Origin of the sequence: Gluconobacter sp. P5H9_a, assembly GCF_018812085.1 — a bacterium.
Lineage (GTDB): Bacteria > Pseudomonadota > Alphaproteobacteria > Acetobacterales > Acetobacteraceae > Gluconobacter.
On record NZ_JACRVW010000019.1, the window covers coordinates 1 to 46733 of the forward strand.

Below are 46733 nucleotides of genomic sequence, written 5' to 3' on the forward strand. Positions count from 1 at the left end.
GGTCTCGACTTCACGCGCGAGCCGGCCCACGGCGCCGCGCAGCTTGCGGCCATCAATGCGCTTGGTCAGGCGGGCGGCCTGGGCTTCCTGATCGGTGTCGCCGGCTCCGGCAAAACGACACTTCTGAAGCCTCTGGTCGACGCCTGGCAGGAGGATGGTTGTACCGTCATTGGCGCGGCCATTGCCTGGCGTCAGGCCGATGCGCTGAAGGATGCGGGCATTTCCCAAACCTACGCGATGACACCGCTTTTGGACGGCCTGGCGCAGGGAAAGATTGTCCTCGATCGCCAGTCTGTTCTTGTCCTTGATGAAGTCAGTCAGGTCTCCCCGCGTCAGCTGCTTGAGATCCTTCAGCTTCAGCAGGAAAAGGGCTTTGCCCTTCGGGTCGTGGGCGACCGGGAACAGGCCCAGGCGATCGAGGCCGGCGACGCTGTGGAACTGCTTTTGCGTGTTATGCCCAAAGAGGCGCGTCCGGAGCTGTTGAGCACGATCCGCCAGAAGTCCGCGCGTGGTCGGCAGATCGCCAGCATGTTCCGCAGTCCTGGCCGTGATCTGAGCCAGACCGAGGACGAGCAGAAGAAAGCCGATATCGCCCGGGCGCGTGAAGCCATCGACATGAAGCGCAAGGACGGCACGATCCGACTTGTGGGGGGCGACCATGACCAGGTCGTTGAGCAGATCGCTGACCTGTATCTTCGACGTCGCGACATGCTGACGCAGGCCGGGTCGGAGCGGGGCATCACCATGTCGGCGCCGACCAACGAAGACGTCATGGATCTCAGCCGTGCCGTCCGCGACCGGCTGCGCAAGCGTGGCGAGATCGGGCAGGCGGAGATCGTCAAGGCCGCCATTGATCAGCGTGGCGTCACCTATGAGCTGCCTCTCGCAGTAGGTGACAGGGTTCGATTGTTTGCGAAAACGAGTGTTCGGATGGAAACAGCCCATGGGCGTCGCTGGCGTGATCTGGGTTCGAATGGCGACTTCACGACCGTCAAGGGCTGGTCCGATGAGGGGCTGGTGTTACAAAATGCGAAGGGCCGGGAAGGGCTGGTGCCCTGGACCCGGCTGGCCGACCCGAAGACCGGACGCGTCCGTCTTGGCTTTGGTCACGCCATGACGGTCGATGCAGCCCAGGGTGTGACGTCCGATGAGCATATCAACGCCATGCCGCGTGGATCTTCGGCCATGACCGGCTTTACCTCCTATGTTGCCGAAAGCCGGCATGTTCATCGCTGCTGGACGGCCGTGTCGGAAGGATCTCTTCGTGAGGCCGAGACGTTTTCGCGGGCTCTGGGTGACATCCGGCCAGTGACGGTCAACGATCTGTATGACCGTCTGGCGTCGGACATGGGGCGTCATCCCTACAAGTCCCTGGCCGTCGATCTGGCAAAAGCGCGTCTTGCGCACGAAGAAGCCAATACGCGCTGGATCCGGCAGAACCACGTCAATGAGCGGACCCGGCAGAAGGGGCAGTCACCGGGCGGTCAGGTGCGTCGTCAGGTTGAGGAATCCCCGATCCGAGACGTGCCGCGCGCGCAGTGGGACGATGTCAGTCGCAAGCTGCGCAAGGCCGGCTATGCCGCTCAGGACGCCCTGAATGCAGCGCGGCGGGTTGAAGATCTGCAGGAACGTCGGAGGACACAGCAGGCCGAAGACCGGCTGCAGCAAGCTCGCGCGGCCGCACAGAACGAAGAGCGGGAGCGCGATCGCACGCGGGTCCGTGGCGCAGGACGAGGGATGTAGGTTCGAAGATGGAGGCGGCACGGGACATGCCGCCTCAGCTGCTATGCGAGTTCTTTGCCACGCGCATAAAGATTCAGGGCATGCGTGACTGCCTCGACGGCCGCCCGCTCATCCAGTCCAAGCGCCGTCTCGAACGTCACCAGCTCGGTCAGGAGTGCTCGGTCAAGATCCGGATGAAGTGATTCCGTCGTGCGGGGCAACTGAGCGGACGGAGGAACGAGAGTCTCAAACAGCTTTGCAAAAGGTTTGTCTTCTGCCGAAGTCTCGTCCGGAAAAAGAAGGTTCAGGAGTTCCTGGGCGTCCTGCAGTGGCGTGCCTTCCGTGTTGAGAACGACACCGAGCCGCTGATACAGATCTCCCAGAACTCCGGTCAGCGGCCGGAGATCGCCCTTTTCGATCCGATCGCGCCCTTCCTGAAGACGTTGAGCCACGTCATCTGCTTCTGTGGCCGGTTCCTCCGAGACAGGGGCTTCAAGAGCGGGAGCCGCTGAAATTGTGGGGAACACCCTGTTCACGCCCGCTGGCTTGATGCCTGCATAGAACAGTCGCGTGTAGATGCGCTTTCCTCGGAAGAGAATGATGGCCTGCCCCTGCCGAAGGTTCTGCACGTCGCTCCAGGAGATCCGCTTGACGTCCCGGATGTCTGCGCGCTGCTGGTCCGCATAGACGCCCAGAGGGTTCGAGCTGTCGAAACCGGGGAGGACGCTGACAGGCATCGTTCCACCTGACTGTTCGATCCACTCCCGGGTTGGACCAGAATCCTCGATATTTTCAAAGATCTTCAGCTTGGGATTGCCGAGAAGCGGAACGGTCAAATCCTTACCGAGCGTGGCGTAGAGGGTGCCCACTTCCTGAAACGAGATCAGCAGGGAAATGTTCAGCTCGCGACCCAACGCCATCATGGCGTCGATCCCGCGTGTCGCGAACTGACCGACTTCGTCCAGAACCAGAGGATAGGGCACCGTCGAGGACGACGCGCGATTTACGACGCGGTCCTCGTAGTCGCCCTCAATCGAGGTGCCGAGTGCCGCCGCAAGCGCGTAACGAAGCGCCGTGATGACCGCCTTGCCCAAGGCAGCGTTGGTGTCCGGGTGGTTTTCGAGCGAGGGAAGAAGAACGACGAGGATGCGCCGATTGAAGATGACGTCCCGGAAGTCCACATCACCGATATTGCACCGGAAGATATGCCCCAGCGTGGAACTCATCTGGGTAAAGGTTTTGCCGAAGCCACCCACCACATAGGAATGCTGCTCGCGAACCTTGTCCTGGTCTCCCACGCTTTTGGTGTTCGAGAAGCCACCCGTCTCTGTCACGTAGTCGCGGACCGGGTTCAGCAGGGTCCGGTCAAACTCGGGCGGCAGTTCGACTTTTCGCGTCTCGGCTGTATCTGCATCATAATAGGTGAAGATCTGATCCTGGTAGAGATCGCGCAGTTTTACGATGTCAGAGAACATCGTACGGATCGTCTCGGACATGATCGGAATACCGAGGTTGTCCCGGACCCACACGAAGACATAGGACATGCCGCGAATAAGCGCTTCGGCTCTGTCGCGGAAATGCGCGGAGTTACCCCCTCCGCCTTTCTTGTCTTCCGGAAGAAAGAGCGTGAGCAGAAGCTCCGTCATGCCCTCAGCATTGACAGAGGAAAAGGGGTTCCAGGTGTTGGTCTTTCTGTCCCCAGCCGAGACCATCATATTGATGAAGCGCAGGTCTGCCTCTCGGCCCCACCGTCTCGCCATGGCTGCAACGGAGAAGGCAAGGTTGTTTGAGGCTTTGCCGTCGACAATCGTAAACCCGCCGCCCTGTGCCAGGGCATTGCACAGAAGACTATAAATGAACTGCGTTTTGCCGGACCCGGTTGAGCCGGGCAGAATGGCATGCATCGTCATATCATTGCCGGACAGCCAGACCTGTTGGGCCGTGACTTCATCCCAGCCTATCAGCCAGTCTCCAGAAGGCTTGCCCGGGATTTCGACGCCAGGTCGTTTTGGGTCCGGCTGAGGATTGCCGTAGTCCTTTCCCTTCGCGTTGGCCGGCAAGCGAAGAGGCAACGTCACCGGCCGCGTCAGGACATAGCCGGCATAGGCGACGGCCAATGGTACGATGGCAGTTGTCAGCGCGGGAACAGTGACGGCCACGCCAGCTATTGCAACGAGCCCGATGGACGAGAACCCGGATCGCAGGATTTCCGCGATCTGGTGAGGAACGCTTCGGGTGTCGCGGAATGCCTGCCCACCCTTCTGTTCGTGAAAATCCTGCGGACCGTCTATGCGGCGTCTGATCGTCGCCATGATTATTCCAGCCCGAACGCAGTGTTGGGTACCGGGGCGGCTTCAGGCGCGGCGGGTAGGGAACGGCGTGTCGCAGATTCAGGGGCGCGGAGTAGCGGCATCTGCAAGGTGTCGGCTGTATGTGGACCACTGCTTTTCGCGGGCGACCACAGCCGGTGGCCAACGGCGGCACCGACAACAATCAGACAGACGCCAGCGATCATCGGGAGGGGGACGCGTCTGGCTCTTTGTGGCGGCCGTTCGTTAGCATTTTCTTCTGCCGGGAGGGGACGGAGACCGTCAGACGCCTCTGAAAGCACCTCGTGGTCGAGAACGATGATGGTCCGTTCCCCTTCACGACGAATAGAAACGGACTGTGTGTCAGGGGGAACAGAAATGATCATCGCGGACCTCAACAGTTAGACGCCTGTGCAGTATCTGACAGGCGTTTGTGAGTGCGGATCAGGTCGTGGCTACCTGGGCGTAGGTCGTCAGAGCTTCGAGAGTAATGCGTCCTTCAGGATCGGCGACGTTCCTGAGCACAGCGTTGAGCGCCAGAAGGGCGATCGAGAGCGGTACATGATAAAGCCCTTTAAGCGTGTAGCCCGTCACGCTCAGTGTGTCTGGCTCGAGCTTGAGGCCGAAGCCGGCTCCTTTTGTTTCAGATCTCCAGAACTCCTCAGCGAGCCGGAGCAATACCGGAAGAAACACGTTTGTCTGGGTGACACGCCATGCAGGCAAAGTGCCAACGCCTGGAATGCCCGTCTCGAAGCGGTATCCCTGCGTTTCAATCAGGGCCGTGCAGCACCGCACCAGGTCATCAAGATCGCTCATGCGTAATCACGCTTTTTCCAGGAGGGAAGACGAGGGCGAACCGGGCCACACAGGATGACCCGGAGCATACGCACGGCCACGGGAAGCGTCAGGCCGAGCCATGCCAGCACGCTGAAGAACAGGACCCCGATAATGGCGAGGATAAACGTCCATTCGCGCATGTGAGCGATCCACAGAGCAAATGGTGCAAGCGCACGGGCGTCGATAATGAGAAGGCGGACTGGGTCCGCGGTAAAGCGCCACATCAGTTTTCTTCCTTCATGGCAGCGGCGGCGACGGCTTCTGTGATTCTGCCCTGCTTCACAGCCGCAGCGATGGATTGAGCGAAAGTCTGTCCGTGCTCTTCGACAGCGGCCTGCGTGATGTTCGGCCAGCGATCCCGCGGGGCATCCAGCAGGCGGGTTCGAATGGCGCGGGTCACGGGCAGGAACTCCCGGATGGGTGTCCTCTTGCCGTCGGTCGACTTCAGCAGCCTCTGGTTCACCAGAAGACGGAGGTTCTCGACGAACGAAATTGTCAGGCTGTCCCGCTGATCAGCGGGGCAGAGCGACTGAACACGTCGGACAGTGGAAGAGCAGCTGTTCGTATGCAGAGAGCTCAGGAGGCGATGGCCAGAGATCCCGGCCTGGATCGACGCTTCCATGGTCTGGGGATCACGGCACTCGCCCACGACGATGTCGGTTGGCTCTCGACGCATGGACGCGCGGACAAATTCGGAAAAACTCCGGAGGTTCCGGGGAATCTCAAGTTGCGTGACCGCTGAGTTGCGACGTTCGACACGATCATAGAGGATCTCAAGGGGTGCTGAGGCTTCGATCAGGTTGCAGTGGATATCCGGGTCTTCAAGCCGGGCCCGGTTGATGCCGCCAATCAGTGTCGACTTCCCCGAGCCTGTGGCGCCGCAGATCAGAAAAATGCCCTGTTCTCCATGGAGCGCGTCCAGCAGTTGAGGCTCTAAGTGCTGCTCCTTCAGGGGGCGCGGGATGTCAACCAGGGGCCGGAAGGTCAGCGAAATGCCTGCATCTGCCCCGACCTGCGAGCTGACGGCATTCAGGCGAAAGGGGTATCGCCTCTTTTTGCGATCAGGCCAGATTGTATGCCCGACATCGATCGGATCGCCGTTTTTGAGGTTGGTCACTCCCGTCGCCGACCGGAAGATGTAGTTGACCGCATCCTCGACTTCCCCTGGCAGACTGGCATCGCTCGTGACTTGATGGTTTTCGCCATGAAGACGCACCATTACGGGGGTGTCTGTCTGGATTTCGATCCTCGAACATTCGGCCTCTGAGCACCAGATCAGGAACTGGTCCAGCATATTGCCCCGCAAAGGCTCGCTGTCGTGCGGCCACAACATGCTCATCGTGCCTTGTTTCCAAGACGGTTCAGCTTTTCGAACTCATGGATGACTTTCTGGTGGGTCCGGGCCAGCTCTTTGGGAAAGCCCTCGCGTTCATCTTGCCGCTCGAGCCCACCCAGGAGCGCCTCCATGTAACGCGAGATTGGCTCAAGGAGGGAAACAGGAGCCGGGGCAACGTCATACCCGTAATAGGTCTTGCGAGAGGCCGCATGTTCAAGCTGAACAAGCGTCAGTGTCATCGCACGATCGAGCTGAAGGGCTGGTACGGCATAATGCTCTGCCACCCAATCCCGGAGCGTGTAAGCCGCAATGCGCGCACGGATGAAATCAGGCATGAGGTTAAAAATTACGGAATCAGTCATGGTCTGCCGAAAGTCTTGAGAAGGCTGGAGATCTGGGGTGTCGTCAGAGGGCGTCCGGCAAGGCACTCTGCTTTCCAGTGTGCCAGTGCTGCTGCCGCTTCCGGGCAAGAGGCAATCGCCATGACATAAGGTGGGAGTCCGTCACGCGGATAGGACGCTGCGGAGAGAACGAGCCAGAGGTCGCGGTCCAGGAACTGGATGGCTGCGAAAAGCCCTGGGTTGACGACGCCGCCCTTAAGGCGTGCTTCCTGCAGTAGTGTGAGGAGTGCTGGTCGACTGAACGCATGCTGACCCGCCAACTGCAACGTGACGTTGAAATCGCTGCGGCTTATCTGTCGATCCAGCTTTCGCACGAACCGGGCGGAGACACCCTTCGAAGACGTGGGAGCGCCATTCTTCAGGGAGCCTTTGAGTTCTAACGAGAGCTCTTCCAGAACACCCTGAGCTTGATCTTTCTTCCTTTGTATAAAAAGAGAGAAGGCCACAAAGAGGCACTTTTCTGCTGGCGTGGCAGTAGTCGGGCCGTTCCACGCGTTCCCAAGCTGCCCCTTAAGGGCTTGAAATGTAGCATCTCTCAGGTCTTCAGGAGAGTTGCCTCGCACGTATCGTGCGCGCCATTCTTCAAGGTTCAGCGCAGGATCGAGTGGCGCCAATGGCACTTCAGGTGGTGAGGGGCGCACCAGCTTTAGTCCTTTGCCCAGCCATGCTGCGCCTAACGGATGGATCTCCGCGAGTGCTTTCTGCATGCCTTCTAGACCGAACCGTCTGCGGTGACGTTCCAGCGGCGCGCGGGTCAGGCAGAGGGCCGCGAGAATGACAAGCAGGACAAGAGCGGGCCAGCGGAGAACCGACCCTGTCAGCGTGCAGAGTTCCCAGAGGGTCGATGCAGAGACACGCTCAGGGATGGCGTCCCCAAGATTGACAAGGACCGCGTCGTAACGGTGCGTGAAGAGTCCAATCAGCCTCAGCTCATAGCCCTGCACGAACAGGACGGCTTCGACGATCTGGGTGTGGAACTTCAACCAGAGCAGGAATGAAAACAGAGCAATTCCGACGCAGACGCCGATCAGCAGGCTGGCAATGCGCTCGGGATCGTGGGACCGCGTGCTGGGAGCCGGGTTAACGGGCATTACTGACCTCCTTCTGAAACGTGCCAGTGCGCGCGGTTCGCATCGAGACCTGGTTGACTGCGGATGCGAAGCTCCCGGTCATCGAGACGCATCAAATCTGCTCCGCCCTGGACGTCGCGGTGCAGCTGGGAAACCTCCGGGGCTGCCACCTTTCCGGTCCTTAACAGAACCCTGTAACGTCCCATGCCCATGACATCGCGTTCCATGCGCGACAGGTCATCGAGAAAGATCTCGACCGCCTGCCTTTGTCCGGCTGCCCAGCCATAAGCCACCCCGGATCTCCAGACCTCAACCTCGTGTGGTGTGCGTGGCCGGACCGCGTCGGCTGGCGGGGAAGGGGGTGAGACAGTGCGTACAAGCCATGTGCGCCATTGCGGCACGGCCGTCACAAGCTGCGCGCGGCGAGTAATCTGATAAATCGTGCCTGTTTCACGGGCAGTCTGGCCACTTGGATCGAGAGCGACCGCCATTTGCGCCTCTGTGACCACGGGCGGCCGGATAAGGGTCTGACCGTTGCCGGCGGGGAGCACCAGAGTGCGGAAATCCACCTTTTGGTCCAGAACATGGGAATAGCGACGCAGGAGTTCATTGATCGCGTAGGACTCTGCGGCCCGTCCACCCTGAGCGCCATAGGCCCACGCCGCACTGCGCACGGCACTGTCGCGCCCATTCCCGCTTTCCTGTTTTGGGGAGTAGCCGGGACGCACGGCCATCATCGCTTCGAGCGATGAAGGCCTGTCCACGTCAGGGATATCCGGGGCTTCGGCTGCACCGGTGACAGGCGTGTCGATTGCTTCGCCCGCTTCCGGGTTGCCGTCGGGTATCTCCGGGACAGGAAGATCCTGAGGGGGCTCGGCGTGTGCAGAGGCGTTGTACGCACAGAGTGATGCCGCAAGGAGGGCTGCCCGACAGGCAGAATGCCGAGGCTTACGCATTCCAGGAAATCCTTATGACGTGGTGCGGGATATCAACCCAGATGTCGGCATGACCAGATGATGCGGCAGCCATCTCGTCCAGAAGGCGACCGAGCGTGGTCGTCTTCTGATCCACTTCTATGATCGGCGGTGAGGCGCATGGCGGGATATCGGTCTGATAGCCGACCTGTGTGGCGATCAGCCGGACGCCCTCATCGAGCGGTCCCTGCCACTGCCATCTGACAGGTCGGTTCATCTCGGCCGGAAGAACAGAGCCCGCCCGTACCAGAGGAAAACGGACGGCACCAATCCGGTCGAGTGCGGACAGAATATGATTCATGTCCTGATCGTAGGGATGCACAGGCGGCTGGGTCTGTTCGCTGCAGGCACAGAGTCCTGACAGCAGCAGAAGGGTAAGGCCGAAGGGTCGGCAGAGAGGGATTTGCCACATGCCGCCTATGATGGCGGAGACGTTTGTGAGTGCGCAGCAAGCTGCACATTTTTCCAGACCTTACGTTGATAAGCGACGTTGTACTTAGGCGTACTGGAGTTGTAATTGCCGACGCGTCTCCAGAACTCTGCCGCGTTATCAGGCGTCCGGCCGCCAAGTGCGCCCGCAAGGATCCACGCACCGATATGAATGTTCAGGCACCCATCGTTGATGATCTGGTCTTTCGAGATGCCCATGTCAGCGAGTTCGGCAAGGTGCATTGAGTTCACCTGGGCAGGTCCCATGTCGTAACTGCCGTTCGGGTTCCGGCTGATGTGGCCAACACGGCCACCTTCTGTCAGGAGAATAGCCCGGTAGAGAAGTTCAGGCAGGTGGTACTGTTTTGCGGCATGAGAGATGCATGCACCTAGCGGGCCCATGAAGCCCGGCATGGGCCGGGAGACGGGTCGCTCGCTTTGTGGCGGAGGCGTCTGTGACCGGCTTGCGTTAGCCCATGCGAGGATCCAGGCTCCGGCAGCGATATTCATGCAAGCGTTCGTGCGAACCTGTTCAGGATCAAAGCCCATACGCTGAAGGATGGGCAGCCACCTGGGATCGATCTTCATGGGACCGATACCCGGTGATGACGACTGATCTGCAACGCGCTCAATAGCGGCGACCGGAACGTTATAGGCCTGAGCGGCGAGGGCAGTGCACGGTGGAAGGGCCGTCATGGCAACGTGACCGGATCCAGATGGTACTGATAGATGAGTCTCAAGATCATGAGTTCGTCCATGATGTCTGGAAAGTAGCCAAGAGCGCTCTCGTCGGAGACCGGTCGATAGTCATAGAGACGGGAGCCGTTCCGTTCCTGCGACAGTTCCATTCCGACACTCTCGCCCTTATCCCGTTGTGGTTGCAGCTGGATTGCCAGAAGCTCGGCGTTGCTGGTCATACGGTTCAGCAGGTCAACAAGCTCGGGAAAATGCCACCCGATGGGATTGGATGGTCGCGAGATCATCACGAAGAGCTTGGCGTCTCTCGATTTCATCAACAGGCGAAAGCGCTCGATGCAGCGCTGATAATAAGTCCGGTCACCTTCCGACTGCGGGTCCTTGTGTAGAAAGATCTCCTTTAAGCCAAACCGGTCACGAAACGTTGGATGATGACGCTCTCCCTGTTCAGGCAGGAAGTCCGCAAAGTCGTTTTCGAGACAGTGACGGATCATTCCCGGAGTGGCATGGATCCAATCGAAGGGAAGGGCAAACTGGCGAAGTTCCGCCTGCTGAAGGATGGTGGCAGGAAGGCAGTGGGTTCCGAGTGCAACCGTATGCCTGACGCGTTGGCCATTGATCTCCCGGGTGCCGTAGCTTGGCATCTTAGAGGAGCGGCGGTGCCGACGGCGCTGCAAAGCCGTGCGCAGCGAGATGAGAAACTCAGGGGTCAAGTCGTAGGTTCCGGGCTTGATACCGGATCGACCCTTACGGGCCCGATCTAGGGTGCGTGCGTCGCTCATTGTGGTGCGATACAAAGATGAAGAGCAGAGAAGCCGTAGTCGCCGTACCAAAGAACGGCTGACTGCATGTCCTGCGTTCCTGCCTGGCAAGAGAAACCGCCAGTGTAGGGATTAACGACGTTGTAGTTGTTCCTGCCGTTTGTTGTCGGAGGGACGTAGTAGCCAAAGGGCGCGCGGATTACGGACTGCCATGTCCCGTTGACGCAGTTCAGCAAGCGGCCGCTCCCGTCGTTCTGCGCAGTCAGTCCTCCAGAATTGCATCCCTCGCCAGGAGCCGCAGTACCGTTCAGATGCACGAGCTTTTCGGCCGACAGAGTCGACACGTTTTCATCCGCAGCAGACCCGTCATAGTGCTGAAGATAGAACGTTCCGCCTGTACGCATGGCGATATTGTTTCCATCGCCATAGAGGTACTGGTTGCCGATTTGCAGGGAGTTGCCCTGGGGAAGGACAATCTGATTGGCGCTGAGTGTCCAGCCCACGGAGACAGAGTGATTGAAGCCTGCGTCACCGTTTGCGTTCATCCAGGCGGCTGCCGGCCCATTCATTGGTCCCGCTCCGATTGAGCCATGGGCGTAGAGGTCGTTGACGTGCGCGCCGCCAGCCCAGCCATTGGGGTATCCCGAGTTCGGATCGAGGCTGTTTGTGGCGATATTGTTGGTAAAGCGCCCGCGTACACCCAAGATGGTATTAGCGTTGGCGATATCGTTTCCACCCATGTTCAGCGTGTTGTTCATTGTCGACAACTCAGGATGGTTCGGGACGGCGTCGCGGTAGAGCGCGTCGCTGTTGTACTGGGCTCCTGCAGTCCCACTTGCCAGACCGACGAAGTGGCCTGCGCCTGGGTTGACGGGCGAGCCAGCGAGCGAGAGCCTCCAGCCGCCATTTGCTCCGATGGCTGTTTGACTGTTGACGGTTGGAAGAATGTTGTCTGCGCCGACATAACCTGCGTGACTTCCGCCAAGCGCAGCAATGCGCGTCAACGCGGAGAGGTCCAGCTGTTGCCCGTCCCGGGAAACGACGAGCGCGGAGATCTGGCCGCTGGCAGGTTGCTGCACATAGACATGCCAGGTCTGTCCATATGGGTTTTGCTGGCCGAAATTTGGAAGGAGGGGGAGTTGTCCTAATGGGAGCTCGGACGTGCTCCCTACCGCGACCTGAGAGGCGAGCTCAGTGTAGTGAGCTTCGATATAGGTCCGTGCGGCTGAAAGGAGATCCTGAAATTCTCCCGCCGTGACCGCTTGAACCGAGCGGTCCTGTCCACGCTGTATCATGAGACCAAAGCGTGGAATCATGAGAGCCGCAATAGCGGTTCCGGCAAGCAAGGCGATCAGAAGGTTCATCTTAGAATCCTGATCCTGTGAAAATGACAAAAGAGACAATGTCTCCGGCAGGGACCGTCACGGGGAGTGGACCCATGTCGCCGCCATATGGAGTTTGCCAGTTCTGTCCTGTTGAAATTCCAATCGCCCGATCTCCTTCAGCCGCTGCAAGAAGGTCATCAAGACGAGCTCCGCTCGTTTCCCACCACGTCACGATTTCAGTTCCGGACCCGGTACGAATGACCATATCCTTCATCGCGCTTGTCGCACCTTCGGTCTCGCTTGAAGGAAGAGACGAGAGAGGGATGGAGCCGGAGACAGACGGGTTCGCAGTGACATAACCCTGGACAGCCCTCTTGAATGACAGGAAGGCCGTCAGGTCGGACGCTCCGGCTGTCACCGCGCTCCTCTGCTGCGTGTTAAGGGCGCCCTGCTCCATAATGAGCCCAGTCAGAATACTGACGAAAAGGAGGCCAATGAGAAAGAAAGCGCCCACGACGACTTACTGGCCTGCGGTGTCTACGTAGCTGAACTTCACCTCACTGAGGCTTGAGCTACCCTGGTTGCAGGCTGCCGTCACCTGCGTGACCACATCGCTCCCGGTGTTGACCCAAACGCCCGTGCCATTCACCATCAGAAAATTCACGGGCTGAGACAGGGCGAACTGTGCGCATGCACTCGAAGGAATATTATTCCAGTCCTCATAGAACGTGGTGGATGAACCCGACAGCGTGACGTAAGAGCCGTTCCACGGGCCAGCGATGTAAGAGCCGTCGCCAGTTGTCATGGACTGCGGCACAATGCTTGCCCTGATTGCGTTCGAGTTGGTTACTGCTGCATAGGTCGCCGCACCACCGGCGACTGTTCCGCCGTAAACCGAGTGTGCTTGATGCCACATATCGGTGGCTTCGGTAATCGCAGTCGTTGTGCCAGTTCCGTGGTACGCGCGCATCGCATAAGTCGCTGCAGTACCAAGGCCGAACAATCCGATGATGATCGCGGCTATGATGCCAATTAGGTTAGTCATGGGGTCTCGCCTTCAGACAAAAATTCATGCGCTGGACCTAAAACTGATCCAGCGGGATGAATGTATCTGTGGCGAATGTGAGTGCGCCCGCGATGATCCACATGACTGTGAATCCTATGGTCCGAAGCCACTCGGTTCGTTGAATCGCTGCCTGCTCGATGTCATCAGCCCAGAGCTTTGAGGAGGCAAGCAGCCGATCGTATCCGTCTGTTGAGCCACCCCAGGCATTGGCGATGTCATCGATCATGTCGGGCGATGGGAACTGGAAACCGCTCTCTTCCAGGGCAACCGGAAAGAGGTAGGCATGTTGGCCCATGAGCTCAGCAAGTTTGGACAGTCGTTCACGCAGCCATGGCGAGGCAGTTTTCATCTGGTCTTCCAGAACCGACGTCTCTGGCGCACCCGCTCGCACGAGAATAATGTACGTCGAAAGCCATATGTATCCTTCGATGGCGCGGTAGGTTGACCATGGGGGGATCTTTTCGAGAGCCAGCCGCAACGGACCGGTGAGTCGTCGAAAACTCCAGAAAACCACGGCGCAGACGACGATAACTCCAGAGATGACCCAAAGAGGTCCGGTCCCTGTGACCCAGCCGGTGACGGCAAGAAGGGTCTGCTGTGACCCGGTCTGACGCTTTGAGAAGGCATGGGCGAAGGGCAGGAGGGAGGGAATAGCGAACTTTCCGATGATCCAGAACGTGCCCCCAAAAAGCCCGATAAAGGCCAGAAGCAGGAGCGCCACTTTGCGGTTTGCCTTGACGATGTTCGCTGTGCGGCGGCGTTGCTCGAGCAGATTTTCCAGGGCCTGCGCCAGGTCGCCACTGCGTTCTCCTGCGTCGATGATTGCGAACTCGTCGGCCGGGATCAGAGGCCGCATAGCCGGTGCGAGCTTTCGGGCATGCTCCGTCATCTCTTCGAGCAGGAGTTCGACGACCGTGGCAGCTGACCGTCCAACAATACCTCTCCGTCGAAGGCGGCGAGCATATTGCTCGAAGAGCCGTTCTGGTGTCGTACCGTTCTTGTCCCGAAGCCGGGGGATCATCATCTGATATAATTTTGCGCGCACGGCCCAGCCGAAGTTCAGGCGGTGACCGAATAACGAGGATAGGGTTGCATTCTCGAGGCCATACGAGCGGGGGGCCTCATGCGAAATAACTTCGAAGGGCATCAGGCTATCTCCTCTTCCCTGGCGAGAGCCGCTGCGTCCTGTGCGGCTCTTGCACGCTCCGCACGTCCGATCCTGCGATCGCGATCGACCTGTTCCCTGGACGGGATCTTGTCGACTTCGCGGATGATTGTGTACGGATCGACAAGGCCCTCAAGTGCGAGCTTGATGGCCTTTTCAACCATCGGGGTGTCTGCTTCGGGGCGGGAGCGGAAGCGGCGACGTGCAATCGCGATACCCTTGGTGATGAGATCATTCATCAGCTCCTCATCCGTCTCGACGACCTCAGCCACAGAGGTGACAGAGCCGGCCCCGGTGTATTGGCAACGTGAGCAGCCGCCTGGACGAATTTTGTATGTTGAGGATGTATCGCCCCAGGTCGCCAGAGCCTGCGCTGCCCTCTGTGGCATACGTTCGTCGTTGACGGTCCAGAGTTCCTTGCAATGCGGACAGAGAAGAGGAAGCAGTCGCTGAGCGACGACGCCACGAATAACAGAACTGTTGCAGGTCACCCGGAATGACAGCCGTTCGAAATTCATGTTTTGCAGGCGTGTTGGAAACTCGAAGGGGTCTTCGATATGCAGGGTAGAAAGGACGCCATGACCGGTTTGAGCGGCATCGAAAGTTGTCAGTGCCACCTCGGCGTCTCGGATTTCACCGATAATCAGCCGGTCCGGGTCCATACGAAGACTGTAGCGAAGATTTGCCTGAAAACGTTCACCTGCGGTCTTTGAATCCAGGGCGTTGGAGATCTCAAGCTGAACCGCCCACGGCATGGGATATTCTACTGGCTGCTCAATACCGACCAGTCGCTTCCCCGGATCGGTTCGGGCTTGCCATTTTGCAAGCTCGTAAATTGTTGTCGTCTTTCCTGAACCGGTTGGACCTGTCAGAAGAAGCACACCGGAGGGCTGTGTTGCGATGTACTTCAGGCGATCAATCTGGTCCTCGGAAAACCCATAGCTTGCGAGTTTCAGTTCACCTTCCGGCCGCCGCGGCAGTCGGAGTGTCACACCGGCTGGCAGCGCACCTGAGCCTTCACTCTTCTCTCGATACTGCAGTCGCAGTTCCATGTGCCCGCCACCGTCGTTTGCCGGATAGGCGGGGCCACGCACCAGACGCACGTTCTCCAGGCCGGTGCCGTCAAGGATCTGCCCGGTGATGCCACCATCCTGGGTTTCCAGCGGCTTGATCGTGTTGTCTTGACTGGAGCAAAGACGGTACAGCGCGACCAGCAGGGCTTCGCCCTCCGTATTATTCAGTTCGCGATAAACCATCAGGGTTTTTTTGATGCGAAACTGAATTTCGGTATGGTCTTTTCGCTTGAGAACATGCACGTCGCTAGCGCGGCACTGCGCGGCAATTTTCAGCATACCAATTGCTTGGTTTCGCGCCGTATTGGACGTCTCCTGCGGTCCCTTTTGACCTGCATAAGTCTGACGGATTTCCTCGCGACGGCGACTGATGTCGCTGAAAGGTTCCCACTCCACACGGTACAGCAAGCCTGTCCGGGCGCGATGCTCTGCCATCCATTGTTGGATCGCAACGCTATTCCGTCTGGTCTGATCGACGTAGAGGGTCTTGGTCAGGTCATCGATAGCGACGTGCTGTGCCTCTGTGGCATCCAGCGTCCCATCGTAGGACGTTGACTTTCGGGTCCGATTTTGCAGCCGGTTGAATAGGCTCACGGGGCATGGTCTCCTTCGCCAATCTGGGCAGAAACGAGATAGCTGTTCAGGTCTGATTGCTGGCCGGCCGCAGAGGACAACTGAAGTCCGGTCTTATGGCGAAGCTCAATAAACTGTAGCCCGGGAATGGCGTCCCACGAGGTTGACCGTGGATCAGTGGGCCAGATGAACTGGGCTGACGCTGCCGGTGGAGGGCCGTGCGCCTGCTTGGGATCCTGGTCTAGGACGACGGTGGTATGGATCTGTGCCTTGACGCCAGATTGTTGCAGGAGCGCAAGCAGGAGGCGCTTGCCGTCAACGGGAGCATGAGCCTGTGGTCGTGTTCTTTCAGGCTCCATGGGGAGTGTCTGTACAATCAGATCTCCTTGATCGGTGTACTTCCCTGGAGGCGCATCAGCGAGGGTTCCGCCAGCTCTTAACCAGGTGATCTCTACTCCTGTGCTGTTGCAAACCCACTCCATCTGGGCCCAGCCCGCGGCGAATAGTGGAACGGCCTTTGCCGTCTTAAGGCACGCATTGATCCAATGATCCGGCGTTACGGTTGTAACCTGCGCGTTGGCCAGCCTTTTCAGGCGGTCACTCTCGACACGCATCTGCTGGACCCTGTCTGCTGCAAGACGAATATTGTGGAGATGCCAGGTATAGAGGCTCAAGCCGATGCCAACGCCGCAAGCAACAATTCCGGCCCCTATAAAAAGACTTCGACGGGAAGACACTTCACGCAACGGGTATGATTCAGGCTCGAACTGCGCGAATTTCTCGTCGACCTGATCGATATCAAAGCGCTGTTTGCGGGCCACCAGCGACGGATCGAGGCGAGCTTCAAACGCTTCCTGCTCCGACGCGCTGATGCAGCTATCGGCGAACGGCGTTAAATTGCCTAAATGGTCGGTTGCAACAATCCAGAGCCGTCCTGGTTCAGGTTCGTATTCCGCGTAGGCATCGGGCCCGAGTGTCCGTGCCGCGGCTAACGCAGCCGGTATAAGCGATTTGCGTTTGGAGCCGTCCCGGAACGCGAAAAAACCGACGAGCGCAGGTCGTCCAGGGACAACCAGATAGTGCGTCGCGCGGATACTGCGCGCACGAGCACGCAGTTCTGAGGCGGCAGGTCGACGAGCGTACGAAATCCAGCTTGCGTCGAGGCACCACCGATGGTCACGGGTCTGAAGGTCGAGGCTCATTGCCGCGCCCCGGAGGTTCCGAGCACTGGAAAGGCTGAGGCGCCGGATACACCGGAGGCAACGGCTTGGCCAATCTGGCTTGACCCATCGTCATTGGACAATGGCACGACGTCTTTTCCGTGTCGGACGTAGACAATGTCTGCGCGGATGGCCGTTACCGTGGAACCATCTGGAAGCACGGTCCCTTTAATCGCGTCATACAGCGCTCCATCGGGCATTTTGAGAGAGGCCGTCATCCGTCCCCGGTCGGAGGCGATCATGGCTATGCGGGGCGGCAGCCAGACAGGGGGTGTTGGTGTCCGGGGTTGGACTGGGGTGGGAGCGTTCGGAGGCAGGACTGTTGGAAAGCCCGGGAGCGGGAGGCCGCCAGACGTTCGGTTTGCAGGAGAAGGCCCAGGCTCGATCTTGCCCAGAATTTTCTTTTCTGAATCTGCTATGCGGGCTCTCAGCTCAACGGCAGCGCTCTCCTGCTGCAGTTCCTGCAAGCAGTTGTTGTTCAGGTCAATCTGTTCTGCGGTCAGGACTTGCCCTGGGGCGGCACGCTGGAGATGGGTGGCGCAATCCGGGACTTCAGCGTGAGCGCTTGCCATCGTGAAGATCAGGATAGCCGCGCCACAGCAGCGAGTATGCGTTGCACGTTTCATAGGGTGTGCGCCTCTACCGTAACGATAACCTGAGTTTTCTGCGTTTGTGCGTCGCCGCCACCACCGCCTAACCAGAAGAGCGGCGAGCCAACGCCAGTGCGATCCCGAGATGAGGAATCATCGACATAGCCCGACAGCATCAGCGTGGAACCGGATCGGAGAACCACGGTATCGTCGAGTGACGTACTGGAGGTTTTAGGCTCCTGAATGGACGAACCGTTCGACTGGAAGGTCTGGATACTCAGGAGGGTTTGCAGCAAGAAGTTGATGTGGAGCAGGATCCTCTGATCCACGATCCTCGGTGTGATTTCCCCCATGAACCCACTCATCACCACTCCAGGGGAGAGGGTCGCGGAGGAGCCGGCGTTTGACGCGAGGACAGTGCTCGAATTGGCGAGATAGGTCGTATTGATCCCGTTCTGGAATGGGGCTGACATACCGTTGGTTGCCACGGCAGACCGGCTGTACATCTCCGTCACGTTTCCAAGCTCGGAAAGTGCCTGAATGGCCAGCTGCGATCCGGAAAACTGGCCTGCGGCCCCTTTGGCGGTGTCGAGGATGGACGCGCCGAATGAAAAGGGGATGTCATTCGTTTGCATGCCTGGTATCGCGGCGGGGATCATGCTGAGACCATAGACCTTGCCGTAATTCTTCAAGGCAATCTGCGGGCTGAATCCATAGTTCGTTTCATGTGTCTCTTTGAGCGTATAGACGTGCACATCGATTGCGACTTGCTGCATCAGACTCTCGGAGAGAGAGTGGATCCAGTCGGAGACTCTTGTTACCTGATCTGGATTTCCCGTGACTGAAAGCGTGCCCAGCCCTTCATCGGCGATAACCTGAGCGCCGTTTGCGATCGTGTCTGCGGTCTTCTGAAGGTTCTTCCAGCGATCGGTTTTGCTCTCGCGAGAGATGGAGGCCATGCCCGATGATGATCCACCGCCAGAGCTGCCACCAGAAGAGCCTCCGGAGCTTCCGGTAGAGCCTCCTCCGCCACCAGAGCCTCCGCCAGACCCACCGCCGGAGCTTCCTCCACCTCCGCCGCCTGTGTAGGCGGTAATCGTCGTGTTGATGTTCGTTGATCCCGGAAAGGTCGGAACAACAAATGTCTTGGTTTCGTTACGGAAGAACCGAACCTGACCGTCTTCGAACCGTTGCCAGACGCCAAACCGTGTTGCGATCGCCTGAAACAGTCCGGCACGAGTGCCGTCGTAACTGAGCCATGCACCGGGTCCGTGCCATGCTGACGCGCTTCTGCGCGTACCCGAAGAATTTGTGGCACCTGTCATGGTCGGCGGAGGAGGCAGCGCGACGCCATTGAATCCTCCATTTAATGCCGGCATTGAGAGCGCGCTATCTCCGTCCGTCTCTTCAGCGTCGGGAGCAACGCTGACGGGAATGTGCGTAATGCGGCTTGCCAGGATCGCAGCATCCCGGATTTCGACCGGACGAGCGATAAGGATGGACGCTGGAGTCTTCAGAATTCCGGGGGTCGCGTCCCGGTCCTTGAGCGCTTCCCCAAGCAGATAGGGGGCGTTGATGGATGACACGATCGGCTGTTCCGGTGGCCGGGTCGTTTCCCCAAGCCTTGCCATGCGCTGCTCTTTTTCCCGAGCATCGTTAAAGTCATTGCATCCCGCCAGGAGCGCCAGGACGCTAAGACCGGTTAGCAGGAGGAAGGCGTGTTTGGTGCGGGTCATTGCTGGATCCCCGTATTCGTAACGAGTGCGACATGATTGACTGTAAAGAGCTGGAGGCTGATTGTTTTGCCTTGAGCAGAAAGGGCGTGAATGACCTGTGACATCACACCGTCATCCCCACCGTGTCCGTCGTCATGCCGGAACGGGCCTGTGAAGCCGGTCGTCACCGGAACCATCCAGTTCATGCCTTCGGGCCAGATGACCCGCCATCCTGCCCGATCACCCCAGGCAATCATCTGATCCCGGATCGGCTGACCTTCGATAAGGGTCCAAACCTCAGCAGGTGGCTGCAAATGCACAGGGGGCGACGGTGGAGCGGCAGTGATGACTGCACGCGGCGTTGCTTCGACAGGTTGGGCGCCGACTGTCTTCGCATCGTTCGGAGCGTGAGGGGCAAGCTGTACAGGACCAGCCTGGGGCGCAGACTGGGCGACCTTGGGTTTTTCCGGCGCAGGGACAAGAATTTCCTGCGTGGGGATGTGAAGGCTCAGTGCTGCTCCCGACCTCAGACTGCAACTGCCCTTCCGCCTGAGTGCGCCATCGGCATCATGTCCGTAGAGACAGGTGGCAATAGCGTCCTCAACGTCGAGTTCAACAAGAAGATCTGTGCCAAGCGGCGAGACAGCGTACCTGACCGTTTGTGCGCCCGGGTAAGGCATACCCTGTGGAGAAAGCGCAAAGCCACGCTCACGCAGCGTATCTGTCAGCAGCGTCTGGGCGTGCGCATCGTCGGGGCCGCTGTAAGGGGCAAGGCGGACGACAGTGCGGCCTGCATCCAGGCTGTTGGCGAGGATATCAGCGATAAACACAGTGAGTGCCGACGTATCTCTGAAGTTAGCTCCGCTAACGTGAGACGTCTGGGACGGTGGAACCTCGGTGCACGCGCTCAGGAAGGCGAGCACTGACGCAGCGATAGGGGCATAGGGACGGCGCGTCATGCCTTTCCTCCATGAGAGATGCGAATTGTAGGGGAGCCGGGCTCGTTACCGATCAACAGGGCATCAGTGACCGGCAGATCAACGACGTAGGAGTCACCGACAGTGCGATACGGTTGGGTCGAAGCAGTGGATGGTGACAGCACAACCAGACGAGGAGCGCTGATAATCCCACCGGGCGGAAACTGAATGTAGGTGTGATCGCCCTCGCGGTAGATCCGCAGAGGCTTCCATGCCGGGCTGCTGCCTGTCATGTGAAAGTCGAAATCGGGCGTATTCCGCTTGGCCACGGCCTCTGGAGACGGCGGCGGCTCAGGCTGCGTCTGCGGATCGCCTGAAGCATAGCTGTAGGCAATGCTGCGCATTGACGGGCCGGTCGGGTCAAGCACGACAACATAGGCGCGTCGACTGGTCGCAAAGCGGAGGATGGACTGCGTGGCGGCTGGCTCTGGCGTGAGTGCGACGGCCCAGGCAGCGTGAATGCCGCGTGTTCCATGCACGAGATCTGTCCGCCATCCGGCTTTTGGCTCTACAGCAAGGGCCTCACTTGCGACCGTCTCACCCGGCTGAAGACGAAGAATGCAGAGGGAGCCGGGCGCGCAATGGACCCGGGCATAGCCCTCGCCGTAGGCAAACCATGTCAGCCCCGCTTTGCCTGAGAGGGCACTACTTTCGTGGGCCGGCGTAGGGGCAAGGGCGATGGGCGAGGCCGCGGTGGCTTTGGCCACCAGATCGACCGGGTGAGTGGGCGTGACAGCAAGTGCGGTTGTCTGTCGAACCGGGGTGTCGATCCTCTGATTCAGGCTCCCTAAAAAGCCGTTGATGCGATCAAGGCTTTTTTGCAGGGCCAGCTCGGGTGATGGCATCCCCGGGACATCGACTGTCACCGGGGTCTCGGTGTTAGCACCTGCACACCCGCCGAGCGCTGCAAGGCCAACGAGGGGAAGCATGAAAAGAGCGTTCTTCATGCTGACAGTGTGGCGGACTCCTTTGTGAGTGCGGACACCTCGTCCTCAGAAGACATCCGGATGACCGTTCCCAGCCCAACACCATCCCTGAGTTCTCTGGCAATGTCCTCGATCACGCCGCCAAGGGCGGTGCTTGCATCCTGGCCGGCTTTCATCCGGACGTCTTCGCGGCGCTCAATTTCCTGCTCGGCCGATCCCCTGGGAAAGACCTTTGCGAGGCGTCGACGTGCTTCTGTCGTCCCGAGTGCGTCATAGAGACGGCGTCTCAGGGCGGTGTCCTTGGGGCTGGTAGACAGCGCCCACAGTTCAATCGGTCCCATAAGATTGAGAACGAACAGTTCGTACAGTTCGTGGTTCACGCGCGTCTGCCAGATGAGCGGGGCACCGCTTCCATCGGCACGGGGGCCGTTCAGTCCATTGCGGACAATCGCCTGGGCGGCTGAACTCAGGCGAAAACGCTGGCAGATTTCATTGGCTTCTTCTTCGTCGCCGGCGCCCAGAATGAAGCGACCGGTTGAGTGAGAAATAAGATAGTCTCCAAAATCTGCGAGCTTCTGACTGGCAAGGCCGATTTTCACATTGAGCTTGGCGCCCCGTCGTGCGGCCTCCTCAAACTGCTTCTGGATGAAGGGCGCGCCTGCGGTTCTCTGGAACTCGTCACACTCAATCCGCTTGAAGCTTTCCCGGAACTCCTCGAAGCGCTTGCGATGATACGGACGGACATGGAGAGGGACGTATTGGGCATCATCCGGATGAAGGAAGAAGTTCCGCGAGACGATCTGAAATCCGAGGAGATACATCAGGTCCGTCTGGCGCTGCGCCTCTCCCTGTCCTTCCGGCGCGACCCGGTCAATGTCGATGACGACAATCCGGGCAGCCCCAAGATCCAGACGTGTCGGCTTTGTCAGGCTTGGAAACTTCGCGACGAAATGATTGAGGTACCGCCTGAAAACGTCGATGGAGGACTCTGACCCGCCTGTCGGGTTTGCCTTCTCGAATTCCAGCCGGATGCGCTCTTCGCGAACGACCTCGACGAGGTCGCTGATCACAGGCACGGCAAACTGGGTCGCGCGGTGCGCCATGCGCATGTCGCCGACGTTTGCCAGCATGTCAGCGACTTCCCACCAGGTCGTAGCCCGTGTCGCTGAAAGCCGATGATGTGCGAGGGCCATATCAATGCCGAGCCGGTCGACCCCTTCGCGATACATCTTGGGACGGACAGAGGGACCAGTGTCGGAGTAATATTCATACGCAGCCGTAATGAGCGCGTCGATCAGCTGGTTCATGCTCTCGAAGTCAGAGCCGTCGAGGGGCTTACAGATCTGCGCGAGAAAATTTGTCAGAAACGTGCGGTGATAGGGCAGCGGCGTTCGACAACAGGTTTCGGTATCGAAAATGTTGTAGGCGTGTTCGTCAATGAGCTGAAACGGAATGTGAAGCGCAAGGTGGCGTTCTTCCTGTCTCAGTCCGGCCCTGACCATGTCGATAAAGCCGGAGGAAGAATCTCCGACGTCCATCTTGCCAATCAGTGGAAGCCGCGCGCCGTGAGACGTCATGGCAGCGGGGCTTAAAACTGTTGCGAGAAGCAAGGCGTTGGCAAGCATGGACTTACCGCGGCGCGAAGGTGCCACGAACAGGTCAAGGACCGCCTCGCGCCCCGATCCGGCCGGGTCATAGGGAACCACCGTGCCATCGTTCGCGCGAAACAGCATCGCACCATCGGACCAGGGCATCCCCGGTCTGGCCCATGGCATCATCGTCAGAATCTGGGACATCGGGCCAGGGGTCGGAGGTGCGGTTGAGGCAAGGGCCAGCCCGGGGACGGAAGACAGGACACCCGCAAGCGGGTCCCCACACACGCGGCTGGCCTGAGCGCTGTCCCATGATTGAATGGCCTGCTCGAGCCTGGAGGCGCGGGTGCGGAGCGCTTCCGTGTCGCCGGCCGACGATCGGGTCGCGAAGGCCATGCGCAGCTTGACGATGCTGTCGCTCTGGCTGCTGCGCATGGCCTTCAGCTCTTCGAACCCTGAGTTGATGGGGGTGTTGGAGCCGAATTTCAGAAACTGGGCAATCGTATCCTTCCAGAGCATGTAGCCCGGTCGCACGCCTTCAATCAAAGCCGTTGCCCGCCACGGCATGCGGCGACCTGACAGACGCCCTGCAAGCTCGGTAAATGTCGGGACCGGTTTGTTGCTCACGCCTGGTACCGGCATTTCGGGAACACGCGTCAGTTCGATCGGGCTCCAGTCGAAGACACCCATGCGGGCCGTGGAGAAGTCAGGCGTGCTGGCATCGTCACGGAAGAGCTGTTCGCGCAGCGGAGGCCAGAGAACATCGGCCGCGTCCGCCGGAGCATCCGTCTCGGGAACAGTTCCGCCCGGATTGCGAAGTGGCGTGGACGGTGTCCAGGCAGAGCCGATCGTATCGGGGTAGAGTTCATGGCGAATGGCCTGCAGACCCTCTTCGGGGCTGAGAATATCGACCTGCACCGCTTCTGCGCTCAGAGCATCACAGGTACCCTGCACGAACGTCTGATGGATCGTCCCAAGTTCGAGGCTTCCCAGAAGAGGGTTCTGAGCATCACCCAGGGGCGGCAGGCCCTTGAGATTGCTCGCCCGCTCGCGTTTGGCCTGTGACACCTCCTGCGATGACAGGCATGCAGGTCTTGTCCAGAGAACGAGGTACGTGCGTTCCTGACGCATGAAAGGTGGAAGCACCTTCTGTCGTTCCGTGAAGATGTCTTCAAAATCGGCGTTCAGCGCACCTGCAACGGTCCGTCGTTCATCGAGGTTTCGCCGGATGCTCTCACTGACACCCTCAGGATCGGCGACATAGCAGAACTGCAACGCATGGCCGGGCCGACTGAACTGACTTCCCAAAGCCAGACGAAGTCGTGAGGATGCCGCGGCGATTTCAGCCCCGTTGGCGATCCGCCGCATCCCGCGCAGGCTGATGACGGTGGCGTAATCGCCCTGGAACGTGATCAGGCCGCGTTGATCGCAGGTTGCCAGATCGCAGAACGAGGTCACGTCCCGATGCAGGAAGGTTGATGTGGCTGCAATCGTCCGCAGGACACCATCGAAGAGGGAGGCTCTGGACCGCGCGAGACGCGGGGCTTCCTGCCCCTCTGAGTGCACCGTTTTTTTACGTAGCATCAGCGTGACACTGCCCATTCTTGAGCCGCGTCGAGATAGCGGCGCGGATTGTCTGGAAACCACTTTCCCCGCATGAGGATCCGAAGCCCGGTTTCATGAGCTTCCGGGAAAGGGTTACGGGAGAGGCTTTTCAGAGCGGATCGGTACAAAGACGGGCGGTCCGTCCCGATCTTCTCCAATGCCCCGAGGCGGCAGGACAGAAGAGCCTCGAAGGCGCGCTTTGCGCTCAGCGCCTCGCCTGAAAGCCCCTGATCGTAAACGGTGTGGCCCGCTGCTTTCGCGGCCACATGAAGTGCTGTGACACAACGTCCCAGAGCGCCTTGATCCAGATGCGGGAGCCAGATCAGTGTCGCGACATCGTCTATACCGGGCTCGTCGAGCGCGAATGCCGGCGCACAGGTCAGACAGAGGGGTCTGCCTGACACGGTAACTGCTGCGAGCATGTGCTCGCAGCAGGTGCAATGCCCGCTCATCGGTGCAGTCAGATCTTCAACCGTCAACCTTTCAGGGGCGGCCGAAGCCAATGGGCGCGACGAAGGCATCTTACTTGTCGAACTTCATCTGCTGCTGTTCGCCTGTGACGCTCGGCGCAGTACCAAACATCGTAAAGGACGCGGTCTTGGCAAGGAACGGGAATGCCAGGAGAATGCCGCCGCAAATGAAGCCAGCGATGATCATGCCAGGCTTCGATCCTGCATTCGGATTCCGCTGATGCTGCCACCAGCCGAAGATGGCGATGGCAAGCAAAAGCCCACCGCCGATAAAGCAGAAGGCGTTCAGCCCCATGCCGAAGGCGTTCATCCCTTTCTGGGTGGCGTCACGCGTGATGTCGTCAATGGCCTGAGCACGTGCTGCGGAGGCGAAAGCAAGAGACGACAATGCGGAAAGCGCAGGGGCCGCGACCATCAGGGAGCGCTTCAGGTGTGTGCGGGAGGACTGTGTCATACTGACTCCGGAATAGACGCTCTGGGCGTCGACTGTGGGGTGGGGGTGAAGGGTCACTGCACAAGCTTCAGTTCTTTGAGGAGTGCAGGACCAAGGACGTCTGCGTTCATCACGAGGAATCCCGCTATTCCCATGACCATGTTGAGGCCGGTGGAACTGTTGTTCGCGCCTTTCGCCCGGCCCATCTGGCGCACGATTGCGAAATAGACGATCAGTGCGCCGTAGGCTGCGAAGTAGACGTGAAAGACATTGAGGATGGCTGTCAGGGCGGCCAGTGGGCCACCTTGTGCCGCTGTCATCAGGGCATCCGAGGAAAAGCTGACTTTCGATGATGCACCGATACCGGCATTGGCCTCAAAGCCAAGGGTGCGGTTCCCCATATTGAGAAACTCGGGAAACGACAGGAAAGTCGCACCAACAAGGATCATCATCTCCGGAACCACGCCCTTGGAGAGCAGCCCGTTACTGATGGATGACCGCTGAAAGATGCCCATGACCCCGCTCAGGAGAAAGCAGCCTCCGCCGACGTAGCAAAGGAACGGAAGCAGCCAGGACAGTGCGGCACCAAGATCCTGAGCGAAGTCGAAAAGCCCTTCCATCTTAGTGGATCAGACCTTTTGGGGTGCGAACGACCCATCTCGACCCAGAGGAGGTGATCGTGATGACCGGTCCCCATCCGGGGATCACGGAGCCCGCTTCGACGCGGCTGGCATTGCCCTGTTCGTCCTGAAGAATGGCAATCCCGGGCGCTCCCGCCTGCACCGTGAACTGGGGCAGATGCACAGGTGCGGCTTTCGGCGCACTCGGTTCCGCTGACGGGTGAGGCTGCGGAACACTTACGGCCCGCGGCGCAACTGGTGCAGCACTGCTGTGATCACGAGCAGGATGGGCCAGAGCGGACTGGCTTGCCTGGAGCGCGCGATCTGTCTGGTCTTCGTGATGCTGAAGTTCGTCAAGACGTCCCTTGAACTCGCCAAGACCGCGGTTCAGCGTCGCCGTCAGATTGTCCTGCATGGCGTCGACGTTTTTCTGCAAGGCCGCCACATGATCATCCAGCGCTTTCAGCTGTTTGGCCATTTCCAGCTCGAGGGCTGCGTCTGGTGAAGGGGATGCAGGGGATGCGAAGGAGGGCGCGGGGGCCGCAGCAGGAGCGGCAGACACAGCGGACTGAGCCTGAGGCGCGGAGACCGCCTGGCTCGGTGGCACCGCGGAGGCGTTTGGCGCTCCATCCGAGACGGCGGGCGGCACGGGAATGACTGGAGCTGCTTTGATCTCAGCCGGCTTTGTGGTGGCTGGGGGATCAACCGGGGCTGTCATGCCCTCGCCGCCGAACGGGTCGTCGTTCTGAGCGACAGAGGGTTGCTGGACCCGCTTTTCCGGGACATCAGGCGTGCCAAGCGCTGGTGGTGCCAACGTAAAGGCCGACTTTCGAGCCGATGGGACCGCTGGCGCATCTGGTGTGGTGGTGGGCGATACGCGTGGTCTGTCATTTACAAACGGGATCGGCACGCCAAAATGTGCACCGACCGCCACAGCACCGCCAAGCAGACCTCCAGCCCCAAGCACCGCCAGAGCGGTACCGACCAGAAGTCTGCTTCGTGGCGTGCGCGTAGCACGGTCTTCCGTGCCATTCTGCGACTTCAGAGGCTTGCGGCGGCTCTCTGTCGTTTCCTCTGGCGCATCCGCCCGGTTGCCTGACAGCTCTGCCTCCTGTGGCATCTGGCCGTCTTCGGTCTGTTTACCGGGCCGGTCTGTGGAGCGCTTCTGAGGTCGCAGCATCTCCACGACCTCTCCTGTGTCCTCACGGCGCATTGCGTTTCCTCGCATGCTGATGGTCCCTCCTGTGTCGTTCTTGCAGGATGCCAAAGGCCGTTGTGAGTGCAGTCAGGGGGCGTCCACCGGCTCCGCGAAAATCACCCCGATAGGATCATCCTTATGAAGAAGAACCGTTGGGTTCTGAGGAGTTTGCTTTTGCAGGATCTGACCCATCTCCTGTCCTGCGCGTCCGGCAGCGACACCAAGCTGTTGAGGCAAGGTCAGATGCGTGAACGAACTCACGCCCAGCCCGCTGGTCACACTGTTTGTGTTTGTGCTCTGCATCGCGTTGCCGAGACCTTCGACAAAAGCCGCAGCGGCCGGAAGAAAGACACGCGTCGGGAGATGCTCGTGCACTTCGGAGGCCAGCCCGGTTTCCATGGTGTCGGGTGCGACGGCATAGGCTGAAACCGGCAGAGGATCACTGTCACCGATCATGAGTTTATCGAACTTGATGACCAAACGGTCGTCTTTGCGCTCAAAGGATCCCGACAGCCTGTCATGAGCGAGTGGTCCTGAATCAATCTCGACGAGAACCGGAGTGCCGGGATAGTCGCTGTTGATACCGAGAAGAGAATGACCATAAACGCCCCTTCCTGCAGCAAGGAGCCTGTGGGTTGCCGATTTCACGGTCGCCACATTCTGCTGTGAGCCGGTTTCACCTGAGGAGGTCGCCTGTGGCTCCTGCGTGAAAGACGCGCTGTCCTGCCTGTGGCCACCTGCCGCCGCGGTTTCCGCTGGAAGTTCCATGTCCAGTGAAGCGGGCCTGCCGCTCCACGCAGCCAACAGCTCGACCTCCTGTGCCTCGGAGAGTTCTCCTGGCAGCCGCTCCCGGCTCGCGGACCGTTCGGAAGCAGTCTTTGTGCCTTCCGGAGCGCGCGTGAACTGATTCACCGCAGGAGGCGGAGGTGGCGCTGGCCGAGGCGTCCCGGGGGGCGTTACGCCGGCAGTTGTTGCAGAACCAGTGCCAGGCATCCGACCCAGCAGAGGGGCTTTATCGTCCCCCAGCTGCCTGTTTGTCGTCAGCGCGCTTGCAAAAGATCGTCCACTGGCCCTGGCCGCGTCGGCATCAGCCTTCTCCTTCTCAAGCGTTGCGCTGTCGAGCTTGTCGGAGTGATTGTTTCCTCCGGCTGGCGGCGCAAGAGTTGGGGTCTGCAAAGCCGCCGACTTCGGTTTTGGCGTCGAGCCGTGGCTCATCATGTACCATCCTCCCGCGGCAACGACGAGAAGGCCTGCGGCCGCGAAGGCCGGGCGACGAGACGCCTTGAAACTGGTGGCAAGGCCGCTGGCAGATGCGGCCGGTTCTGGATGAGCTTCGCTCACGGGCCGTCCTCCGATAGTGTCGCAGAGACGATCCGGGCGCCTGAAGACAGGAGCACGTTTGATGTCTCGGGGATTTCGTAAATTCCGATGCCGTACTCGGTCTCATGGGCGCTTGGGGCGGGAGAAATCGGCGTGTAATCCGTGCGGAGGTACATCTTGTCGCCGAGCTTCCATGCCCGGATCCGGTCCGGGCTGACGCCAGCAACACGCMGCGGAACGGCATCGGCCGGTGCCGCGCCATCGAGCATGGCTTCGAGGTTGCGATCGCCCGTAGCTGGCGCGTCGGGCTCGGAATTGGGCGCATCCTTCGCGTTTGGACCGCGTGCGGCAACCCGCACCGTCAGGTCCGCGTCATAGGCGCCCGTTCCACTGATGATCATGAAGGAGATCGGCTTTGGCGCGCCCTTAAGATTGACCAGAACACCGCCATGAGCATAACGCGAGACGGGGGTCAGCTGCAGGACGTTCGAGCCGGCTTCCGGAACACACGCGTTGATCCCGACACTGCGCACGGCGGAGTTCTGTCCCTGACCATGGGCGTCGCACCCGCCGCTCTTGTTGGTAGCGATATCCCAGGCAATCGGCCAGGACTGACCCGTCTCATCGAGAAACGTGATTGCTGCGGGATAGTCCTGTGCAATCCTGATGATATTGGTCTGAGCACCCGGGGCGAGGGAGATCCGCACAGACCGCGACACAGGGGTGGCCAGACGGTGAGGATCTTCTGCTGCGTCCAGGTTCTTCTGGCCCTGATCAACCCGGTCATAGAAGTGTTGCATTGCGCTGGGAGGCGGCGGCAAGCCTTCGTAAATGGGATCGACCCGTGGCGCGCCGTTGCTGTCCCGCGTGGTCTGCGCGCAAACCACCGTTTCGGGAACTGCTAGCAGCAGAAGCCCGATGACCGCTCTCATTGTGATGGTCATTCAGCCCCCGTTATCGGCGGCGCGAGGCGCGTTGAGTTCTGTGATGACAAGCCCGTCAGGATGCTCGGGGCTGTTGGTGCGCCTGATCGTCACATCCACCGACAGAAGGTTGGTGGTCGAGCCGGAGGCATTCTCCCATTTGAGCAGCATTGGAAATGAGACGTGCCACTCATAGTCGCCACTTCTCGTTTTTCCTTCGGATCGTATCGATGGCGCACTTTTTGGCGTGGCGGTCAGGAAGACACGTTTGGCCTTGATGAAATCAATATTACCCGGCCCGGAGAAGGACTGTGCCCAGGCGTTCCATGCGGGAAGGTCGAAGTCTTTCGCAGAGGCATCCAGATGCTTGGCGTAACTTACGAAATCCATCGTATAGAGATTGGTGACTTTACTCGCCGCCCAGTTGATGACCTCGGAGTCAGAAAAATACGGCTGGTCCGTGACGATCAGCTCCCGGGGTTTCCCAAGCGAGTCATGATAAATGTAACGGACGTGCGGTGTTTTCATCACCGATACGGTAAGGGCCAGTCCCAGAATGACGTTGAGGATCAGACTGCCCGAAAAGGCTATGAGAATGCGCTTGACGATGCGTTGGAGGAACTCCGGATCGAGAAGTCTCCGGCTGATGGCAGCGGACGCATTACGCATCAGTGAAAGCATCCCGATGCGCGGCGCTCGACAAGACGACTGCCGAGGTAGCTGTAATGTTGCTGGCGGCGATCCTTCGGATGCTGGAAAAACACTGTGTTCGTGATGCCACAGGTCCTTGCGATCATCTGGCTGGCGAGCGTTGCATTTTCGGCAACAGCAAACGGATTTTCTGTCGAAGAAGTGCGTAACAGTGTGAAACCGGCCCGGTTAGGAAGCCCAGCCCTTTTAGCGGCCATGCACACGGTATTATACTTCAGTCCGAAGTATTCAGCGATAAAGGCAGGCGAATAGAGCCTCTTCCACAGATCAGCCAGCAGATGCAGGGACTGTGTGTTCCAGATGGCTCTTCCAGACGCCGTTTTCGGAAAGACGCCCGGTATTGCTGATGCCGGACTGTCGTGTTGCTCATTAACCATATCGACATTTTTTCGAGCTTGTGCAGCACGTTGGCGCTTCAGCGTCAGCGGACGGCGCAATCCCAGTCGCTTAGCCTTATTCGCGACCGCCTGTGGACTTCTTCCGAGCCTCTCGGCAATGACCTTGATCGCCGTGTCCGTCGGATAGGATTTCGTCAACTCCATCGTCTCGCCATGAGACCATAGCCTTCTGGTTTTCGTCAGCTTTAACGATATTTCTTTACTTGTTGTTAACTCTTTTAACGCGGTCTCATGGCAAAAGAACCTTTGTGCGCGCAGATTTATCCATGGTGAGATTGGGCTGCAATGAAACTTTATTTCCGCAATGCTTGCCTGCATGATATTCTTTACATCCGTCGAAGCGTTAATCTATCGTCAAACAGCCTAACCGCTCGCGTTGCAAAATGTTACCGACGACTGGCCGTTTTTGGGGAACTGTGTATTTTTGCAACAGTGCGTGGAGAAGGCAGCGGAGTCCCGAAAATTAGCGAGGCTGCGTTTGAGGAATACCCCCATTCCGTTTTTGCATGGCTCACAATCTGATTTTTGTAGCTTCCCGTTCCGGCTTCGGAATGTCTCCTAAAGACTTTTTTTGGTTGCCAACCCGTTCCTGCCGCCGCGACAGACCGGGCACGCACTCACATCCCCCACCTCTATTATCTCTCAGGATGGAAACAGCTTTGGAGGGTCGAGGTGTCTGGTGAGACGAGAGAGCAGGAAAAGCCCAGGGACGGATGGCTGACAGCAGAGGGCGCGAGGCAGATCCTTGGGCCTCTCGGAAAGCCTTTCTCACGACAGGACAGTCGCCCTTCGGGGACGCCTCGGGGTGCTGCACAATGAGAGCGTGCCGAGAGAGCGCACGTCTCACCTTTGTACCGCTGATCGCCGCGTTAGGTTTCAGTCTGGTTACACCTGCTTTCGCAGAAGACTCTTCCTCCGGCTGCCAGACACTCGTGCAGGCAGGCGCGACCGGGCTTGCTGCAGACCTGAAGGCAGACGACGCAACGATTCATCAGCCTAAGTCCGTGACGAAATTCACCTGCCTGGGAAACTTCTTCAACGGCGTCGGACTGGATGTCGTAACGAGTAAACTGAATGTCGCGTCACTTGCTGAGGCGGCGATGGGCAAGATCTGCTCCCAGCTCTCATCAGAATGGGACAGCCTCCAGAGTTCGGCCCATTGCGGTCTCTCTGTGACGGGTCTGGATACGAACTTTAATCTTGGCCTCGGGGCAGGCAGTTTTTGCCCTAACCTGAGTTTTGGCGGCGGCGGCGACAGCCTGATCAATGCCGGGACGAATACGACCGGCAACCAGAGCTGGGTTGTGTCCGGACAGAGCCAGCTTCCTTCGGGGTACAGCTTTGACGCCATAGGATCGAGCACCGGCATTTCCCGGGTGAGCCAATGAAGCGGCTTCTCGACAGAGCTAGACGGCTCGGAGGCGCAAGCCTTCTGGTTCTAGCGCTTGCAACCGTCGCGGCCCCGAAACCGGCTTATGCCTTTTTTGATTCAGCCGCGATCGTAGGCGCGATCAGTACGCTCCAGGGCGCGATGAACAGTGTCATAACGACGGCCCAGAAAGTCCTGAACAGCACGCTTGGCCTCATTAACGGCAGTCTGGGAGACGGCTTTACGCAGCTGAGCAACTACATGAAGGCGCAGGTTGGGGCGCAGGAACAGATCGCAGACGCCAACAACATGGTTCAGGCCGAGCTTGACCGAGACGTCCGGGCGGCTCAGCAGCGGGACAACCATGCGACCAACCGGCAGGATTGTCTTAATCTTGAAGGTGGTCAGGCTGCCATTGTCGCCGCTCGAAACGGTGCCGCCGTCGCGACTGCACTCGATAGCGGCAAGGACAAGCGGACGCAGGCCGGGAAGGGAACGCCGTCCTGGGAAGGTGCAGGGCAGGGCGCGCAGGCCAATAACAACCGCCATTTTACGCTTTACTGCTCGGATGCAGAAGCGGATGCCGGTATTTGCTCGCTGGCATCCACCGATCAGCAGAATGCAGATCAGGACGCCACCAGCCTGTTAACGCCACCGGCATATCAGGATCAGGCCTCGATCGACCGTGCCAATGACTACGTCACGACACTGATCCAGCCGGTTGCTCCCGCCGCGCTGAGAGGGAGTGCTCTGACCTCGGTGGATGGGCAGTCTGCCCTCCCGGGGCGCCGTGCCTACAATGCTGCCATTTCGCTGGCCCATCATGTCGGAGACGACATTATCGGGTGGCACGCGAACACCGTAACCCTGAGTGCCGCCCAGAAAGCAGAGGCGGTCCGTGAGGGCTATACCAACACCTCGGTTGGCTCGGAAAGCGAAGCCACTGAGCTGGAAATCAACCGGAAATACAGTGGCACAGACTGGCAGGCAGATCTGCAGGCGATGCCCTCCCCGAAGTCTGTTCTTGTCCAGATCGCTCTGCTGGACGCGCAGCGTAACTGGATTGCCTGGCAGCAGTTCAAACTGGACCAGACCCGGGCGCTGATGGAAGCCAACAGGCTCGCGACGTCTGCTGAACAACGGCTTCGGGCGGTATCTCCTCTGCCGGTTCCTACCACAACACTCCCCTGAACATCTCGAATAGGAATGACCATGTCGGGTACTCTCACTCAGCAAGGGCCGTTAGGCTATGTCCTGCAGGCCCTTGATGCTCAGCAGTCGACCATCCCCGAAGCAGAGCGCGGGCTTGCAAAAGATCTTTCGGACCTGACCGCGCGGCTGCAGGAAAACCCGGGACTGGAAAGCAATCCAAAGTTCACCGTTCAGGTGGCGTGGCTTGTCCAGGACTGGAAGGCCTTTAGTGGAACCGGCGCAGATCCGCAGATCCCTCCAATTCTTGCGGCCGGCCTGAAGGCTCATGGCACAGATCTGCCGGGGCTGGAGAACGAAGAAATGAAAGCCCTGCTGGCGCAGGCTGGCTCGCTTGAAGATCGAGATCTTGTCCGCGATCTCCGCAAAACAGCGCTGGATATGTCCGGAATGTCTCCGGAAGACCAGGCTTCCGTTGCCGCTGCACGGCTGGCTGCCGTTCTGGACTATCGCATCACCATGGCCCTGTCGGGCACTCCTGCCCGCGCGCAACAGACCGAGCCAGAGCCGTCACCTCGACCAGATGCACAGCAGGCGGACCCCGCGGTGACATCGACGCCACAGCCCGCGCCTGCGAGGGAAGCATCTTCGGAACTGCAGCAACCGACTTCTGCTGACATGCCCCAACCAACCGTGACGGAGCCTGAGCCTCCTGTCGCGGAAAGTGAACACCCCTCATACGAGCCTCAGCAGGCGCCCCGGACACAGCACGAGATCCTTGAGCCTGGCCTTCCCTCGAATGACCCGTTTGAGGACGAAGGATATCTACAGTCTCTAGAAGAAGAGGCCGGTCCCTTTCGGGACGATGATGAGTTCCACGGCGATCACCTGCCTTCTGAGCAACCGGCAGATGTGGAAGACCCCGTGTCACAAAGCTCCGCAGAAAGGGACCGCAGCATTCATGGCAATGACCAGAAAAATGCTGATGCGGCAGAAGACGCTGAGCCGGACGCGGCCGCAAGGCCAGCTCCGAGCGCCAAGACATCACAGCCTGACGCTGACCTAGCGGCCGCGGAAAGTAAGCCAAAGCCGGAGAGCAAGCCCAATCAGGCTGAGGCAAAGGTTGCGGCGACCACTGCGACGGCCACCAATCGGCGTGGACTGGCCGACTTTATGAGTGATCTGGTAGGCAAAAGCGATGACCGCCAGATCCAGAACCGAACGCGCAAGGTCAAGGAAGCGGCCCGTGAAGTCGAGGAAGATCTCGGCGCTCTCAAGCGTGTCGGCCGAGAGTTTTTTGAAGCCTTCACCAAAGCCGCGTCAGAGCCTGGACAATCAGAAAGTTCTGTCATTGCGGGCATGACCGAGGATGGGAGCCATAAGGCGCTTCGCGCGCAGCTCACCGCGTCCCTGGAGAAAACGCCCGGCTTCGCAGAGTCCTGGGAAAAACTTCGCAAGTCGTCTCAGCGACTGGGCAAGGAAGTCGAGGTTCTGGGTGATGAAGCCTCCAAACGGGACGCTTTGAGTGATCCCACTGTGCAGAGCGCAGAGGAAACCGCCGCCAGTGTTGGCAAGAAGCTGGAATCTCTTCCGGGCCAGGAGCCGGGAAAGGACTTTCTGAAGGAAGTTGGCGCGGCTCTCGAGCGTCTGGTGGACCGTTTTCATGATTTTTTTACCAAAGATCGAAAGCAGGGCCAGGAGCAAAGTCGCGATAACAGCCCGAGCCCTGAGGTCTAAAGACAATGCACCAGTTCATGCGGCTCCTTCGAGCGTCCCGGCATTTCCGGGCGGTCACCATGACAGCCGTTGCCCTCACGGTAACTATGGGATCCGCCTATGCCGGAACCACGGCAGACAGCGTGAGCTGGAGCAACCTGAGCGCGGGCGATGACTGGTCCGCCCGTGTGCTCGACAGTCTCTTCCCGATGTCAGGGGGCACAGAGACAGCCACAGGCACAATGCTGCAGTATATTTCGGCTTATGCGATGCTGATTGCGGCGTTCTGGATCAGCTATGCCTCCATCCTGCAGGTTCATAAGACAGCGGAAAGCGGAAAGATTTTCTCTGCAAGTTTCTCCGGGTGGGTGCCGCTTCGCGTTGTTGTTGCACTTGGGCTGATGGTGCCGATCCCTGCAAACGGTGGCTTCTCGGTGGGGCAAGCGCTCGTCGTGCAGGGTGCGAAGACGGCGATCGGGATGGCCCGCAACCTGACGGATGTTGTGGCCAAGTCCATCGGCCCGGACGCTTTGCCGCTTGCAGAACCGATCATCCCTGGGACCAGGCAGGTTGTCATGGCGGTGATGGAAAGTGAACTCTGCCGCGCCCTGGTCAACAAGGCGTCGAACAATCCTGACCTTATGCCCGAACCAAAGGTTTCAAACCCAGGCAATGGTTCGCCAGTGACGGTGGATTACAGCCTTGCCGTGGGCGAGGCGACGGCTGCGGCAACATGCGGCAGCATCTCGGTCACGATCCCGCAGCAGGTTGAGCAGCAGATGCTCGGGTCAAATCTTGATCTGACAGATGTTGACACCAGGCAGGTCAAAGCGCTTCAGGATCTGATCAGCGCGGTGCGCACGCCCATGTCGTCTCTCGCGGATACGATCTGGCAGACGCGGGATGTGACGGCCCTTCGCTCCATGGATGCGGTTCTGACTGCGCAGAATACGTCCTATTCCTCGGCGCTGAGTGAGGCGGCCACGGCCATGATCAGCAAGATCCGTGCGCAGTATTCCTCTGATGGCAACGGCTCAAGTGATGCCGGCTATGTGGCTATGAAAAACCTCGGCTGGAGCGGGCTGGGGGCTTACTATCTTGAGATCTCGCGCCTCAATGCAGAGGTGCTGTCCATGTCCTCCATCGTCCCCTCGGTGACTCTGCCAAGCTGGCAGGGATTAGGGTCATTCCTCTCCAGGGACCTTGCAGGTCCGATCACCGCGATTGAACAGTATCAGGCTGCGGAAGAGCAGAAGCTGGCCACGTCGGACAGCGCCAGTGCGCCCAACGGGGCGACGAGGCTCTTTAACAACGCAGCTTTACCCAGTTCCGGGCAATCCGCTCTGGACCGTGTTCTTCAGGCACTCGGCATCACGAACGGGGTCATGACGCTGATCGTCAATCATCTCCTGTCGCCAACATCCGGGAGCGACTGGACCGACCCGCTGGGGGCAATGATCGGGCTTGGCCATCTTCTGATTCACACCGCGCTCGCGATTATTGGCGGCGCGGCGGTACTCAGTAGCAAGACAGGGACGGGGCTAGCGACAGTAGCCAATCTTGCCACCGGAGATGTCCCGGCTGCCATTGCATCCGCGGGCAGCTTCGCGCTGAGCGGTTTGATCAAAGCCCTGCTCACGCCTGTCTTTGCGGCTGCTTTCTTCCTGCTTGCTCCCGGCATTACGCTTGCTTACGTCCTCCCGATGACCCCGTTTGCATACTGGATGGCGGGTGTCGCGGGATGGTATATCGTCGTGGTCGAAGCCGTGGTGGGCGTTCCGCTGTGGATGCTGGCCCATCTGGTCTTTCAGGGAGAGGGCCTTCATGGCCGCGGCAACCGTGGCTATGAAGTGCTGTTCACAATTCTCTTTCGCCCGGTGATGATGATTGCGGGTCTCGTGCTCAGTTACACGATCTTTGCTTCGATCTCCTGGCTGGTCATGAAGGCGTTCTCGATTGCGACCGGGTTCGTCTTTGAGCGTGGTTGGCTTCTGGACAATTTTATCGGCCTGATCGTCCTGCTCTGCATGTTCGTTACAATGGAGATGAGCATCGCCGTCATGTGTTTCAGGCTGATTTCGACCCTGCCACACCACATCCCTGCGATGGCGGGCATGACGAGTATCGGTCGTGTGGACAGCGATGACTTTAATGACAAGTCAACCGGCCGGGGGATCGCCGCTCCTACAGATAAAGTGGCAAATATTGCCCAACAGACCGTGTCGGATGTGAGTGCAATCGGAAATGCCCAAGATAAGGTCGACAAAGGCACGGCAGAGCCAGTAGACTCTACTACTAGAGCTCTCATGCAGATCTCTGGCCGCGCCGAGGATTAAGGAAAACGGATAATGGCAGACATTCTGGAGTTTGGTCAGCTCTGCCGCATCACGCAGGCTACCGAAAGAATGGCACAGGCTGCCGGTAAGTCGGTTCCCCTGGCAGCCTATAATCAGGTCGTAGATCTTCATAACGACCTTGTGCAGCGCTATGACGCCCTCGCAGAAAAATACGCGGTGGCTAACCGTGGCCTCGATGAGATGGAAAAGAACCGTGACGAGTGGCAGGCTTGGGGGCGAAGAATGCGCGACAAGCTACGCAAGAGAGCAGAGGCTGCAGAAGCGCGTGTTGCCGTACTCGAAGCCAAACTAAAGGCAAAGGGCAGCAGGTCTTGACGGTCGTTTCGTTGAGGCAAAGTGTCGCGGGCCTCGCGTTACTGTGCAGCCTGTCAGCCTGCGCTCACGGCAACATCCGTTCGATTTCGTCTTACAATGTGCCACCACCACCCAAGGTGAAGCAGCCGCTTTACGATCCTTATGCGCCCTATGGCTCTGCGCCCGTGACCTGGCGTCCTGCGCTGGCCACCCGCGCCGGCACCATTGTCAAACCCAATGACCCGGTCGATCAGGGTGATCGCCCTGATTATGAAAAGGCCGCCTGGTCGATTGACCACAAAGCCGCCCAAGCCGGGACGTTCTGAGACGTCCCGGAGACTGGCCTTATCGAGGCCAGAGCAGCCGCCCGTCCGAAAGATACTCCGAAAGTTTTCCGGCGCGTCCTGTTCGGGCCTGCCAGTTTGAGAAGCCCTGAATAACAAACTGGCTTCCCAGAACAATCGCACAGGCGAGCGCTTCAACGCAGGATGCGCTGAAAGCGGCCCCACCGCTCCACATGAGGATCATCACCCACCAGAGGCTCGCCAGCAGACAGAGCGTGCCATACAGTCGCCCCAGGGTCCGGGTTCGCTTACGGATTGCAGCCATTTGCGGCGACATGGGAGGCTGGTCCTCGAACGTCGTCTGATCCACGGGCTGGATCACAGGAACGTCCTGAAGGATCCGAAGACCCTGCTGCGCCGTGCGCAGACCCGGCCTCAGCGCAAAGATAAACGGAAAGACGAGCCATAACGCGGCTCGTCCGGCCCGCTGCTTCACTGTCGCACGAAGGCTCATGCGTGGAGGCTCGCGAGAAACGCATCGAGATCGTCTGGCAGGCCTGCCTCAACATGCGGGGTGCCGTTGCGATCCTTCCACACGAAGGTTGGCGTTCCTCTCAGGCCAATCGAATGAGCGGCAGAGAGATTCAGCATCAGGCTGGCGCCCGCCGTGTCTGAGGTCGCGTGGCCTGGAACAGCGTGACCAAGATCATCGATCTGGTTCCACAGTGCAGCCATGTCATGCGGTTTTGCAGAGAGCATCTGCTGCGCAGCTGGCGTACTGGCGCCCTTGTTCTCATGATCGTTGATCGAGACCGGAACGATCGCGAGTTGTAGCCGTCCGGAAGCAACAGCGGGCTTCAGGGCGGCGTAGGCACGGGTCGAAAACGGGCAGAGCGGATCAATGAACATATAGACGCGGGGTGCCGTGTCCTGCCCCTCAAGCCCGAAGGCAACCGCCTTCACGCGCTCAACAGGATCCACTGCAGGAGGTGCAGACGTCGCTGAGGGCGCCCCCGGCCTTGAGCCCTGACCGGAGCCAGAGGGAGTCCATTGCACGGTCGGGATCGCACCCGGGATCAATGAGACCTGGTCGCGCGTAATGTTATGGCCGGTCGCATCCCACATGACCCCTCCGATTTCGGCCAGATGGTCGGGTGTCAGGTAAAAGACACGAAACTGCGTGCCGCTCCGGGCGAAGACCGCCTCAAGACCATGTTCGGATTTGAGCCGATAGAGTTGTGCGCCCTGGCTCGCAAGGCGGGTCAAAGCAGGTGAGGCGGCAATATCGGCAGCGGGCAGCGTTGGCCCCATCTCCGGCATAACAGGTACAGGCCGTGACGGGGGGGAGCCACCGGCAGCATGGATTGGCTCGGCGGCGGGGCAGGTCGAGGCTCCGAGAGCAACAGCCGGGAGTCCGAGTATCAGCATCGGGATGAAAGAGCGCATGGGTTTGATCCTCCTGCGGACATCATGACGGGCGCGCATGTGAGTGCGATCCAAGCACGTCAATCAGGGTCGTGTTCGCACTCACATTCGGATCGGTCAGACTATGGGGAGGTACTTTCTAAAGGATTCTGCACCATGCGCTTTCGCTTCTGGCTCGCCGTCTGTGTTTCGCTCGCGACCCTTCCGGCCTCCCAGGCCTCAGCGCAGCACCTGACGCCGGAGCAGCTGGACAGGCTGTCGCAGGAGCGTCAGTCGGAACTCGGTTCTCGCAACTGGGGTCCGCCCCCGACAGTCACACAGGCCCCGCAGGCGCTGCACGCCACGCCGGTTCCCGTGACCTGTCGCAGTCCCGCCCACGACTTCGAGCCGCTTTTTGCCGAGCCGCGTCGTGGTGCGGTCCATGTTGGAACCGCGGCTCCGCAGATCGCGGTGACGGACACGGTCTTTCAGGGCTGGCGGCAGGTTCTGCGCTCGGGGACGACGTTTGCCTGGATCCCGGAGGCCGATGTCGTGGCCTATCGTCCGCTCGTGGACGGCGCGTCCCGGGCCTGCGTTGTCACGGGTGAGAACGCGGCCGGCATGGTCCTGTTTACGCATCCGGCCAAATGAGATCCTTCCCGGTTCTGACGCTACTGACCCTCGGCATAAGCAGTCCTGTCACGGCTGCGTTCGGGGCAGTGCCTGAGCAGATCGTGCCGACCAACCCGGAGCCCGGATCGCCCGTCTTTACGCGGCCGTCGACCGCGACAACGACTGGCGGGACCACCGCCACATCTTCGTATCAGGACGCCTGGGGTACGGCGGATGCCTATGGGACGCTGATGGCCCAGACCTATGGGGCGGACGCGGTGGCTGCGGCGCAGGCGGCCGGGATCAATCCGGACACGCTGGCGGCGTTCGGGCAGATCGAGAGCCATTTCCAGAATGTCGGGAATACGTCCTCAAGTGCACAGGGGGTCTGGCAGGTCACGGATGGCACCTGGAACCAGTATGCCTCAGAACTCGGTCTGAGTGCCGCGAACCGCTCCGATCCCGTCGCCCAGGCCAAGGTGGCGAGCGCCATCATCAGCGATTACGCGTCCGCCGTGAGTCGTTCGACAGGCGCACCGGCCACCGGGACGCAGGTGTATGGCGCGTACATGTTCGGCACCAAAGCCGGCGCGGCCATTGCAACCGAGTCAAATGCCAGTACGCCGCTCAGCCAGTATGTCTCCGCCAAAACGCTCGCGGCCAACAATATGAGCGGCTGGACGGTGGGTCAGTACCAGCAGACGGTGGCCAGCCGCATGGGCAGCGGGGCTTCGGAGGCCGTCACAAGTTGAAAAGAGCGCGCCAAAATGGACACACTAAACGCCCGTTTTTACTCAATTTTTTCGCTGTCAGCGCGCTTTCGAGGTTGTTACAGCGCCCGAACGGAGGCACGATGGCCGGATGTCTGGAGACGTCCCTGTGGGCGGCGCCAGCGAGTCGACCCAGAGGACCCCCGATGACGTAGCGCCCACATACCAAAAACCCCGCCTCCTCCGATTTGGCGATCGGAAGAGCCAGGGCTCCGGCAAAACACTCGTTAGATGATGAATTCGTTAACTTCATCTAGCGTCAGCTCTTTTCGAAACGCAAGCACTAAATTGCGAACGGGAGCGTTTTGTCTGGTGTCCGGCCGTGAGGTGGTCCCTTCACCCCCAGACCGGACCGATCAATGGAGCATTCTGCACAGACGCAGAGGGCGCAGGCCCCGTGCACGCGGCGCGGCCGACGCCGGATCAGTGAGGCCATGCTGGCCGCACGCGACGAACTGACCACCCCCGTCCCGGCCGAGCCCGGCAAACGGGATGTGCTGAACATGCTGAAATCCCTCCGCGGTGCGCTGCCCGTCAGCCGGGGAGCGGCCTCGACGCTGATCATCATGGTGGAGAAGACCTCTCCGGACGCCTGGACGACGCTTGAGACGCCCTTCATCTATGCCCACAACACCACGCTCATGGCCTGGACAGGACTGTCGCGCAGTACGCTGCAGCGGCACATCCGGGAGCTGGCGGAAGCGCGGCTTCTGGTACCGCAGGACGGACGCAACGGACAGCGCGGCCGACGGTGGCAGGCGGAGGAGGGGCAGACACAGGTTGGCTTCAATCTGGCCTCCCTGCGCTATCGCTGGCCTGATCTATTGGCTCTGAGCGCGGAACAGCGGCGACTGCGTCAGCGCGTCTCCTTTCTGCGCGACAGCATCGCCAGCCTGAACGACACGGTCCGGGCACAGGCAGAGGACCTCGGGCTTCAGAATATCATGGAGCAGGCGGTGGGGATTATGCGCAGCCGTCTGAGGACGGCTCAGCCCGGCACTCTGGAGGGGTTGTACCGGGAGATGCTGGCCCTTTCTGCCGCTCTGGCCGGGCAGTACGCCGAGCCTGAAACCTGCCGGGATGATGCGCCTGTGGAAAACGCTGTTTTTTCAACGTCGTATCCAGCAGAAATGAGGCCCATGGGTCCTCAAAACGGGGCCCACTATACAGATACTAAAAACATTCAATCTTCTAAAAAAGTAGATCACGTAGCCGCCGATGGCGGCATTTGCATTGAAGGAATGCAGTGTGAAGGGCAAAGCTCTAGGTCCGACCGTTCGAGCGTGTATGACCGGACAGCGCTGCGCGGATTCAAGGGGACAGCGACGTTCTATCTCGAAATCTGCAGCAGTCTGCGGGATCTCTGTTCCTCCGGTCGGCCGACTGCCGAGCAGTTGATCGAGGCGGCCGAGTATCTGTCGGGGCAGGTGGGTGTAACCTGTCATGCCTGGTCGCAGGCTTGCGTCGTCCTTGGGAGACTGCAGGCGGCTGTCGCCGTCATCGTCATGGCATCACGACTGGAGCGGGGCGCGGTCATCCGGTTCAGGGACGCCTATTTCCGCTCCCTGATCGAGCGGGGCGCGCGAAACACCCTGTTCCTTGATCGCAGCCTGTATGCATTGCGGGATCATCGCACCCGGGAAGTGGGGATGCTGGCCGAGGCCGGTGTCTCAATGGCCGCAGTAAGCGTGCAGGGACCGAAGACGCGAGCGAGCTGGATCTGACAGAATGATGTTTGAAAAGCCCGTTCTTCTGCGACTGCTGGATCGTCTCGGCGCACTCGCCACCCTGCTTCTGCCGCTGTTTCTGGTGCATTGGCGTGGTATTGCGGAGGGCTGTCTGGATGGGCTGGCGGTCGGATTTCTGCTTCGGAGCGCTCTGACCCGCGATTGGTCCTGGTATCGGCAGCGCTTCGTCTGGCCGGCCCTTGTCTGGTGGGGGTGGCTGGTTCTCTGCTCCCTGCCACGGCAGATGCCGGTTCCGGCCGAGGCGACGGCCAGCCTCACCCAGGCGCTGCTCGCCATCCGGTTTCCGCTGGCGGCGTTCGCTCTGGCGTTTTGGACGTTGCAGGAATCTTGGACCCGGACATGGTGTCGCCGTCTGGTTGTCGCTTGCGTGCTGTATCTGGGGGGCCAAATGCTGCTTCAGGCGGTGACGGGTCATAACCTGTTTGGCAATCCGCGTTTCGGTGATGGGACACTCACTGGCCCCTACGACAAGCCGCGTGTGTCCGCGCCTTTTGCACTGCTGGGTCTTCCGGCGGCTCTGTTTGTTGGGGCGCTGTTGGGGGAACGGGTGAGACGGTCCTGGCAGAAAGCACTCGTGACGGGGGCGACCATGCTGCCGGTTCTCGGTTTGCTTGTTCTGGCTGGCCAGCGGATGTCTCTGGCGACATTTCTTCTCGGCACCGGCGTCTGTGCCCTGGTGCTCCCGTCACTTCGACGTCCTTCGCTCGCACTTCTGGTCGCCAGTCCGGCTCTCATTGGACTGCTGGCGTTCGTGTCCCCGGAGGCTTTCGGGCATCTGGTGACAAAGACCCAGACGCAGCTTCTCCACTTCGCCAGTTCTCCGTATGGGCAGATCTACAATCGGGCAGCCGTGATGATCGAAGCACACCCGGCTCTGGGGTTAGGGGACGATGCATTCCGGCATTATTGTCGATCTGAAGCGTTTCTGAGGCCCGGTCCGAGCCATCTGCAACCGGATGGAGGAGGGGTGTCTGTGTGTGTTCAGCACACCCATAATCATGTGCTCGAAGCCGCCACCAACAGCGGGCTTCCAGGAGCCGCTCTGTTTGTTGCGATGATCGGAAGCTGGTGGCTTGTTCTGGGACGAACTGCCAGGAGGCAGGTTGGGCTTTCCGCAGAGGAGATTGGCTGGCGTGTCGGTCTCTTCGGGGCCGCTGTCCTGCATGAGTGGCCTCTGTCGTCGCAGAGCGCTTTCCTGAACATGCCGCTTGGCGGGATTGCTTTTCTGCTTCTGGGGGCAGGGCTGGCGGAAGCCGTCAGGGATCTGAAGGCGGATCGCCCTGACGACGGAGAGACTGCTCGCGGCGCTTTAACTCTTTCTCAACGGCCTCGCGGATAAACTCCGCCATACCGCCTTGTCCGACAAGACGAACAATCCTCTCTCGCGCGGAGGAATTCAGGCGCACGGATGTGAGTTTGATATCGAGTGGTGGTCTTCCCATGGACCCTCGCTACACGGGAGCAGGCGTCAGTGTCAATTTGATAATAACCGAAATCGCTTATTGACGTATAAACGCAATCGGTTATTACTTTTCATAACGCAACACACTGTGTCCCTGTCGGTCAGGCAGGGACCGTGATCGACAGGTCCGTCATGACACTGAAAGCCATTTCAAAAACACTTTTCTCCAGCTCTGCCCTTCTGCTTCTGGCGGCTTGCAGCAGCGGGATGCCCGCGCCTGAGCCCGTGCTGCTCAGTCAGTTCAACCAGAACACGGACCGTTTCGGCGTTGTCAGCACGGTCGGTAAGGCGGAAGGCACGATCCAGAAGAACGGTCGCTCCTGCGATATCTACAAGATTTACACGACCGGCCTGACAGCTGGTGGTCGCGCGGCCATGAAGGCGGGTGAAGTTGTCACCAGCGTTGCAACACTTGGTCTGGCGCAGGTGATCTGGGCACCGGTGAAGGCTGGAACGCGTCCGCAGCTCCATACGGTGCTGTTCTGCTTTGGCAGTAATGACAAGCTTGTCGACATCTATGACAAGGATCCGACGGATTCCACCGGACCCGATCATCTAATCATTAATCGCACGGCTTACAGCACGCCGGTTATCGCGGTACCGGCCACCCCGTCTCTGCAGGCAGAGGTGACAGCACAGCCTGGTCAGCCTGTGAGCGTCACACCGGTGGCTGTAACGTCCGCGCCTGTGGAAGCTACTGCGCCAGCTCCAGGTGCCCCGACCACAACGGCCGATGGTGCACCAATCATCTACGAAAAGGCCGTTGCGCCGAAGGCGGCGGAAGCGGCCGGTGCGATCAGCCTGGATAATATGGCGCAGGAAGCGACGACCGGGTTGCAGCAGGTTCAGACAGGCAAGGCCAAGGTTCAGGCGGGCGCAACGGCAGACGATCTGAACTCGATCAGCTCGCAGAAGGCTGTTGCCGCCAATCAAGCGGTGCTGTCTGGTAAGGGGGAGTGAGCGTTCCCGTCAGCTAGTACTATGTTCCGCCTCATCCGAGGCAACTTACGAAGTGTATACTGTCTCAGATGCGTCGCACTATTGCGCTGAATAGCCGTTTTCTGATCACAATATCTGGCTGCCTGTCTGCTCTCATGCAGGCGGCTTTGGGGGGACAGCAGAATGTCTGCTACCAGAACGCAAAGTTAGAAAAGCAGTCATGCAGTATGTCGGCGATTGTTTTCGGATGCGTGCTGTAGTGAATTGCGGATGAAACCGAGGATAGCAGGTGCGCTCCGCCCGTGGACGAATATAAGGAGCAGCGTGGCACAGAGTGAGCGAGCGATGACACATTCACTACTTGCGGTTCACTATTCTCAAGCCACGAAACACTACATCAGTCATCGCAACGAGGCCGGACGCGGACGCTCGCGATATCCGCGAAGTCACGCCGGATCCGCCTAGGACCGCCGGCCTTAGTCCATAGACGTTGTCGCCAACGGGCGGATGAGAGAGACAGATCCATGAGATGGGCGACCGCCATAGGCGACTTGCCCATGTCGAACAGCCGGTAGCAGATCTCGATGCCGCGAGGCGTGAGGCGGCCTTGGCCATAGCGGTTCTCGGGCCGGCCCGGGCCGAAGGTGCCGGTCAGTTCTGTGCCTTCCAGGCTCAGTTCGTCATTGACCGCATGGATGTCGTCCTGCCGGGTGCGGAGCAACTTGGGGATACGGGATTCGAGAGCCTTCAAATCGGCCGTCAGTGTCTTTTCGGTCGCGTTGAAGAAGAGCGGTCGCACACTGAATTCGATGATATAGTGTTTACCTACCATCCGTTCGGAGAGCAACCGCCGGGCTGCACGGAGTTGGTCAAGAGCTTGATAATCATGTGATTGGCGATTGGGATAATGGCGCACCCAGTCACGGATAGATTTGTCGGTTGAGAGATCGGCTGTTACTTGGTCGAGATGATGGGCGATACTGTTTCGTTGGCCGATCAGATTGACCATTCTCTTGCGCTCGTCGGCTGTTAAGACACCGTCTCGCACCAGCGTGTCGAAAGCACGCTTCTGCTTTTGTCTATCCTTCAGTAGTTCAGTCGATTCCGCTGGGCCACCAGACTGATTGTCAAGTTCGCGTCGCAATTGCTCCTGTGCAGCGACACCATTGATGACGTCCCGCTTCAACTCCTCGGCATGATAGAGGATCAGGATCATCTGTAGCGCGCGGTGGCGGATTATGCAGCGTTCAAGTTCGGGCAAATGGCCGCACAGCGGATCGGTGTAGTGGCGCCGGGGCCAATCTCTCTTCCATTTGTCGTCCGGATTGTCTTTCATAGGTAGCCATTATAGCGATAGACCCTGTCGTCGTCATCGCTCTTAGGCGGCTGCGGGGGGATTGCAGTCTGTCTGCTTTGCAGGACACATATTCAGAAGCGGACCCGTCTAACAATCTCGACGCGGTTCAGCCTCGTATCGGCGGCAGGAAGCAACAATGGGCCGGTTAGATGGCAAAATTGGAAACGGGTTACCAGTGATTAGATTGCGCCTACTCCCGCCGTTCCCAGTCTTGGCTCAGGCGCTCCGGAGCGGACATTGCCAATACAGGAAAGTTTTGAGTTGAGCGAAGCGCCGCTGCGCTCCTTTTGGTAGTCGTTGCTCTCCTCCGAATACTGCCTGTTTTTTATTGGCCGTAACGTCATTACGCCGTAACGTCATTACGGTAAAACGCGCTTACGGAGGCTTATTGCCATGGCTGATCAAACAGTTGTCGCCCGTTTGAAGCGACAGCGCGAGTTGCGCGCCGCTGAAGGGTGGCGCGAAGTGAAAGTTTGGGTGCCTACCGAACAAGATGCTGAAGACATTCGTAAACTCGCCGAGGAGCGTCGTGCCAAAGCCGAAGCACTTCATGGCCTTTCTAAAGAGGTTCCCACTGTGACTCCCGAACTAGGTGTTTAGTCCCGTGTTTTGATGGTGTGATATTTTCACGCGAGTGGAAGGAAGCCTTATGGGACAGATACGTCATGGCAGCGCCACGACCACGCACGCCGTGCGAGCAGCACTACAGCGATCGCAGGCTTCGCTCGCGACGCTGAGCGAGGAGTTCGGGATCAACCCGAAAACAGTTGCAAAATGGCGAAAGCGTCAAACGGTTGAGGATCAGAAGACAGGTCCTAAAGAGCCGCGCTCAACGGT

At 59.5% G+C, this 46733-nt stretch carries 46 protein-coding genes and 1 pseudogene; 14 read left to right on the top strand and 33 right to left on the bottom strand.

Annotation, left to right across the window (positions count from 1 at the left end):
• Positions 1-1743 (top strand): AAA family ATPase (locus KP708_RS13720; RefSeq protein WP_215757201.1); only part of this gene is annotated, 1743 nt, incomplete at its 5' end.
• 41 nt (positions 1744-1784) lie between these two features.
• On the opposite strand, the gene KP708_RS13725 is transcribed toward KP708_RS13720, so the two are convergent.
• The 30 genes from KP708_RS13725 to KP708_RS13870 form a co-directional block, all read right to left on the bottom strand.
• Positions 1785-4034: a type IV secretory system conjugative DNA transfer family protein gene (locus KP708_RS13725; RefSeq protein ID WP_010504831.1), complete on the bottom strand. Its 2250-nt coding sequence runs from the start codon at positions 4032-4034 to the stop codon at positions 1785-1787.
• Positions 4035-4036: 2 nt separating this feature from the next.
• Positions 4037-4417 carry a hypothetical protein gene (locus tag KP708_RS13730; RefSeq protein ID WP_010504828.1) on the bottom strand — a complete coding sequence of 127 codons (381 nt, stop codon included), beginning with the start codon at positions 4415-4417 and terminating at the stop codon, positions 4037-4039.
• A gap of 58 nt (positions 4418-4475) precedes the next feature.
• Positions 4476-4847 (bottom strand): hypothetical protein, encoded by a 372-nt coding sequence (locus KP708_RS13735; protein ID WP_010504826.1) that lies wholly within the window; start codon positions 4845-4847, stop codon positions 4476-4478.
• A complete protein-coding gene (gene icmT, locus KP708_RS13740) occupies positions 4844-5092 on the bottom strand; it encodes an IcmT/TraK family protein (protein WP_010504824.1) in 249 nt (82 codons plus the stop codon). The genes KP708_RS13735 and icmT overlap by 4 nt, the downstream gene beginning before the upstream one ends.
• Complete coding sequence (locus KP708_RS13745) at positions 5092-6207, bottom strand: type IV pilus twitching motility protein PilT (RefSeq protein ID WP_010504822.1); 1116 nt, start codon at positions 6205-6207, stop codon at positions 5092-5094. The genes icmT and KP708_RS13745 overlap by 1 nt, the downstream gene beginning before the upstream one ends.
• Positions 6204-6566 carry a hypothetical protein gene (locus tag KP708_RS13750; RefSeq protein ID WP_010504820.1) on the bottom strand — a complete coding sequence of 121 codons (363 nt, stop codon included), beginning with the start codon at positions 6564-6566 and terminating at the stop codon, positions 6204-6206. The genes KP708_RS13745 and KP708_RS13750 overlap by 4 nt, the downstream gene beginning before the upstream one ends.
• Positions 6563-7696, bottom strand: coding sequence for a hypothetical protein (locus KP708_RS13755; protein WP_010504818.1), 1134 nt, complete (start codon positions 7694-7696; stop codon positions 6563-6565). The genes KP708_RS13750 and KP708_RS13755 overlap by 4 nt, the downstream gene beginning before the upstream one ends.
• The gene (locus tag KP708_RS13760) at positions 7696-8631 is read right to left on the bottom strand and encodes a type IV secretion system DotC family protein (protein ID WP_010504816.1); all 936 of its coding nucleotides are present in this window, start codon (positions 8629-8631) and stop codon (positions 7696-7698) included. Before KP708_RS13760 ends, KP708_RS13755 begins: the two co-directional genes overlap by 1 nt.
• Complete coding sequence (locus KP708_RS13765) at positions 8624-9061, bottom strand: DotD/TraH family lipoprotein (RefSeq protein WP_010504814.1); 438 nt, start codon at positions 9059-9061, stop codon at positions 8624-8626. The genes KP708_RS13760 and KP708_RS13765 overlap by 8 nt, the downstream gene beginning before the upstream one ends.
• Before the next feature lie 5 nt (positions 9062-9066).
• On the bottom strand, positions 9067-9774 hold the full coding sequence (locus tag KP708_RS13770; protein WP_010504812.1) for a transglycosylase SLT domain-containing protein: 708 nt from the start codon (positions 9772-9774) through the stop codon (positions 9067-9069).
• Positions 9771-10556, bottom strand: a complete 786-nt coding sequence (locus KP708_RS13775; RefSeq protein ID WP_226993346.1) for a DUF1796 family putative cysteine peptidase — start codon at positions 10554-10556, stop codon at positions 9771-9773. The genes KP708_RS13770 and KP708_RS13775 overlap by 4 nt, the downstream gene beginning before the upstream one ends.
• Entirely contained in the window at positions 10553-11899 is a 1347-nt protein-coding gene (gene pilV, locus KP708_RS13780; RefSeq protein WP_010504808.1) for a shufflon system plasmid conjugative transfer pilus tip adhesin PilV, read from the bottom strand. The genes KP708_RS13775 and pilV overlap by 4 nt, the downstream gene beginning before the upstream one ends.
• Before the next feature lies 1 nt (position 11900).
• Positions 11901-12374 carry a type IV pilus biogenesis protein PilM gene (gene pilM / locus KP708_RS13785; RefSeq protein WP_010504806.1) on the bottom strand — a complete coding sequence of 158 codons (474 nt, stop codon included), beginning with the start codon at positions 12372-12374 and terminating at the stop codon, positions 11901-11903.
• Between the two features lie 6 nt (positions 12375-12380).
• Positions 12381-12905, bottom strand: a complete 525-nt coding sequence (locus KP708_RS13790; RefSeq protein WP_010504805.1) for a type 4 pilus major pilin — start codon at positions 12903-12905, stop codon at positions 12381-12383.
• 37 nt (positions 12906-12942) lie between these two features.
• Positions 12943-14073 carry a hypothetical protein gene (locus KP708_RS13795; RefSeq protein ID WP_010504802.1) on the bottom strand — a complete coding sequence of 377 codons (1131 nt, stop codon included), beginning with the start codon at positions 14071-14073 and terminating at the stop codon, positions 12943-12945.
• The gene (locus tag KP708_RS13800) at positions 14073-15758 is read right to left on the bottom strand and encodes a GspE/PulE family protein (RefSeq protein WP_010504800.1); all 1686 of its coding nucleotides are present in this window, start codon (positions 15756-15758) and stop codon (positions 14073-14075) included. Before KP708_RS13800 ends, KP708_RS13795 begins: the two co-directional genes overlap by 1 nt.
• Complete coding sequence (locus tag KP708_RS13805) at positions 15755-16939, bottom strand: type 4b pilus protein PilO2 (protein ID WP_010504798.1); 1185 nt, start codon at positions 16937-16939, stop codon at positions 15755-15757. The genes KP708_RS13800 and KP708_RS13805 overlap by 4 nt, the downstream gene beginning before the upstream one ends.
• Complete coding sequence (pilP, locus tag KP708_RS13810) at positions 16936-17583, bottom strand: type IV pilus biogenesis protein PilP (RefSeq protein WP_010504794.1); 648 nt, start codon at positions 17581-17583, stop codon at positions 16936-16938. Before pilP ends, KP708_RS13805 begins: the two co-directional genes overlap by 4 nt.
• Positions 17580-19283, bottom strand: a complete 1704-nt coding sequence (locus KP708_RS13815) for a secretin N-terminal domain-containing protein (RefSeq protein WP_010504793.1) — start codon at positions 19281-19283, stop codon at positions 17580-17582. The genes pilP and KP708_RS13815 overlap by 4 nt, the downstream gene beginning before the upstream one ends.
• Entirely contained in the window at positions 19280-20221 is a 942-nt protein-coding gene (locus KP708_RS13820) for a toxin co-regulated pilus biosynthesis Q family protein (RefSeq protein ID WP_010504791.1), read from the bottom strand. The genes KP708_RS13815 and KP708_RS13820 overlap by 4 nt, the downstream gene beginning before the upstream one ends.
• Positions 20218-21168: a TrbG/VirB9 family P-type conjugative transfer protein gene (locus KP708_RS13825; protein ID WP_252347563.1), complete on the bottom strand. Its 951-nt coding sequence runs from the start codon at positions 21166-21168 to the stop codon at positions 20218-20220. Before KP708_RS13825 ends, KP708_RS13820 begins: the two co-directional genes overlap by 4 nt.
• Positions 21169-21182: 14 nt before the next feature.
• The gene (locus KP708_RS13830; RefSeq protein ID WP_156315491.1) at positions 21183-24341 is read right to left on the bottom strand and encodes a type IV secretion protein DotO; all 3159 of its coding nucleotides are present in this window, start codon (positions 24339-24341) and stop codon (positions 21183-21185) included.
• The gene (locus KP708_RS13835; RefSeq protein ID WP_010504786.1) at positions 24341-24883 is read right to left on the bottom strand and encodes a hypothetical protein; all 543 of its coding nucleotides are present in this window, start codon (positions 24881-24883) and stop codon (positions 24341-24343) included. The genes KP708_RS13830 and KP708_RS13835 overlap by 1 nt, the downstream gene beginning before the upstream one ends.
• Before the next feature lies 1 nt (position 24884).
• Positions 24885-25286: a hypothetical protein gene (locus KP708_RS13840; RefSeq protein WP_010504784.1), complete on the bottom strand. Its 402-nt coding sequence runs from the start codon at positions 25284-25286 to the stop codon at positions 24885-24887.
• A 53-nt stretch (positions 25287-25339) separates the two neighbouring features.
• The gene (locus KP708_RS13845) at positions 25340-25885 is read right to left on the bottom strand and encodes a hypothetical protein (RefSeq protein WP_010504781.1); all 546 of its coding nucleotides are present in this window, start codon (positions 25883-25885) and stop codon (positions 25340-25342) included.
• A gap of 1 nt (position 25886) precedes the next feature.
• Positions 25887-27098, bottom strand: coding sequence for a hypothetical protein (locus KP708_RS13850; RefSeq protein WP_010504779.1), 1212 nt, complete (start codon positions 27096-27098; stop codon positions 25887-25889).
• A 72-nt stretch (positions 27099-27170) separates the two neighbouring features.
• The gene (locus tag KP708_RS15865; protein ID WP_010504778.1) at positions 27171-28424 is read right to left on the bottom strand and encodes a DotG/IcmE/VirB10 family protein; all 1254 of its coding nucleotides are present in this window, start codon (positions 28422-28424) and stop codon (positions 27171-27173) included.
• On the bottom strand, positions 28421-29347 hold the full coding sequence (locus tag KP708_RS13860; protein ID WP_215757202.1) for a DotH/IcmK family type IV secretion protein: 927 nt from the start codon (positions 29345-29347) through the stop codon (positions 28421-28423). The genes KP708_RS15865 and KP708_RS13860 overlap by 4 nt, the downstream gene beginning before the upstream one ends.
• Positions 29348-29995 (bottom strand): DotI/IcmL family type IV secretion protein, encoded by a 648-nt coding sequence (locus KP708_RS13865; protein ID WP_059431527.1) that lies wholly within the window; start codon positions 29993-29995, stop codon positions 29348-29350.
• Positions 29995-30753, bottom strand: a complete 759-nt coding sequence (locus KP708_RS13870) for a hypothetical protein (protein ID WP_252347562.1) — start codon at positions 30751-30753, stop codon at positions 29995-29997. Before KP708_RS13870 ends, KP708_RS13865 begins: the two co-directional genes overlap by 1 nt.
• Positions 30754-31148: 395 nt before the next feature.
• Here KP708_RS13870 and KP708_RS13875 point away from each other — a divergent pair, with 395 nt between their 5' ends.
• The 6 genes from KP708_RS13875 to KP708_RS13900 are packed head-to-tail and all read left to right on the top strand — an operon-like array spanning position 31149 to position 37646.
• Entirely contained in the window at positions 31149-31823 is a 675-nt protein-coding gene (locus tag KP708_RS13875) for a hypothetical protein (RefSeq protein ID WP_010505286.1), read from the top strand.
• Positions 31820-32995 carry a hypothetical protein gene (locus tag KP708_RS13880; RefSeq protein ID WP_010505288.1) on the top strand — a complete coding sequence of 392 codons (1176 nt, stop codon included), beginning with the start codon at positions 31820-31822 and terminating at the stop codon, positions 32993-32995. The genes KP708_RS13875 and KP708_RS13880 overlap by 4 nt, the downstream gene beginning before the upstream one ends.
• Before the next feature lie 21 nt (positions 32996-33016).
• Entirely contained in the window at positions 33017-34690 is a 1674-nt protein-coding gene (locus KP708_RS13885) for a hypothetical protein (protein WP_010505290.1), read from the top strand.
• A gap of 17 nt (positions 34691-34707) precedes the next feature.
• The gene (locus KP708_RS13890) at positions 34708-37005 is read left to right on the top strand and encodes a DotA/TraY family protein (protein ID WP_226993343.1); all 2298 of its coding nucleotides are present in this window, start codon (positions 34708-34710) and stop codon (positions 37003-37005) included.
• 12 nt (positions 37006-37017) lie between these two features.
• On the top strand, positions 37018-37341 hold the full coding sequence (locus KP708_RS13895; RefSeq protein WP_010505293.1) for a hypothetical protein: 324 nt from the start codon (positions 37018-37020) through the stop codon (positions 37339-37341).
• Positions 37338-37646, top strand: coding sequence for a hypothetical protein (locus tag KP708_RS13900; RefSeq protein ID WP_010505295.1), 309 nt, complete (start codon positions 37338-37340; stop codon positions 37644-37646). The genes KP708_RS13895 and KP708_RS13900 overlap by 4 nt, the downstream gene beginning before the upstream one ends.
• Before the next feature lie 19 nt (positions 37647-37665).
• On the opposite strand, the gene KP708_RS13905 is transcribed toward KP708_RS13900, so the two are convergent.
• Together KP708_RS13905 and KP708_RS13910 are read right to left on the bottom strand one after the other, a co-directional pair.
• Complete coding sequence (locus tag KP708_RS13905) at positions 37666-38118, bottom strand: hypothetical protein (protein ID WP_010505298.1); 453 nt, start codon at positions 38116-38118, stop codon at positions 37666-37668.
• Complete coding sequence (locus KP708_RS13910) at positions 38115-39050, bottom strand: DsbC family protein (RefSeq protein ID WP_010505300.1); 936 nt, start codon at positions 39048-39050, stop codon at positions 38115-38117. Before KP708_RS13910 ends, KP708_RS13905 begins: the two co-directional genes overlap by 4 nt.
• 24 nt (positions 39051-39074) lie before the next feature.
• Here KP708_RS13910 and KP708_RS13915 point away from each other — a divergent pair, with 24 nt between their 5' ends.
• The 5 genes from KP708_RS13915 (at position 39075) to KP708_RS13935 (ending at position 44560) form a co-directional block, all read left to right on the top strand.
• Positions 39075-39659, top strand: coding sequence for a hypothetical protein (locus KP708_RS13915; RefSeq protein ID WP_252348102.1), 585 nt, complete (start codon positions 39075-39077; stop codon positions 39657-39659).
• Positions 39656-40372 carry a transglycosylase SLT domain-containing protein gene (locus KP708_RS13920; RefSeq protein ID WP_010505304.1) on the top strand — a complete coding sequence of 239 codons (717 nt, stop codon included), beginning with the start codon at positions 39656-39658 and terminating at the stop codon, positions 40370-40372. Before KP708_RS13915 ends, KP708_RS13920 begins: the two co-directional genes overlap by 4 nt.
• A 377-nt stretch (positions 40373-40749) precedes the next feature.
• On the top strand, positions 40750-42114 hold the full coding sequence (gene repC, locus KP708_RS13925; protein ID WP_010505306.1) for a replication initiation protein RepC: 1365 nt from the start codon (positions 40750-40752) through the stop codon (positions 42112-42114).
• A 4-nt stretch (positions 42115-42118) separates the two neighbouring features.
• Complete coding sequence (locus KP708_RS15870) at positions 42119-43477, top strand: O-antigen ligase (protein ID WP_010505307.1); 1359 nt, start codon at positions 42119-42121, stop codon at positions 43475-43477.
• A gap of 237 nt (positions 43478-43714) precedes the next feature.
• Entirely contained in the window at positions 43715-44560 is an 846-nt protein-coding gene (locus KP708_RS13935; RefSeq protein WP_226993342.1) for a hypothetical protein, read from the top strand.
• A 376-nt stretch (positions 44561-44936) separates the two neighbouring features.
• Here KP708_RS13935 and KP708_RS13940 read toward each other — a convergent pair whose 3' ends face one another.
• Positions 44937-45875, bottom strand: a complete 939-nt coding sequence (locus KP708_RS13940; protein WP_010505312.1) for a hypothetical protein — start codon at positions 45873-45875, stop codon at positions 44937-44939.
• Between the two features lie 414 nt (positions 45876-46289).
• Here KP708_RS13940 and KP708_RS13945 point away from each other — a divergent pair, with 414 nt between their 5' ends.
• Positions 46290-46496, top strand: a complete 207-nt coding sequence (locus KP708_RS13945) for a hypothetical protein (RefSeq protein WP_010505313.1) — start codon at positions 46290-46292, stop codon at positions 46494-46496.
• 49 nt (positions 46497-46545) lie between these two features.
• Positions 46546-46733 (top strand): annotated as a pseudogene (locus KP708_RS13950) (IS481 family transposase); the annotation flags it as partial.

Bases quoted from the DNA above. Each gene is read 5' to 3' on its own strand.
- KP708_RS13725 (WP_010504831.1), bottom strand. From the start codon at position 4,034: ATGGCGACGATCAGACGCCGCATAGACGGTCCGCAGGATTTTCACGAA.
- KP708_RS13730 (WP_010504828.1), bottom strand. From the start codon at position 4,417: ATGATCATTTCTGTTCCCCCTGACACACAGTCCGTTTCTATTCGTCGT.
- KP708_RS13735 (WP_010504826.1), bottom strand. From the start codon at position 4,847: ATGAGCGATCTTGATGACCTGGTGCGGTGCTGCACGGCCCTGATTGAA.
- icmT (WP_010504824.1), bottom strand. From the start codon at position 5,092: ATGTGGCGCTTTACCGCGGACCCAGTCCGCCTTCTCATTATCGACGCC.
- KP708_RS13745 (WP_010504822.1), bottom strand. From the start codon at position 6,207: ATGAGCATGTTGTGGCCGCACGACAGCGAGCCTTTGCGGGGCAATATG.
- KP708_RS13750 (WP_010504820.1), bottom strand. From the start codon at position 6,566: ATGACTGATTCCGTAATTTTTAACCTCATGCCTGATTTCATCCGTGCG.
- KP708_RS13755 (WP_010504818.1), bottom strand. From the start codon at position 7,696: ATGCCCGTTAACCCGGCTCCCAGCACGCGGTCCCACGATCCCGAGCGC.
- KP708_RS13760 (WP_010504816.1), bottom strand. From the start codon at position 8,631: ATGCGTAAGCCTCGGCATTCTGCCTGTCGGGCAGCCCTCCTTGCGGCA.
- KP708_RS13765 (WP_010504814.1), bottom strand. From the start codon at position 9,061: ATGTGGCAAATCCCTCTCTGCCGACCCTTCGGCCTTACCCTTCTGCTG.
- KP708_RS13770 (WP_010504812.1), bottom strand. From the start codon at position 9,774: ATGACGGCCCTTCCACCGTGCACTGCCCTCGCCGCTCAGGCCTATAAC.
- KP708_RS13775 (WP_226993346.1), bottom strand. From the start codon at position 10,556: ATGAGCGACGCACGCACCCTAGATCGGGCCCGTAAGGGTCGATCCGGT.
- pilV (WP_010504808.1), bottom strand. From the start codon at position 11,899: ATGAACCTTCTGATCGCCTTGCTTGCCGGAACCGCTATTGCGGCTCTC.
- KP708_RS13790 (WP_010504805.1), bottom strand. From the start codon at position 12,905: ATGACTAACCTAATTGGCATCATAGCCGCGATCATCATCGGATTGTTC.
- KP708_RS13795 (WP_010504802.1), bottom strand. From the start codon at position 14,073: ATGCCCTTCGAAGTTATTTCGCATGAGGCCCCCCGCTCGTATGGCCTC.
- KP708_RS13805 (WP_010504798.1), bottom strand. From the start codon at position 16,939: ATGAGCCTCGACCTTCAGACCCGTGACCATCGGTGGTGCCTCGACGCA.
- pilP (WP_010504794.1), bottom strand. From the start codon at position 17,583: ATGAAACGTGCAACGCATACTCGCTGCTGTGGCGCGGCTATCCTGATC.
- KP708_RS13815 (WP_010504793.1), bottom strand. From the start codon at position 19,283: ATGACCCGCACCAAACACGCCTTCCTCCTGCTAACCGGTCTTAGCGTC.
- KP708_RS13820 (WP_010504791.1), bottom strand. From the start codon at position 20,221: ATGACGCGCCGTCCCTATGCCCCTATCGCTGCGTCAGTGCTCGCCTTC.
- KP708_RS13825 (WP_252347563.1), bottom strand. From the start codon at position 21,168: ATGCTTCCCCTCGTTGGCCTTGCAGCGCTCGGCGGGTGTGCAGGTGCT.
- KP708_RS13830 (WP_156315491.1), bottom strand. From the start codon at position 24,341: ATGCTACGTAAAAAAACGGTGCACTCAGAGGGGCAGGAAGCCCCGCGT.
- KP708_RS13835 (WP_010504786.1), bottom strand. From the start codon at position 24,883: ATGCCTTCGTCGCGCCCATTGGCTTCGGCCGCCCCTGAAAGGTTGACG.
- KP708_RS13840 (WP_010504784.1), bottom strand. From the start codon at position 25,286: ATGACACAGTCCTCCCGCACACACCTGAAGCGCTCCCTGATGGTCGCG.
- KP708_RS13845 (WP_010504781.1), bottom strand. From the start codon at position 25,885: ATGGAAGGGCTTTTCGACTTCGCTCAGGATCTTGGTGCCGCACTGTCC.
- KP708_RS13850 (WP_010504779.1), bottom strand. From the start codon at position 27,098: ATGCGCCGTGAGGACACAGGAGAGGTCGTGGAGATGCTGCGACCTCAG.
- KP708_RS13865 (WP_059431527.1), bottom strand. From the start codon at position 29,995: ATGCGTAATGCGTCCGCTGCCATCAGCCGGAGACTTCTCGATCCGGAG.
- KP708_RS13870 (WP_252347562.1), bottom strand. From the start codon at position 30,753: ATGCAGGCAAGCATTGCGGAAATAAAGTTTCATTGCAGCCCAATCTCA.
- KP708_RS13875 (WP_010505286.1), top strand. From the start codon at position 31,149: ATGGCTGACAGCAGAGGGCGCGAGGCAGATCCTTGGGCCTCTCGGAAA.
- KP708_RS13880 (WP_010505288.1), top strand. From the start codon at position 31,820: ATGAAGCGGCTTCTCGACAGAGCTAGACGGCTCGGAGGCGCAAGCCTT.
- KP708_RS13885 (WP_010505290.1), top strand. From the start codon at position 33,017: ATGTCGGGTACTCTCACTCAGCAAGGGCCGTTAGGCTATGTCCTGCAG.
- KP708_RS13890 (WP_226993343.1), top strand. From the start codon at position 34,708: ATGCGGCTCCTTCGAGCGTCCCGGCATTTCCGGGCGGTCACCATGACA.
- KP708_RS13895 (WP_010505293.1), top strand. From the start codon at position 37,018: ATGGCAGACATTCTGGAGTTTGGTCAGCTCTGCCGCATCACGCAGGCT.
- KP708_RS13905 (WP_010505298.1), bottom strand. From the start codon at position 38,118: ATGAGCCTTCGTGCGACAGTGAAGCAGCGGGCCGGACGAGCCGCGTTA.
- KP708_RS13910 (WP_010505300.1), bottom strand. From the start codon at position 39,050: ATGCGCTCTTTCATCCCGATGCTGATACTCGGACTCCCGGCTGTTGCT.
- KP708_RS13915 (WP_252348102.1), top strand. From the start codon at position 39,075: ATGACGGGCGCGCATGTGAGTGCGATCCAAGCACGTCAATCAGGGTCG.
- KP708_RS13920 (WP_010505304.1), top strand. From the start codon at position 39,656: ATGAGATCCTTCCCGGTTCTGACGCTACTGACCCTCGGCATAAGCAGT.
- repC (WP_010505306.1), top strand. From the start codon at position 40,750: ATGGAGCATTCTGCACAGACGCAGAGGGCGCAGGCCCCGTGCACGCGG.
- KP708_RS15870 (WP_010505307.1), top strand. From the start codon at position 42,119: ATGATGTTTGAAAAGCCCGTTCTTCTGCGACTGCTGGATCGTCTCGGC.
- KP708_RS13940 (WP_010505312.1), bottom strand. From the start codon at position 45,875: ATGAAAGACAATCCGGACGACAAATGGAAGAGAGATTGGCCCCGGCGC.
- KP708_RS13945 (WP_010505313.1), top strand. From the start codon at position 46,290: ATGGCTGATCAAACAGTTGTCGCCCGTTTGAAGCGACAGCGCGAGTTG.